Source organism: Rummeliibacillus sp. TYF005, assembly GCF_003844195.1.
In the GTDB taxonomy this organism is placed as follows: domain Bacteria; phylum Bacillota; class Bacilli; order Bacillales_A; family Planococcaceae; genus Rummeliibacillus.
This window is the reverse complement of record NZ_ML122568.1, coordinates 1-49,662: the sequence shown is the minus strand read 5'-3', so window position 1 is coordinate 49,662 and position 49,662 is coordinate 1. Positions and strand designations below refer to the sequence as shown.

General features: G+C 35.0%; 47 protein-coding genes and 1 pseudogene. 15 read left to right on the top strand and 33 right to left on the bottom strand.

Annotated features, from left to right (window positions below):
- Positions 1-31: 31 nt before the first annotated feature.
- The 3 genes and pseudogenes from CW357_RS13065 to CW357_RS13055 form a co-directional block, all read left to right on the top strand.
- Positions 32-841 (top strand): annotated as a pseudogene (locus CW357_RS13065) (APC family permease); the annotation flags it as partial.
- 98 nt (positions 842-939) lie between these two features.
- Positions 940-1,701: a peptidoglycan editing factor PgeF gene (pgeF, locus tag CW357_RS13060; RefSeq protein ID WP_124218277.1), complete on the top strand. Its 762-nt coding sequence runs from the start codon at positions 940-942 to the stop codon at positions 1,699-1,701.
- Between the two features lie 155 nt (positions 1,702-1,856).
- A complete protein-coding gene (locus CW357_RS13055; protein ID WP_124218276.1) occupies positions 1,857-3,047 on the top strand; it encodes a M14 family metallopeptidase in 1,191 nt (396 codons plus the stop codon).
- Between the two features lie 152 nt (positions 3,048-3,199).
- On the opposite strand, the gene CW357_RS13050 is transcribed toward CW357_RS13055, so the two are convergent.
- The 3 genes from CW357_RS13050 to CW357_RS13040 form a co-directional block, all read right to left on the bottom strand.
- Entirely contained in the window at positions 3,200-3,352 is a 153-nt protein-coding gene (locus tag CW357_RS13050; RefSeq protein WP_241155093.1) for a hypothetical protein, read from the bottom strand.
- A gap of 92 nt (positions 3,353-3,444) precedes the next feature.
- Entirely contained in the window at positions 3,445-4,077 is a 633-nt protein-coding gene (locus CW357_RS13045) for an NUDIX hydrolase (RefSeq protein ID WP_119416806.1), read from the bottom strand.
- Between the two features lie 164 nt (positions 4,078-4,241).
- Positions 4,242-4,490 carry a hypothetical protein gene (locus CW357_RS13040; protein WP_124218275.1) on the bottom strand — a complete coding sequence of 83 codons (249 nt, stop codon included), beginning with the start codon at positions 4,488-4,490 and terminating at the stop codon, positions 4,242-4,244.
- Between the two features lie 293 nt (positions 4,491-4,783).
- Here CW357_RS13040 and CW357_RS13035 point away from each other — a divergent pair, with 293 nt between their 5' ends.
- Positions 4,784-6,394 (top strand): MFS transporter, encoded by a 1,611-nt coding sequence (locus CW357_RS13035; RefSeq protein WP_124218274.1) that lies wholly within the window; start codon positions 4,784-4,786, stop codon positions 6,392-6,394.
- A gap of 91 nt (positions 6,395-6,485) precedes the next feature.
- Here the strand turns inward: CW357_RS13035 and CW357_RS13030 are convergent, their stop codons facing one another.
- A complete protein-coding gene (locus CW357_RS13030; protein WP_119416804.1) occupies positions 6,486-7,073 on the bottom strand; it encodes a TetR/AcrR family transcriptional regulator in 588 nt (195 codons plus the stop codon).
- Between the two features lie 129 nt (positions 7,074-7,202).
- On the opposite strand from CW357_RS13030, the gene CW357_RS13025 reads away from it, so the two are divergent.
- The gene (locus CW357_RS13025; protein ID WP_119416803.1) at positions 7,203-8,354 is read left to right on the top strand and encodes a YhgE/Pip domain-containing protein; all 1,152 of its coding nucleotides are present in this window, start codon (positions 7,203-7,205) and stop codon (positions 8,352-8,354) included.
- A 192-nt stretch (positions 8,355-8,546) separates the two neighbouring features.
- On the opposite strand, the gene rlmH is transcribed toward CW357_RS13025, so the two are convergent.
- From rlmH to yycF, 8 genes are all read right to left on the bottom strand, one after another.
- Positions 8,547-9,026, bottom strand: a complete 480-nt coding sequence (rlmH, locus tag CW357_RS13020) for a 23S rRNA (pseudouridine(1915)-N(3))-methyltransferase RlmH (RefSeq protein ID WP_119416802.1) — start codon at positions 9,024-9,026, stop codon at positions 8,547-8,549.
- 90 nt (positions 9,027-9,116) lie between these two features.
- Complete coding sequence (locus tag CW357_RS13015) at positions 9,117-9,281, bottom strand: CxxH/CxxC protein (protein WP_119416801.1); 165 nt, start codon at positions 9,279-9,281, stop codon at positions 9,117-9,119.
- Positions 9,282-9,454: 173 nt separating this feature from the next.
- Positions 9,455-10,696 carry a S1C family serine protease gene (locus CW357_RS13010; protein WP_119416800.1) on the bottom strand — a complete coding sequence of 414 codons (1,242 nt, stop codon included), beginning with the start codon at positions 10,694-10,696 and terminating at the stop codon, positions 9,455-9,457.
- A 225-nt stretch (positions 10,697-10,921) separates the two neighbouring features.
- Positions 10,922-11,710: an MBL fold metallo-hydrolase gene (locus CW357_RS13005; protein ID WP_119416799.1), complete on the bottom strand. Its 789-nt coding sequence runs from the start codon at positions 11,708-11,710 to the stop codon at positions 10,922-10,924.
- A 12-nt stretch (positions 11,711-11,722) separates the two neighbouring features.
- Positions 11,723-12,556, bottom strand: coding sequence for a two-component system regulatory protein YycI (locus CW357_RS13000; protein WP_124218273.1), 834 nt, complete (start codon positions 12,554-12,556; stop codon positions 11,723-11,725).
- Positions 12,543-13,883, bottom strand: coding sequence for a YycH family regulatory protein (locus CW357_RS12995; protein WP_119416797.1), 1,341 nt, complete (start codon positions 13,881-13,883; stop codon positions 12,543-12,545). Before CW357_RS12995 ends, CW357_RS13000 begins: the two co-directional genes overlap by 14 nt.
- Entirely contained in the window at positions 13,874-15,697 is a 1,824-nt protein-coding gene (walK, locus tag CW357_RS12990) for a cell wall metabolism sensor histidine kinase WalK (RefSeq protein WP_119416796.1), read from the bottom strand. The genes CW357_RS12995 and walK overlap by 10 nt, the downstream gene beginning before the upstream one ends.
- Positions 15,698-15,703: 6 nt before the next feature.
- Positions 15,704-16,414, bottom strand: coding sequence for a response regulator YycF (gene yycF, locus CW357_RS12985; protein ID WP_119416795.1), 711 nt, complete (start codon positions 16,412-16,414; stop codon positions 15,704-15,706).
- 501 nt (positions 16,415-16,915) lie between these two features.
- Here yycF and CW357_RS12980 point away from each other — a divergent pair.
- Positions 16,916-17,728, top strand: coding sequence for a YitT family protein (locus tag CW357_RS12980; protein WP_233548129.1), 813 nt, complete (start codon positions 16,916-16,918; stop codon positions 17,726-17,728).
- Positions 17,729-17,805: 77 nt separating this feature from the next.
- Here the strand turns inward: CW357_RS12980 and CW357_RS12975 are convergent, their stop codons facing one another.
- From CW357_RS12975 to rpsF, 8 genes are all read right to left on the bottom strand, one after another.
- Entirely contained in the window at positions 17,806-19,095 is a 1,290-nt protein-coding gene (locus CW357_RS12975) for an adenylosuccinate synthase (protein ID WP_119416639.1), read from the bottom strand.
- Between the two features lie 143 nt (positions 19,096-19,238).
- Positions 19,239-20,597 (bottom strand): replicative DNA helicase, encoded by a 1,359-nt coding sequence (dnaB, locus tag CW357_RS12970; protein WP_119416638.1) that lies wholly within the window; start codon positions 20,595-20,597, stop codon positions 19,239-19,241.
- 12 nt (positions 20,598-20,609) lie between these two features.
- A complete protein-coding gene (gene rplI / locus CW357_RS12965; protein ID WP_119416637.1) occupies positions 20,610-21,059 on the bottom strand; it encodes a 50S ribosomal protein L9 in 450 nt (149 codons plus the stop codon).
- The gene (locus CW357_RS12960; protein WP_124218272.1) at positions 21,056-23,032 is read right to left on the bottom strand and encodes a DHH family phosphoesterase; all 1,977 of its coding nucleotides are present in this window, start codon (positions 23,030-23,032) and stop codon (positions 21,056-21,058) included. Before CW357_RS12960 ends, rplI begins: the two co-directional genes overlap by 4 nt.
- 13 nt (positions 23,033-23,045) lie before the next feature.
- Positions 23,046-23,987, bottom strand: a complete 942-nt coding sequence (locus tag CW357_RS12955; RefSeq protein WP_124218271.1) for a YybS family protein — start codon at positions 23,985-23,987, stop codon at positions 23,046-23,048.
- Between the two features lie 220 nt (positions 23,988-24,207).
- Entirely contained in the window at positions 24,208-24,444 is a 237-nt protein-coding gene (rpsR, locus tag CW357_RS12950) for a 30S ribosomal protein S18 (RefSeq protein ID WP_119416634.1), read from the bottom strand.
- Between the two features lie 56 nt (positions 24,445-24,500).
- Complete coding sequence (ssb, locus tag CW357_RS12945) at positions 24,501-25,028, bottom strand: single-stranded DNA-binding protein (RefSeq protein WP_119416633.1); 528 nt, start codon at positions 25,026-25,028, stop codon at positions 24,501-24,503.
- 41 nt (positions 25,029-25,069) lie between these two features.
- Positions 25,070-25,357: a 30S ribosomal protein S6 gene (gene rpsF, locus CW357_RS12940; protein WP_119416632.1), complete on the bottom strand. Its 288-nt coding sequence runs from the start codon at positions 25,355-25,357 to the stop codon at positions 25,070-25,072.
- A gap of 170 nt (positions 25,358-25,527) precedes the next feature.
- Here rpsF and CW357_RS12935 point away from each other — a divergent pair, with 170 nt between their 5' ends.
- Complete coding sequence (locus CW357_RS12935; protein WP_119416631.1) at positions 25,528-26,073, top strand: DUF3267 domain-containing protein; 546 nt, start codon at positions 25,528-25,530, stop codon at positions 26,071-26,073.
- Positions 26,074-26,188: 115 nt separating this feature from the next.
- Here CW357_RS12935 and ychF read toward each other — a convergent pair whose 3' ends face one another.
- From ychF to CW357_RS12920, 3 genes are all read right to left on the bottom strand, one after another.
- Positions 26,189-27,289, bottom strand: a complete 1,101-nt coding sequence (ychF, locus tag CW357_RS12930; protein WP_119416630.1) for a redox-regulated ATPase YchF — start codon at positions 27,287-27,289, stop codon at positions 26,189-26,191.
- An 88-nt stretch (positions 27,290-27,377) separates the two neighbouring features.
- Positions 27,378-27,584, bottom strand: coding sequence for a DUF951 domain-containing protein (locus tag CW357_RS12925; protein ID WP_124218270.1), 207 nt, complete (start codon positions 27,582-27,584; stop codon positions 27,378-27,380).
- A 2-nt stretch (positions 27,585-27,586) separates the two neighbouring features.
- On the bottom strand, positions 27,587-28,525 hold the full coding sequence (locus CW357_RS12920; RefSeq protein WP_256386329.1) for a mechanosensitive ion channel family protein: 939 nt from the start codon (positions 28,523-28,525) through the stop codon (positions 27,587-27,589).
- A 31-nt stretch (positions 28,526-28,556) separates the two neighbouring features.
- Between CW357_RS12920 and yyaC the strand changes: the two genes are divergently transcribed.
- Positions 28,557-29,153, top strand: a complete 597-nt coding sequence (gene yyaC / locus CW357_RS12915) for a spore protease YyaC (RefSeq protein ID WP_124218268.1) — start codon at positions 28,557-28,559, stop codon at positions 29,151-29,153.
- Here yyaC and CW357_RS12910 read toward each other — a convergent pair.
- The 10 genes from CW357_RS12910 to rpmH all read right to left on the bottom strand — a co-directional run bounded on the left by CW357_RS12910 (position 29,112) and on the right by rpmH (position 38,631).
- Positions 29,112-29,816 carry a DUF554 domain-containing protein gene (locus tag CW357_RS12910; RefSeq protein WP_119416627.1) on the bottom strand — a complete coding sequence of 235 codons (705 nt, stop codon included), beginning with the start codon at positions 29,814-29,816 and terminating at the stop codon, positions 29,112-29,114. The two genes, yyaC and CW357_RS12910, sit on opposite strands and share 42 nt — an antisense overlap.
- Before the next feature lie 10 nt (positions 29,817-29,826).
- Positions 29,827-30,666 carry a ParB/RepB/Spo0J family partition protein gene (locus CW357_RS12905; RefSeq protein ID WP_124218267.1) on the bottom strand — a complete coding sequence of 280 codons (840 nt, stop codon included), beginning with the start codon at positions 30,664-30,666 and terminating at the stop codon, positions 29,827-29,829.
- The gene (locus CW357_RS12900) at positions 30,659-31,420 is read right to left on the bottom strand and encodes a ParA family protein (RefSeq protein WP_119416625.1); all 762 of its coding nucleotides are present in this window, start codon (positions 31,418-31,420) and stop codon (positions 30,659-30,661) included. The genes CW357_RS12905 and CW357_RS12900 overlap by 8 nt, the downstream gene beginning before the upstream one ends.
- Before the next feature lie 160 nt (positions 31,421-31,580).
- Positions 31,581-32,441, bottom strand: a complete 861-nt coding sequence (gene noc / locus CW357_RS12895) for a nucleoid occlusion protein (protein ID WP_119416624.1) — start codon at positions 32,439-32,441, stop codon at positions 31,581-31,583.
- Between the two features lie 192 nt (positions 32,442-32,633).
- Positions 32,634-33,350, bottom strand: coding sequence for a 16S rRNA (guanine(527)-N(7))-methyltransferase RsmG (rsmG, locus tag CW357_RS12890; protein WP_119416623.1), 717 nt, complete (start codon positions 33,348-33,350; stop codon positions 32,634-32,636).
- 166 nt (positions 33,351-33,516) lie between these two features.
- Entirely contained in the window at positions 33,517-35,403 is a 1,887-nt protein-coding gene (gene mnmG / locus CW357_RS12885) for a tRNA uridine-5-carboxymethylaminomethyl(34) synthesis enzyme MnmG (RefSeq protein ID WP_124218266.1), read from the bottom strand.
- A gap of 161 nt (positions 35,404-35,564) precedes the next feature.
- Positions 35,565-36,950, bottom strand: coding sequence for a tRNA uridine-5-carboxymethylaminomethyl(34) synthesis GTPase MnmE (gene mnmE / locus CW357_RS12880; protein WP_119416621.1), 1,386 nt, complete (start codon positions 36,948-36,950; stop codon positions 35,565-35,567).
- A 142-nt stretch (positions 36,951-37,092) separates the two neighbouring features.
- On the bottom strand, positions 37,093-37,917 hold the full coding sequence (gene jag, locus CW357_RS12875; protein ID WP_124218265.1) for an RNA-binding cell elongation regulator Jag/EloR: 825 nt from the start codon (positions 37,915-37,917) through the stop codon (positions 37,093-37,095).
- Between the two features lie 103 nt (positions 37,918-38,020).
- Positions 38,021-38,410 (bottom strand): ribonuclease P protein component, encoded by a 390-nt coding sequence (rnpA, locus tag CW357_RS12870; RefSeq protein WP_119416619.1) that lies wholly within the window; start codon positions 38,408-38,410, stop codon positions 38,021-38,023.
- A gap of 86 nt (positions 38,411-38,496) precedes the next feature.
- The gene (gene rpmH / locus CW357_RS12865; RefSeq protein WP_066791201.1) at positions 38,497-38,631 is read right to left on the bottom strand and encodes a 50S ribosomal protein L34; all 135 of its coding nucleotides are present in this window, start codon (positions 38,629-38,631) and stop codon (positions 38,497-38,499) included.
- 568 nt (positions 38,632-39,199) lie between these two features.
- On the opposite strand from rpmH, the gene dnaA reads away from it, so the two are divergent.
- From dnaA to CW357_RS12830, 7 genes are all read left to right on the top strand, one after another.
- Complete coding sequence (gene dnaA / locus CW357_RS12860; protein WP_119416618.1) at positions 39,200-40,543, top strand: chromosomal replication initiator protein DnaA; 1,344 nt, start codon at positions 39,200-39,202, stop codon at positions 40,541-40,543.
- A gap of 179 nt (positions 40,544-40,722) precedes the next feature.
- Positions 40,723-41,859: a DNA polymerase III subunit beta gene (gene dnaN / locus CW357_RS12855; RefSeq protein WP_124218264.1), complete on the top strand. Its 1,137-nt coding sequence runs from the start codon at positions 40,723-40,725 to the stop codon at positions 41,857-41,859.
- Positions 41,860-42,043: 184 nt separating this feature from the next.
- Positions 42,044-42,271, top strand: a complete 228-nt coding sequence (yaaA, locus tag CW357_RS12850) for a S4 domain-containing protein YaaA (protein ID WP_124218263.1) — start codon at positions 42,044-42,046, stop codon at positions 42,269-42,271.
- A gap of 1 nt (position 42,272) precedes the next feature.
- On the top strand, positions 42,273-43,394 hold the full coding sequence (recF, locus tag CW357_RS12845; protein WP_124218262.1) for a DNA replication/repair protein RecF: 1,122 nt from the start codon (positions 42,273-42,275) through the stop codon (positions 43,392-43,394).
- 77 nt (positions 43,395-43,471) lie between these two features.
- Positions 43,472-45,397: a DNA topoisomerase (ATP-hydrolyzing) subunit B gene (gene gyrB / locus CW357_RS12840; RefSeq protein WP_119416614.1), complete on the top strand. Its 1,926-nt coding sequence runs from the start codon at positions 43,472-43,474 to the stop codon at positions 45,395-45,397.
- 24 nt (positions 45,398-45,421) lie between these two features.
- Entirely contained in the window at positions 45,422-47,965 is a 2,544-nt protein-coding gene (gene gyrA, locus CW357_RS12835) for a DNA gyrase subunit A (protein WP_119416613.1), read from the top strand.
- A gap of 209 nt (positions 47,966-48,174) precedes the next feature.
- Positions 48,175-49,281, top strand: coding sequence for an HD-GYP domain-containing protein (locus tag CW357_RS12830; protein ID WP_124218261.1), 1,107 nt, complete (start codon positions 48,175-48,177; stop codon positions 49,279-49,281).
- Positions 49,282-49,662: the final 381 nt, after the last annotated feature.

Genomic DNA, 49,662 nt, shown 5'->3' with positions numbered 1-49,662 from the left:
TTGACCACACCACCACATTTAGTATAGAGCCGTTATTTTACTATTTATCGTAGTTGGTGTATTTTATGTTGAACCTACGAATTGGAAACCTTTTACGCCATTTGGCACGAGTGGTATTCTATCGGGTGCAGCACTAGTATTCTTTGCATATTTAGGATTTGATGCAGTATCGTCTGCTGCTGAAGAAGTGAAAAATCCACAACGTAATATGCCAATCGGAATTATAGGCTCATTGCTTATCTGTACGGTCTTGTATGTTGCAGTATCACTTGTTTTAACTGGTATGGTTCCTTATACAGATTTAAATGTTAGCAACCCTGTAAGCTTTGCCATGCAACTTGTTCATCAAGATTGGGTTTCAGGCATCATCTCACTTGGAGCCGTTATTGGAATGATGACGGTTATACTTGTAATGCTTTACGGTAGTACTCGCCTAACTTATGCTTTCAGTCGTGATGGCCTATTGCCTAAAGTAATGTCCGAAGTTGATGCTAAACATCAGACACCGAAAAAAAATACATGGATTACTTCAACACTAATTTCATTCTGTGCAGGTTTTGTTCCATTAGATAAACTAACTGAACTCGTTAATATGGGGACATTACTAGCATTTACTGTTGTCTCAATCGGTGTAATCCTATTACGTAAAAACAAAGAAATTTCAACAGATGGCTTCAAAGTTCCACTGTATCCAATCATTCCAATTATTTCTTTCGTCTTATGTATTTTCTTAATGACACAACTATCTATACACACCATTATTTTCTGTGGTATTTGGATTGTTATTGGTTTAATCATTTACTTTATCTATGGTAAAAAGCATAGCTTACTTAACAAATAATCGAAAGCTCTTATGGCCTGTGTCATAGGGGCTTTTTTAAATTCCAAATGCCTATACATCGAGAAAACATTACTATATATTAAAAGCAGGTGATGATTATGAAAACAAAAATTTATTTGGATAATGAAAAATTTATTGCAGGCATTACTATGAAAGACCCCAATGAGCTGGAACAAGGAAATATGGCACTTCATACATGTTTGGATTCAGAAGACGTCATCAAAAACCGAAAAAAATTAGCTGCTAGTTTAAATTGTAATTTAAATCAATTTGTTTGTGCTAATCAAACTCATAGTGCCAATATTCATAAAGTAACCGTAGCTGATCAAGGCAAAGGATCTGAAAGCAAAGACACTGCCATTCAAGATACAGATGCACTATACACATACGAGTCTAATCTTCTTCTAGGCTCATTCACAGCAGATTGTGTGCCAGTAACCTTTTACGATGAAAAGAAAGAAATCATAGGAGTAATCCACTCCGGCTGGCAAGGAACCATCAAAGAAATAACATTAAAAACAATTGAACATTTGAAAAATATTGAACAATGTGACCCAAACAACTTGCACATCTATATTGGTACAGCACTAAGTCAGGAAAAATTTGAAGTAGACGAGGATGTCTATCTAAAATTTAAAGCCCTTGATTATGCGGACGATTTTATGTATTACAACACTCAAACTCATAAGTATCATATTGATAATCAAAAAACAGTTAAAAAACAATGTCTATTAGCTGGCATTCCTTCTGACCATATAACAATTGACTCTACTTGTACCTATTTAAATGATGAAGGCTTTTCATATCGACAAGACAAAAAAGCTGGAAGACATTTGACTTTTATCATGAAAAAAAGATAATCAACATGACGTCCAATCAATATGGGCGTTTCATGTTGTTCTTTTTCTTTTATCCCTTATAACTCTTCAAGATAATAGCTAAATTACATAATAATAAACTTCAATCTATAACATATACTTTTATGATTAGCATCTTTTTAAATAGGAGGATCATCTTGGATATATTTGTTAGGCCTGGGGATTCACTTTGGCTCTACAGCCAATTATTTAAAATTCACCTCCAGTTAATCATGGATTCAAATCCAAATATCAACCCCTTAAGTCTTCAAATTAACGAACAAATCAAAATTCCAGGTTTCCGAACAGTCAATTACAAGACCATTTCTGGAGACACTTTGTGGGGAATTGCTGAGAAAAAAAGAATACCAGTAGAAACCATCCTTCTCACAAACGCTCATCTCTTCCCAACCCATTTACAAATTGGTCAAACCATTAAAATTCCCCAAAGAGTGACGTCGAGAATCATATTTGGAAAGCAAGACTATGACCACGATATCATGATGATTGATATTAAACATCTTCAAAGTATTTATCCATTTTTAAAAGTCTCCTCTATCGGAAATTCTGTACTCGGTCACGATTTACCCGAAATAAAAATTGGTTCAGGCGATAAAAAGGTACACTACAATGCTTCATTTCATGCGAATGAATGGATTACAACTCCTATTGTCATGACCTTTTTAAATGATTATTTATTATCGCTAACTAATGCATGTGTTATTCGTGACATATCACCGTCACAACTCTATGAACAAACCACTTTATCAATTGTTCCAATGGTTAATCCCGATGGTGTTAACCTTGTATTAAATGGCCCTGGTTCAAGTGGACCATGGAAAGAGCAAGTCATTAGTTGGAATAATAATCGTTTGGATTTTTCAGGATGGAAGGCCAATATAAGAGGTGTAGACCTTAATGATCAATTTCCGGCTGAATGGGAAAAGGAAAGAAAACATAATCCAAAAAGTCCTGGACCGAGAGATTATGGTGGAAAACAACCTTTTACTGAACCTGAAGTTATTGCAATGGCTGAACTGACCAGAAAACAAAATTTTGATAGGGTTTTTGCACTTCATACACAAGGGGAAGAGATCTATTGGGGATTTGAAGGACTGGAACCCTCTAAGTCGAAAATAATGGTAGAAGAGTTGAGTAGAGTGAGCGGTTATAAACCGGTTCAAATATTGGATAGTTTTGCTGGCTATAAGGATTGGTTCATTCAGGAATGGCGAAGGCCAGGTTTTACCGTTGAACTTGGTAAAGGGGAAAATCCATTACCATTATCGCAGTTTGATAAAATCTATCAAGATGTACTTGGGATTTTCCTAGCAGGGTTATATCTATAACTTTTCTACATTTCATACTTAATGTAACAATAAAAAAGCAGGATTCCCTGCTTTTTATTGTTTATTTCAAACTTCTTTCAGCCTTTTTTACCTCGTATAATTCAGCATCTGAATTCGAATATATTCTAGCTTACCTACTTTTAGGTCTTTACTTAATGAAAGAAGTTAGCTAGGTATGATTGAATTGAATCAGGTAATACTTGATAGAATAGTCCCTTATATTTGATATCCAATAAACCAGCGACAAATATAATTATAATCATCACGATAAAAATGATTCCTTTATTTTTTGAAAGCCACTTCAATAGTCTTCCTCCTCTTAAAAGTATCTTTATAGACAACAAGTTAAGTATAAAGATTAATTCAAAAAGTGATATCACTTTTTGAACAAAAACATTCAATCTGTTTTAGATTCTTTACATTTAATGATTTCTATAAAGTACTTTAAGATTCTAGCTGTTAACCCCCATATTGTATACTTTTCATAATCATAAAACCATTCTTCCATCGATCGCATTCTCCATTGATATTGAGTGCCATTCGCAATTTTTTCGAAAGGAAAGTCCGCTGAAGGTACAGGATTAACAGATACTAAATGCATATAAGGCTCGTAATTCAAAAGCCACTTGACCGGTACTGTAAATACTTCTTCAACCTCTTCCTGACTAAGATTGAGCTGATGTAATTCAAGTGTAGCTACAAATGGGTAAACTACAAATGAAGGCGAAGCAATATAAGGACTTAGTTGGCCTACCAGATTTATAGACCTTGCATCAACACCTAATTCCTCAATTGTTTCACGTAATGCTGCATCCAATGGGGTTAAATCTGTTGAGTCAATTTGGCCACCAGGAAAGCTAATATCCCCAGGTTGTTTTCTTAGTGTAAATGACCGCACCTCGAATAAGATATGCCATTCTCCATCCACTTGAACTAACGGTATTAAAACTGATGAGCGAAAAGCTGTGTCCTCGCCTATGAATAATGACTTTTGTTGTTTTAACTGATTCTCTAATTTCTCTAGGAACATCTCCCTCACCCCAAATATTTTATTGTTTTTATCGTATCATTAATAGAGGAGTGGATAAAGAATACTAAAATGAAAAAGTATCCAATGGGAACGTGTTCTCACTGCATACTTTTTAGTGGGGCATTCTCATGAAGTTTTCTTGTCTTAATAAATGTACAAAAATACTATCTAAATAAACTCATAATGGATCCTAATTGCCTCATCATATTAACTCCATTCGTTATAGTTCCGACGTGGCCCATAATAGTATTTAAGTGATTAGGTAATTCTCTACTTCTAAATTGTGGAAGTTGTTGTTGATTTGGAATAAAGAAAGGCTGTCTCTGTCCTCTAAATTGATCAGGTGTTCTAAACCCTTGTCTATATGGAGGCTGGGGTCTTCTTCTCGGATTTGGTGGCGGATAAAATGGCATATCATATCACCTCCAATGTATAGTATCGCTCTATATATGGTATGTCTATTTTTTTATATCAATTGGACTTTTCTCTAGCTGTAGACTAAATTAAATCTGACTTAGCGATTGATTCACCTCCACTTACTTTTTTGGGCACTACACATTTATTAGATCATCCTAGTCATATATAACGAATATACATCACTGTAAATTATTTGTTAAAATCTCCATATCTCTTTATGATTCACCTCATGCATATATTTTTTAGATACCTTACAGTCTTAAATAAAGATAGAAAGGAAGATGAAAGAATGAGTCATAAATCATCGAGTCCAACTTGGGCGATCACGTTGTTCTGTATTGGCGTACTAATGGCAGCATTAGATAACGGGATTATTAGTGCTGCTCTAACAACAATAAATAGCTCATTCGATGTTCCTGCCAATTGGGGAGCCTGGGGTGTAACAATATATACACTAGGTTTAGCAATTAGTATACCGATTGTAGGTAAAATTTCAGAACGATACGGTCGAAAGAAACTATTTATTGTTGAAGTTGCATTATTCGGCCTTGGTTCATTACTTGTAGCACTAAGCCCAAATTTTGCTTTTTATTTAGTAGCCCGATTCATCCAAGCAATGGGTGGTGGTGGAATCTTCATCATTGGTAGCTCACATGTTTTAAGTACATTTCCTGCAGAAAAACAAGGGAAAGCGCTTGGAATATTAGGTGCTATGAACGGGGTTGGAGCCATTTTAGGCCCAAACCTTGGTAGTGTCATTTTAGATTTAACAGGGAATTGGCATTTACTATTCCTTATAAATGTGCCAATTGCCATCATTTTAATTATTTTAGGCTATTATAAGATCCAAGAAACGAAAGAACCTTCTGTAGGAAAGCTAGATTTAATCGGAACAATTCTGCTTTCATTAGCCGTTCTTAGTATTATGTATGGTTTAACTAACATTGAAGGTACCTCCTTACTAGAGAGCCTTGCAACTTTTAATGTTTATGGCTTCTTAATCGCGGGGATCGTCTTATTCGCTGGATTAATCTTCTATAATCGTTCATTAGAAAAACGTAATGGAGATCCCATATTACCAGTTGGCTTATTAGTTCGCCCTACTTACTTACTGACATTATTAATCGGTGCGTTGTCAGGGGCATTACTTGCGGGAATGATCTATATTCCTTCTTTCTCAGAACAAGTCTTAGGAATTGCTGCTGAAAACTCTGGCTATTGGATGACACCATTAGCATTAGCATCTGGTATCGGTGCTGGACTAGGTGGTGCACTTGTTGATAAAAAAGGTCCTATTCTTGCTGTATTTTTATCAGGAGTCATTACAGCAATTGGATTTTTGTTATTCCCTACATGGATAGATGCAAAATGGCAATTTATTATTTCGTCATGTATTGCTGGTCTTGGGATTGGTATTCTTTTAGGAGCACCATTGAATATTTTGGCGACAGAACGTCTTGAAAAGGATAAAGGATCAGCACTAGCAGGACTTTCTCTTGCTCGTCAAATAGGAATGACCATTGCCCCAACCATTTATGCAGGATTCATTGTACGTGGATTTAACCAAATTCCTAGTCTATTCCAAAATGATTTTGGTACAATTTTAAAAAGTAAGATGGAGAAAGCTGATTTAAGCCCAGAAGCATTACAAGAATTTCAACAAGTTGCCGGATCTATGGCTCCAACGAGTTCTTCATCCGAAATTGATTACTCCAAAATTTTAGAACATATACAGGATCCAACGTTAAAAGGAATCATTCAGTCAAGCGTAGATCAAATTACATTAACCGCTGCTCAAGATGGATATGGTGGGCTATTCTACTCAACTGTTGTGATTGCAGCAATTATTGTTCTATTAGCAATTATTTTAAAACCTATTCGGAACAAAAGCCTACGATAAAGGGCTGAAACTGTTCCGTAAGAAAATAAAAGACCACTTATTCTGTGGTCTTTTACTGTTATATTTGACTAATATTTTCGAGTGATTTGTATCATTCTTTATTTTGAATAAAGGAAATAATATCAATATATAGCATGGCCATTTCTTGAGGCGTTTTATCTAAACCATTTTGAACCCATTGTTCGATTAATCCTAAAAAAGCAGATGTAATAAAGGATAAAAAGTATTCAATTGGAAACTTTAGCCTTTCATTGAAAGTTTCATTTTTCTCTAGATTTAGGCGTACCTTTTTTGAAAAAGCATCTCTAAATCGAATATGAAAACCGGCTCTACCACGATCACTTAAAAATATTCTTAACATTGGCGAATGTATTTCAATAAATTGAAACAATGTAACAGCTAAATCCTCTTGTTCCTTTTTAAACGTACTTGTGGATGAATATTGTGATTGCAAGTCATCGATATGAGTGCCTAAATCACTAAATAACTGCTGTTCAATCTGTTCGAGCAAATCATATTTGTCTTTAAAGTGTAAATAAAATGTTCCACGATTGATTTTTGCTGCTTTTGTAATGTCCCCTATTGTAATCGATTCAAACGATTTTTTCTCTAAAATTAACATAAATGACTTTTGAATAAGTTGTTTTGTTCTTCTATTTTTCTCTATATAAATACTCAAAAAAATCACCTTCCTTTTGAAAATTCAACATCCTGTTTACTTTTGTTCATTGCTTTTATATTCATAAAAATTATAAGATAAATGCATGTTACTAAACAACATGTTGAAAATTGAGAAAGGATGAATTCAATGAAATTATTTAAAGAAAAATTAGCATGGGCTGCTCCTATTGCTGTTATTATAATCATCGCTCTATTCTCGGTAAATTTATTCGCTCAAGGAAATCCACAAGTGAAAAATCTACCTGTTGCACTGATTGTGAATGATGAGGGCGAACATGTAGATGTTGTAAAATCAGCCATCAAACAAATGAGTAAAGGTACTAATGGCAAAGAACCTGCGCTAGCTTTTACAAATGAAAAAGAGGAAAATATTGAAGATTTATTTGATGATAAAAAGTATTATGCAGCATTAGTTATTCCTAAAGGTTATAATGACAGCGTACAAAATGCTGTCTCAAATAACGCTCCAGCAACTTTAAAAGTTTATATTAACCAAGGCTTTAACATGACAGGTGCAAACTTTGCAAAGACTGCTTTAAACGCTTTAATTACGCAATTGAGCAATCAATACTCTACAAACTTTATCACACAAATGGACGGTCAACAAATTGATGCCAACAAAGCGTCTGTACTCGCAAATCCAATTGTTTCTGAAGAGAAAGTATTCAATGCAATTACTGCTTCTACAGCAAATGGTAGTGCTCCAACCTTAATGGCAGTGCCTGCTTGGGTAGGTGCATTAATCGGTGGTTTCATTTTATTCTTATCGACATCAAATATTATGAAAAGGGAATTGTTAACACGTAAACAAACGTTACGCTTAATGGGTGGCCAAGTTTTATTTGGGATTATTATTGCCCTATTCTCAGGTTTTACTGTTGCAACATTAGGACAGATCGCTGGTATTAACATGCCAGGCTACTTCTTAGTTGCCTTCTTCGTATCATTTGCAGCATTCTGTTTCTTCTTATTAGTTTCAGCTATTACTGCATGGATCGGAAAACCAGCCATTACGTTATTCATGGTTGTAATGCTTTTAGGTATGGGTGTTCTTATGACACCACAAGAAATGCTTCCAAGTTTCTTTGTAAACTTTATTCGCCCTTGGATTCCACTTCGCTTTGCTTCCGAAGGTTTACGTGAAATCTTCTACTTCGGTGGCGGCTTCTACACTGGGCAATCATTCAATATTATCGCTGGCATTGGTATTGTAGGTTTAGTGATTTACTTACTGTCTATTTTCAAACCAGTACGTGGGCAAAAAACTGACAATGAATAAGAGTATTGGTAATCTTGTTAGTCGTTAAACATCTAGAAAAATTGCTTTTAACTAGATTCATTGTTTTCAGCTTCTTACAAAAGTATGAAATCAGCAGGATAAAACAAAAAATATCAATTTTCTCATTGAGAAAATTGATATTTTTTTCATAATGTGGGGCTTATATTGATATTGTGTTTTGTGATCAGGCTACTACTTATGATACGGTTCACCTTTCATTATTCGAAAACTTCTATAAATCTGCTCTACCAATACCAGTTTCATCAGTTGGTGTGGTAGAGTCATTTTGCCAAATGATAATTTATCATCCGCACGCTTTAGGACATCATCATGCAATCCTAGTGATCCGCCAATGACGAAGGCAATTTTACTGTGACCATATGTCAGGAGATCTTCAATGGTCTTTGATAGTTCTTCCGAGCTGCGCATTTTACCGTTAATAGCTAATGCTAGTACATAGTGATCGGGTGTGATTTTCGAAAGAATGCGTTCGCCTTCTTTCTTCTTTACAATTTCCATTTCAGCTTCACTAAGTTGTTCGGGTGCCTTTTCATCAGGCACTTCTATGAGTTCTATTTTTGTATATCCATTAAGTCTTTTGACATACTCCTCGATACCCATTTTCAAGTACTTTTCTTTTAATTTCCCAACACTAATAATTGTAATACTCACAGGTTATCCACCTTCATGTTAAATTTACAAACAAATTATCCACAAGACTTATGCACATATCCACAGGCTATTTCAAGATATTGTATGCGCTCATTTGTTCGCCACAATATATGTTGCTTGCTCTTCGCAATAGTTACACTTTGTGGATAACTTTTTTTCATCCTCCACTTTTTCCATAATTGGTACCTCTTTTTCTATTGCAACAAACATATCTAAAGCGTGTCCTATATGGGTTTCACAGCTATATATTTTCAAAATATTTCTTCCTTTCAATATTTTAGATTTCCACAGACTTATACACAATTTATCAATTGTTATCCACAACCTATTGTAACAAATGAAAAGCGAGCAGGAAAGTTAGGCGTTTACTTTCTTTGCTCGCTTTTTTAAAATTTTGGGATTTTAAGATTTAATTTTAGTTATCCACATCATTGTGTTTTAGAACTATCAGCTAAAGTTAATGTTTTTTGAATTATTTCCCCATTACGATAAGCTTTTATTTTCACTTGATCGCCAACGTTTTTCTTATTGTAGAGGATTTTACGCAAGGCGATTGAATTATCAACTTTTTCGCCATCCATTTCAACAATGACATCATATTTCTTTAACCCCGCTTTTGAGGCTGGTGAATTTTTTACTACTTCGCTAACAACAATACCTGATGTTACTTCCTCAGGTAATTTTAAAGTTTGTCTTTGATGATATTCTGGCACATCTGTTAAATCAATAAGAGCTACTCCCATTGAAGGTCTTTCCACTTTACCTTTTTGTTGTAATTCATCAATTACAGGAATTGCAGTGTTGATTGGAATAGAAAATCCTAAGCCTTCAACAGTTGATTCGGAAATTTTCATAGAGTTAATACCAATGACTTGCCCTGCTAGATTTACTAAAGCACCACCACTGTTACCAGGGTTGATGGCTGCATCTGTTTGTAAAACTTCTGCTTGCCAATCTTCAGTACCATCTTCGTTCAAGTCAACTGGAACTGTGCGGTCTTTACCAGAGATTACACCCGTTGTTACAGAACCATAGAAATCCATTCCTAACGGGTTACCTATAGCAATAACTGATTCACCTTGTTTTAATTTATCTGAATCGCCAAAAGTAGCAATTGTTTTGACCTTTTTGCTTGAGATAGAGATCACAGCTAAGTCTGTCCAAATATCAGTTCCGACAAGTTTAGCTTGCTCCTTTGATCCGTCTGAGAGTGTAACTTCTAACTGATTTGCACCTTCAACAACATGGTTGTTAGTCACAATATACGCTTTATTGCCAACCTTTTTATAAATAACACCTGAGCCGCTGCCTGCTTCTTGTTCGTTATCTCCACTTTTACCATTTGTGCCATCTCGGAATGGAATACTGCCCCATAAATCCATTTGTGTTTCTTGAATGTTGGTAATGCCAACAACTGCATCTTTTGTTTTATCAACTGCATCTGTAACATTAGTTGAGACTTCAGTTGAGACTTGAGGTGTTGACGTTTTGTTTGTTGTAGTAGTTGTTGATGATTCTGTTCCACCCGGTAAATAGCCAACCATAGATGGTAACAAGAGCCATACTAATAATGCTCCCACAATAACGCCTATAATACCGCTGAAAAAGTATCCGGCTTTACTACCACCTTTTCTATTACTTCGAGTTTCATCATTATCATAATAGCCCATGTTCTTCATCCTTTCTGTAACTATCAGCGCTTCATACTTTTACTTTATAATGCAAAGATTAAAATTAGATGAAAATAAATTTAAAATCAGTTCAAAATACAAAGAATATAAAGTGAACTTACTATAACTTCCCCATTTTTCGCACAAAAAATCCCCCGATTTAAGGTTGGCCTAAAAAGTTAGTGTAAAATCCAACATTAGGATTGCCTCAAATTGGGGGGGTTTTTAAACAGTGACTATTTCTGTTGGCTCTTCGGCGTCTGTATCATATAAGTGGACAAATTCGCCTGGCATAATACCACATGATTGTAGAGTTTGTGAAACGCTCATTCTTGCTAAATCTTTCATATTATTATCTTTACTTAGATGAGAAAGATATATACGTGTGGACTTTTGTTCAACAACTTCACTCATTGCAACAGCTGCATCCTCATTGCTAACATGTCCAAGATCACTTAAAATACGGCGTTTTACTGACCATGGATAACGTCCCATTTGCAACATACTCACATCATGGTTGCTTTCAAATACAAAAGAATCAGCGCCTTTTATAATTCCTTTCATACGATCACTGACATACCCTGTATCTGTAATAACAACAAGCTTTTGTCCATTTTCATGAAAACAGTAGAACATTGGATCTGCTGCATCATGGGAAACAGCAAAAGATTGAATATCTAAAGAACCAAACGTCTTTACTGTTTCCATATCAAATTGAAATCGTTGTTCTACAGGTATATTACCAATTAGACCATCCATCGCCTGCCATGTTTTTTCATTGGCAAATATCGGGATATTATATTTTCGGGCTAATACGCCAACACCTTTAATATGATCTGAATGTTCATGCGTTACGAGAATACCACTCAACTTTTTTATATCACGGTCCACTTTTTCAAAGAGCTGCTCCATTTTTTTACCTGTCAACCCTGCATCGACGATAAAAGAATGTTCTCCACTCTCTACATAAATGGAGTTACCAGTACTACCACTAGCTAATACACTGAACTGCATTTTAAAGTCCCCTTATTGCTTTTCTAGTTCTTTTCCTTTTACATTTTGCTCAATATCAACTATTGTACCATCAACTGCATTAACAAAATAATCCGCTTCTTTCCTTTCGCCATTTACATCCTTCGGTAATATGATATGAATATACCATGTTGGGCAAAGTACTTGCGTTTCTGTTAATGGAACAAGAGTAGAATAACCAAGTTGTGTCTTTGAAACAGTTGAGTTAGCAGGCAAATATCCATTATCAAAGATAATTTCAATAGCTCGTTGTGCTTTGATCAACGTACTCTTTTCCCCAAAGCTTTTTAATGAATCAAACATTTTTTGCTCATAATCCGTTATTTCTAAACGATCGTTCCAATGCACTTTGACAGTTGCATTTTGATTGTAATAAATCATATAATCATTTGAAATTTGGAAGAAAATAGCTTCTCTATCCTTTTTATTAACCTTCCAGAGCTTATACGAGCTACCTTTATAAACTTGTTTCCTCACAAAATCAGATAATAATTCATCCGTAATATCTGGTAAAGAGCTTAACTTTGTTATCTTCGCTTGGATTTCAGTTCCGCCATTAATAATTTGAATACGTTGGTTTTGTAAAGATGTTAATTCCTTATTCGTGAACTGTTTCACCTTTCCGGATATATAAGAAACACTTTCACCATCTACTGCGCTGCTCTTTACAGTTATATTCTCATCTTTTAATCGTGTAGAAATATCCGTATTGCCAATTGGTTCTATCATCTTTGCTTCATTGTATCGATTTACATACATTGTATATAGGAAAACATTTAATATCGAAAAAACAATGATAAAAATCGTTTTCGTTTTATTCCAATCCAACTTGGCCACCTCCTCCTACTGTAGTAGTTTGTAATGGTGACCACTTATTGTTTACTAAATAGAACCATGTTGGTTTAAAGATAAAAGCGTTTTGTCCATTTTTTGTTAAGAAATAGCCTGGGCGAATTTCTTTAATATCCTTGAAATTTACTGTCTTTAATTTCATAAGATTGTCAACCACCTCTTGACCACCCGTTATTGTTAAAGTGGTATTCTCAAGGCTAGGTACAAGCTTATAATATGGACGGGCATATACTGCAATTCGATTGTCTCCCCATACCGTTACAATCTGGGTGGAAGTATCTAATAGGTCAGCATATACGGGATAATCCCCCATGTAAAGTTGGTATGTTACTTTATTATTTTCATAATCTAAAGAATCATATCGAAAATCCCCAGTCCAACCTCCATGTCTATTGATAAAATCAAATGTATTTATGATTAGTTTTGACTTTTCAACTCTCTCGTGATTATCAGAAGCTGTTGTATTCACGTAATCCAAAACTCTCTTATTACTATTAACTTTCATTATAGAAACGCCATCTGTAAAGTTTTCTTCTACATTTGCATCATCAAAACTATTCTTTACAACCTCAGGATTCGCAAATACTGCATTTTTAAATTTATCAACCGAGATATTATTGACAATATAAGCTGACTGTATCATTTTTGATTCTTTGGTTGGCAAATAAAGGGCTGTCCCCTTTTCTCGGTAAAAAACAGAATATCTTTCTAAGTCATGCGATAAACGAACTAATTGTTTTTCAAAAATAGATTTGCTCTTTACATGTGCTTTAGCTTTATATAACTTTTCCTCGGCAGTATTGGCAAAAAAGACCGTCAATTCCCCTGAATTTGATAATTGATTCCAGGTTACAATCATTTGATCAAAAGATATATCATTCACTTTATTTTCAGTGGTTGGCAAAAAGTCTTGGAAAATAGAGTATGGTATTTCCGATGAGTAGAATAGTGTATAACGTTGATTCCCTGCCACTAGTTGGTTTATTTTAGAAGAATCCAAATTACCACTTACTAGTGTAGGATTTGTTACTTGCCAATTTTGCATTTGGTCTATTATTCCGCTCATCTCTTTTGATTGATCGGTTCCAAGCCACATACCATCCTGATGAAAAACCATTCGATATGGCTTAATAATATCTACAAGTTGAAGTTTTTTTCCAACTAAAATATCTACGGACTTTGTTTTTTCAAGAGGAGCATAGTTTGGCCTATATGTCCAAATTGAAAAGGTTAAAGTAATACTTAAAAGTACTAAGACAAATAGTATGACTGATTTTATCTGCTCGATATATTTCAATCCCACTCACCTGCCTCGTCTTCTTCATAAGGTAAAGTAAAGAAGATTGTTGTTCCGACGCCTTCTTCACTTTCAGCCCAAATTTTTCCTCCATGTGCTAAAATCATTTCTCTAGAAATGGCCAATCCTAATCCTGTGCCTCCCATTGATCTTGCTCTTGCCCGGTCTACACGATAGAAGCGGTCAAAAATACGTTCTACATTTTCCTTTGGTATCCCCATACCATCATCTGAGATCATAACAGTTAATAATCCTTCATTAGCCGTCATGCCAAAACGAATATTTCCACCGTCTGGTGAATATTTCAAAGCATTTGAAATAATATTATCGATTACTTGAGTAATCTTATCTGTATCAATCTCAACATAACAAGGTAATGTAGGTAACATACGCTCGAATTCAACATTTTTAGATTTAGACATTTCGAATCGATCAATTATTCGATTAAAGAATTTATTGAAATCTACATAGTCTGCATTAATTTCATACTCTCGGCTATCCATTCGTGATAGTTGTAATAAGTCACTTACTAAGCGAATCAATCTCTCTGTTTCTGTTTGTGTAACATTTAAGAATTGTGGAGCCAAATCTTTGTTTTGCCAGGCACCATCAGCTAATGCCTCTAAATAACTACGCATTGTTGTAAGTGGTGTTCGCAATTCATGTGATACATTGGAAACAAATTCGCGGCGCTCCATTTCAATCTTCTCTTGCTCAGTAATATCATGGAGTACAGTAATAAGACCATTAACAAATCCTGTTTCTTTTTGAATAACAGAGAAATTTGCACGCCAAATATACGGACGTTCAGGAGAACTAAAATCTAGATTAATTGAGTCCTTCATATGGATTAAGTCTTCGAATGTATGTTCCTTCTCCACACCTAAAACAGATACTAATGGTCTCCCCATTAATTCGTTATGTTCTCCATTTAATAACTTTTGTGCAGGGGTATTAATAAGGATAATCTTCCCTTTTCGGTCAGTTGCTATAACCCCATCTGTCATGTTTGCCAAAACGGAGGCTAATTTTCTTCGTTCACCTTCAGTAGTTGATTGAGCTTCTTGTAACCTATTGGTTAAATGGTTAAACGTAATGGCTAATTGGCCAATTTCATCATTCCCATACACTTTAACTTTCCGAGAAAAGTTACCTTTAGCCATCGCCTGTGCTTGTCTACGCATATCCGAAATAGGTTTCGTAATAGTTCTAGCGATGAAAATCCCTAATATAATGGTAATAGCTAAGGCTAATGCCGTACCACCTGCTAATATCTGATTAATTTCATTCATCTGTTCAAATATACGTTCAATATTAGACTTTACATAAAGTGTCCCTATTACTTTACCATTCGATTTAATAGGAGTTGCAACTACCCAAATTCTCTTTCTTGTTTTCTTATCCAATGCTATTTTTTCAGTTGGCGTTTGGGTACGTAATGAGTCTCTTACCAATTGCTCCATTGAGCGCTGCCCTATAATTGATTGATTACTCATATCTGATGATGCTAAAATTCTATAATCTGCATCTACTACCCTAATCTCTTTGATATCCTCTGAAGATACTTCATTTAATACACCTTTTAAACTTTGTTCAAGTGTTGGATCATTGTCGGTTCGTTCCTTCAATATTTCCTCTTTCACACTAAATCTGACAAGTTTTAAGCGATCCGTAATAGATGTCTCAAAATTTTCTTTTAATGTTTGTTCTAATTGCTTTGCAAAATATAACCCTATTATTTGCATGGCAATTAAAATAAGCAGTACATAAATCAGTACAATTTTTGCCTGTACCGATTTAAAAAAGCGAACCTTCTGCATTTTCCTTTACTCCTGTTCAGGGTTTCTTAAGTAGTACCCTACTCCGCGACGAGTTACAATCCAGGTTGGATGACTTGGATTATCTTCAATTTTCTCACGTAGTCTACGAATCGTTACATCAACAGTTCGAACATCACCAAAATAATCATAGCCCCAAACAGTTTGAAGTAAATGTTCGCGGGTCATTACTTGACCAATATGTTTTGCTAAATAATGAAGTAATTCAAATTCACGGTGTGTTAATTCAATTGATTCATCACGCTTTAATACTAAGTATGCATCTGGTTGTATAACTAGAGATCCTATAACAATATCATTATTTTCTTCTACTGATTCTTCAGTAGTTGTAACCGTTTGGTGTCTACGCATATTGGCTTTCACACGTGCAATTAGTTCACGTGTACTGAATGGTTTCGTTACATAATCGTCAGCACCTAGTTCAAGCCCTAATACTTTATCAATTTCTGAATCTTTTGCTGTTAACATAATGATTGGTAGGTCGTATTTTTTTCGCACTTCACGGCAAACCTCCATACCATCACGTTTCGGTAACATAATATCTAGTAACATTAAATCTGGTTTTATTTCTTCTACTTTTTCTAGTGCTTCGTCTCCATCATAAGCACAGATTACTTTGTACCCCTCTTTTACTAGATTAAATTGTAATATATCTGCAATCGGTTTTTCATCATCTACTACTAATATTGTTTTATCCACAGTCTTTTCCCCTTTCTTACGATTATCAGTTTAGGTTGTTCGTTACTGTTAGATTATAAAAATGTATATATTAACTCTAACATGCTTTTATGTTCTACGCATCTTTCACAAATTCAGGAGTATATCATTTCCTGGGTAATAAATTGACCATTATCGACAACAAAAATGACCATCTTAATAATTTTACCATAAAAAAGAATATCTAAAATTCCTATTATGAAGGGTGAAAGGAACTATATTTCTTACCACCAGCTTGAACTTCTTTTAAATTGAAGTCCATTCATTGTATGGCCAATAAATTGATGTGAATGTTAAATATATTTTTCTTCTTTATTTCTAAATTTTCAGATAAAATATGAATATAGCAATTATTTTATTTAGAATTGGGGAGATTTTATGAGTGATTCGAAACGGAGCATAGAGTCAGTGCTCTCGCAAGCTAAAGATGTTAGTAAAATAAACAAAAAGTTATCTAAGCAAAAACTATTTCAAAGAATCATCATGGTCATTCTAGGTGCCTGTATTATGGCAATTGGACTTGAACTTTTTTTAGTCCCGAACAGGATATTAGATGGCGGAATTGTAGGGATCTCCATCATCATTTCTCATCTAACAGATTTACCTCTAGGAATATTTATTTTCCTCTTAAACATTCCATTTATTTTCCTCGGTTATAAGCAAATTGGTAAAACCTTTGCCTTATCAACTGCTCTAGGAATTACAACATTATCAACTGTTACAATTATGCTTCATCATTTAGAACCATTTACGAAAGATTTACTATTATCGACTGTGTTTGGTGGGATAGTACTTGGAATCGGAGTCGGCCTCGTTATTCGCTATGGCGGATCACTTGATGGAACGGAAATTTTAGCTATCCTTTTTAATAAGAAATTACCATTTTCAGTTGGCGAAATCATAATGTTCTTTAATCTTCTTATTTTTAGTGTGGCGGGTTTTGTATTTACTTGGGAACAAGCAATGTATTCAGGACTAGCCTATTTTATCGCCTACAAGATGATCGATATAGTGATTCAAGGTCTAGATGAATCAAAGGCTGTATATATTATTAGTGAAGAATATGATGAGATAAGTAGAGCTATTATGGATCGTTTAGGACGTGGCGTCACGTACTTGATTGGAGAAGGAGCTTACACTGGTGATTCAAAAAAGGTGATTTTTACTGTAATTACTCGTCTAGAAGAGTCAAAACTTACTTCAATTGTTGGAGAATTAGATGCCAATGCTTTTTTAGCAATTGGTAATATCGCGGAAGTACGAGGCGGAAGATTTAAAAAGAGAGATATTCACTAAACGAAAAAGCAAGTATGCACCCCAATGCATACTTGCTTCTTTGTTTCTATCTATTTGATTACAATTAAATTTTCATTTTAGTTATCCCAAACATTTACTAAAACATTTGTTTGTTCACGGTCAGGACCTACTGAGAATGTTGCAATTTGAATACCTGTTAATTCGCTAACACGTTTCACATAGTTACGCGCATTTTCAGGTAGTTCTTCTAATGTTTTGCATCCTGTAATATCTTCTGTCCAACCAGGAAGTTCTTCATAAATTGGTTTACACCCTTCAATAATATGAAGATTTGCAGGATATTCAGTGATGATTTCACCATTGTAGTCATATGCCGTACAGATTTTCACAGTTTCAAGACCAGTTAATACGTCTATTGAGTTAAGAGCTAAATCTGTAATACCAGATACACGACGGGAATGGCGAACTACAACTGAGTCGAACCAACCAACACGACGTGGACGGCCAGTAGTTGTACCATATTCACGCCCTACTTCACGAATTTGATGACCCACTTCATCAAACAATTCTGTTGGGAATGGGCCATCACCAACACGTGAAGTATAAGCTTTACTTACACCAATGACACGAGTAACTTGAGAAGGACCAACTCCAGCTCCAGTAGCTACACCTCCAGCAACTGGATTAGATGAAGTAACATATGGGTATGTACCGTGGTCAACATCAAGTAAAATACCTTGTGCACCTTCAAATAGTACTTTACCGTCTTCGTCTAATACATCATTCAATACTTTAGAAGTATCAGTTACATACTTTGCAATTTCTTGACCATAACCATAATATTCTTCGAAAATGTCTTCAAATTTTAATGGCTCAACTTCATAGAATTTTTCAAATAAACGGTTTTTCATAGCCAAATTAGAACGTAGCTTTTCTTCGAATACTTCTTTGTCTAATAGGTCCGCTACGCGAATACCAATACGTTGTACTTTATCTGTGTAACAAGGTCCAATCCCTTTACATGTAGTACCGATTTTTTTATCTCCACGAGACTCTTCATCTACCTTATCTTGATATACATGGTAAGGTAGGATCACTTGTGCACGATTGGATATGCGCAAGTTATCTGTATTAATCCCACGTTCTTGTAGTCCTTTTAATTCTTCAACAAGCGATTTAGGGTTAATAACCATGCCGTTACCCATTACTGAATGTTTATCTTTATAGAAAATACCAGAAGGGATCAAATGTAATTTATATGTTTCTCCTTCAAATTGGATAGTATGTCCTGCATTATCGCCACCAGAATAACGTGCGATTGCATCTGCTTCTTTAGAAAGGAAGTCTGTAATTTTACCTTTACCTTCGTCTCCCCATTGAGTTCCTACCACTACAACTGATGTCATAATCAGCACCTCCGTCAGACACTTTCTTCGTGTCCTGATTCAAACAGACTTATTGTATCAACGATAATAAGCCAAGTCAATAAAAAACAGTAAAAAACACGAACATATTATATTCGTCTGACATCAATGTTCGTGTTTTTTATCTAGTAGCCTCCTGCTGTTGCTTCTGCAGACCAGTCTACGCTAACAAACTTATTAAATTCTTTTTTAAATGCTAATTTAACGGTATCTGTTGGACCGTTACGTTGTTTAGCTACTATAATTTCAATTGTATTAGCATCTTCAGTTTCCTTATCGTAATAATCTTCACGATATAAGAATGCTACGATATCGGCATCTTGCTCGATACTCCCAGATTCACGAAGGTCACTCATCATCGGTCGTTTATCTTGACGTTGTTCTACACCACGCGATAATTGAGATAATGCAATAACTGGAACTTCCAATTCACGGGCAAGTGCTTTAAGTGAACGCGAAATTTCTGATACTTCTTGTTGTCTATTTTGTCCCGCTATACCGCTTCCTTGTATAAGTTGGAGATAATCTATTAGGATCATGCCTAACCCATGCTCTTGTTTTAGCCGACGACATTTTGCACGAATCTCGCTTACTCGTACACCAGCAGAATCATCTATATAGATTCCTGCACGGGATAGTGTACCAGTTGCCATCGTTAGCTTACGCCAATCCTCTGAATTTAAAGCACCTGTACGTAAAACTTGGGCATCAATATTTCCTTCAGCACAAAGCATACGCATTACAAGTTGTTCTGCACCCATTTCCAGAGAGAAAATAGCAACATTCTCTTCTGTTTGAGTACCAACTGCTTGGGCAACATTCAATGCAAAGGCTGTCTTCCCAACTGATGGTCTGGCAGCAACAATGATTAAATCGCCCCGTTGGAATCCAGCTGTTAAACGATCCAGGTCACGGAACCCTGTTGGAATACCAGTTATATCGCCTTTGCGATTTTGTAAATGTTCTACATTCGCATATGTTTCAACAAGAACATCTTTTACATGCTTAAAATCACCGGCATTCTTGCGATTCGCCACTTCCATGACTCTACTTTCAGCTTCAGAAAGTAAAGCATCTACCTCATCTTCACGTGTATAACCATCTTCTACAATCTTAGTTGCTACGCGTATTAAGCGTCTGAGTACTGCCTTTTCAGATACGATTTGAGCGTAGTAACCCACGTTTGCAGCTGTTGGAACAGCATTTGCAATTTCTGTAATATAAGAAATGCCCCCAACATCTTCTAATTCGTTATGTGACGATAGCTCTTCAGTAACTGTAATAACATCAATTGCTTTCCCTTGATCGCTCAAACGTAACATAGTTTGGAATATTTTCTGATGTGCAGAACGGTAAAAGTCATCAGGAATTAGAATTTCTGAAGCAGTAATTAACGCCTGTGGTTCAAGAAATATTGCCCCTATGACAGATTGTTCAGCTTCTTGGTTATGGGGCGGAACGCGGTCCAATTGTGGATCGTTCATAAATGTCTCCCCTTACTCTTGTTCTGCAACATGTACTTTCAATGTAGCAGTTACTTCATGGTGAAGCTTTACAGGTACTTTTGTTACACCTAAAGTCCGTATTGCTTCTTTTAGTTCCATTTTACGTTTATCAATTTTAATATCATGATCTTTTTGTAATTGTTCTGCAATCTGTTTTGAAGTAATTGATCCAAATAAGCGACCATCTTTACCCGGTTTCGCCAACAATTCAACTGTTAAATTTTCCAATGTTTCTTTTAATGCTTTTGCATCCTCTAATTCTTGTGCTGCATTTGCAGCTGCACGTTTATTTTGAGCCTTTAATTTTGCTATCTCAGCCGCTGTTGCTTCAACAGCGTTTTTTTGTTTTAGTAAAACATTACGTGCATATCCATCAGAAACTTCTTTCACTTCACCTTTTTTACCTTGACCTTTAACATCTTTTAAGAAAATGACTTTCATACTTCAGTACTCCCTTCCAATACATCATCGATTGCTTTTTTTAACTTTTCTATCGCTTCATCTATAGTTTGAACTTCTAGTTGGCATGCAGCGTTAGTTAAATGTCCGCCGCCACCTAGTTCCTCCATGACTAGTTGAACATTCATCTCACCTAATGAACGTGCGCTAATGCCCACTTTTCCATCATTACGATGCGCAACTACAAAGGATGCAGATATGTCTTTCATTGTTAATAAAATATCTGCAGTTTGTGCAATTAATACTGAATTATAGATTTTACCACTGTCACCTCGTGCAACAACAATTCCATTATGGATAAATTCAGCTGTTTGAACAATCTTAGAACGTTCAATATACGTACCTATATCTTCTTTTAAAAGTCGTTGTACCAACACTGTGTCGGCCCCATTTGTACGTAGATATGAAGCTGCTTCAAATGTTCTTGCACCTGTTCTCAACGTGAAACTTTTCGTATCAACAATAATCCCCGCTAGCAAAGCTGTCGCCTCTAACATTGTTATTTTATCATTTTTTGGTTGATATTCTAACAATTCCGTTACCAATTCTGCTGTTGAGGAAGCATAAGGTTCCATATAAACGAGCATAGGATTTTTAACAAATTCCTCACCACGACGATGATGGTCAATAACGACTACCTTATCAGACTTGTTTAATAATCTTTCCTCAATGGTCATACTTGGTTTATGCGTATCTACTATTACTAACAGTGACTTTTCTGTTATTTTATCCAACGCTGCTTCTGGTGTAATAAAACGATTATATAAATCCGATTTATCCTTCACTACTTGCATTAAACGATTAATACTATTGTCAATATTATCGAAGTCTAAAACTACATAACCATCAATTCCATTCATATCAGCCATTTTACGAACACCAATAGCAGCCCCTATCGCATCCATATCCGGCATTTTATGCCCCATTACAAAGATTTGATCGCTATCCTGTATTAAATCGCGTAAAGCATGTGAGATAACACGAGCACGTACTCTTGTACGCTTCTCAACAGGATTGGTTTTTCCACCGTAGAACTTTACCTTACCATTTGGTTGTTTAATCGCTACTTGGTCACCGCCACGTCCTAGTACAAGATCTAAACTAGACTGTGCAAGTTCTCCTAATTCTAATAACGATTGTGAACCAGCACCTACACCAATACTCAATGTTAGAGATAAATTTTGCTGTGCTGTTATCTCCCGAATATCATCAAGAATAGCAAATCTTTTCTTTTCTAGTTCTTGCAAAATTGACTCATTCATAATTGCTATAAAACGATCAGAGTCAATTCGTTTTATATAGATTCCATATGTTGTACTCCAATTGTTTACAAGAGATGTTACAAGAGAATTGGTTTGACTTCGAGTTTGATCATCCATACCTTGGGTAATTTCATCATAATTATCAACAAAAAGAATTGATATTACTGTACGATCATCATGGTAAAGTGCTTCTATTTCAACTTGTTCTGTAATATCAAAGAAGTAAAGTAATTTTTCTTCTGGTTTATAGAATGCACGATACTTTCGTTCTTTTAGAGTAATATTGAGTTCATTTGACTCCTCGTGCTTAATCAGATTATATAAGTCTTCAGATAAAGAGAAGACTTCCTCTCCAATCAAAGAATCTGTCCCTAATATGCGAAGCATATAAGGATTTGTCCATTCAATCAGAAACTGGTCATCGATTAATACAATACCAATTGGCATTTCAAGTAATGCCTCTTCGCCCACCTTTTTTAAGCGATATGATAGCATTTCGATATGCCTTTCAGTCTCTTTATACGTTTCAGACTCAACTTTCCAAGTAAGAATCAAAACTAATACCAAGACTATTCCATACACGGCGCCAGTCAATAAGTTCCACATTACACATATCACAATACCTGCTATTCCAAGCAATGACAGGATTAAAAGAGGATATCGTATTGGTCGTTTTCTAAAAAGAGTACCCATAAAGCTCAACTCCTTATTTTCTTGTCATGCCACTAATAAGTCCACGGATATTAAATCCTAAATCTGCTATACCGATTAAAGTAACAAACGAACTTAGTGGAAAAGCGAGGATAGTACCAACTACAATTGTCCATTTCGGCCATCCTTGCTGATACATGAAAAAGTGAATCAATGAAATACCTTGAAGCAAAAATAGTGTACTTAAGAGAAAAGATAAATTCAATACAACTACATAAATAAATGACCCTGTGTCAGGTTTTATAAATAACGTTATTAATAATACAATGAGATAATACCACAAAAAGGCACGTGGTAATTGTAAATCTCTAAATGGAGCAAATTTAGGAACTTCTAGTCCAAAACGTCTTAATAATGGTAAATTCAAAGAAATGATAATAAACGTCAAGAAAAATACCATTAACGTTATCATTGTTGGCATACCCATTTGCATTGTATTGACCAATGTGTCTAATTGATCAGTTGAGATTGGGGCTTTACCTGTCATTGCTTTGACCATCTCATTTGATCTCTCATAACTTTCCCGGAAGTTTGTTATGACTTCCTTTAAAATATCGATATTAAAGAATTTTACAGACACAATATATTCAATTGCAATAGAAATCAATACTGTAAAGGCTGTCGACATAAATAAAAAGACTTTGCTTTTCTTTGTACTAATTGCATCGCCGATGACCAATCCAATCAATACAACTATAACAGCTAAAGGTAAAGATAAAATCCCGCCAATTAAAAATGCAATTGCTAAACTAACAATAGACACTAATAATGAGGAGCCACGACTATACTTTGATCTATACCAAGCAATCGGTAAAGAAATAAACCAAATCGATACGATATTCAACACTGGTATATATGTAGAGATGGCTAATAATATAGCAAACAATGCCACCATCATGGCGCCATGCGTAATTCTCCTTGTCTGATTTTCTGGCATTTAAAACCTTCCTTTTCATAAAGAAAATCTATTATTTCATCTTATTATTGTATCATGTTTCATGGTATCGAACAAAAACCTAGATGTATCAACTAACATTGTCTAAACAAAAATAAAATGTAAAAAATGATCAGCAACTACTCTTTAACTGATCATCTACTCCTTATTCAATTTTACAATATAAAAAAAGACCAGCATATGCCGGTCTTTTAAAAAATCATTATTTATCATCTGCAGTGAATGGTAGTAAAGCCATTACACGAGCCATTTTGATAGCTGATGTAAGTTTACGTTGATATTTAGCGCTTGTACCAGTCACACGGCGTGGAAGAATTTTTCCGCGTTCAGAGATGAATTTTTTTAATAAATCAACATCTTTGTAATCGATGTGTTTGATGTTATTAGAAGTGAAATAGCAAACTTTACGGCGTTTGCGGCCTCCTCTACGTGGTGCCATTGTGTAGTTTCCCTCCTTATATAATTATCGTATATGACGTGCAATAAGTCATTTGCTTAGAATGGTAGATCGTCTTCTGTTACGTCGACTTTTCCTCCACCATTGCTAACTGGTGCAAATGGATCTTCATCTACACGTGTGTAATTTTGCTGACTAGGTGATTGATTCTGTTGATAAGATGGTTGTTGATAGTTTCCTTGTTGTGGAGCACTATATGACTGACCGCCATATTGTTGTCCTTGTTGAGGACGGTCTCCTGCAGCACTGCGTGGTTCTAAGAACTGTACGCTATCTGCAACAACTTCAGTTGTATAAACACGTTTACCATCTTGTCCTTCATAACTACCTGTTTGGATACGGCCTTCAACACCTGCAAGACTTCCTTTACGTAAGAAGTTTGCTGTATTTTCAGCTTGTTTACGCCAAACTACACAGTTGATAAAGTCCGCTTGTCTCTCACCTTGTTGGTTAGAAAACGTTCTATTTACAGCAAGTGTAAAACGAGCAACAGCAACGCCACTTGGTGTGTAGCGAAGTTCTGGATCTTTTGTTAGTCTTCCAACTAGTACGACACGGTTAATCATCAGAATGCAACCTCCTTTATCTGCTTTTGTTCAAGTTCAAATTAGTCTTCTTGACGAACTGCAATATGACGAATGATATCTTCGTTAATATTAGCAAGACGAGTGTATTCATCGATTGCTTTAGAATCAGCGTTAACTTTCACGATTTGGTAGAAACCTTCGCGGAAGTCTTCGATTTCGTAAGCTAGGCGGCGTTTGCCCCATTCTTTTGATTCGATGATTTCAGCACCGTTAGAAGTTAAGATTTCGTTGAAACGTTCAACTAAAGCTTTTTTACCTTCTTCTTCGATGTTTGGACGAATAATATACATTAATTCGTATGCTCTCATTATATAAGCACCTCCTTGTGGACTTTGGCCAAGTTCGAAACCCTTGGCAAGGAGTTAGTAATTTTTACTACTCACATCAACGAATTGTATCATATATTAGAATATTAAGCAACTAACTTTGCTAGGCAAGGGGGATTTATTTTCATATACTTTAGAGTGGAGGGATGTAAATGGAGAATTGTTCAGAACCAATTGATATTATTGAATTAGATATAAAAAGAATAGCAAGGCAGAATTTATTTTGGACCATTTTTTTAATGATTAGTTTCCTTTTGGTTAATGGCTTTATACATGGGGAATTTGCTTTTCATATATCCATTTTTAATTTTTTTCTTTTTTTTATTTTATATATTGGATTAATCGTTATACATGAAATTTGTCATCTAATTGGTTTTCTTCTTTTTGGAAGAGTCCCAATTAGTAGTTTAAAATATGGCGTCAATTTAAAAATGGGTGTCGCCTATGCTACAACAACAAGATATTTACACAATAGGGCAATGAAAAAGTCCCTTTTACTTCCTTTTTGGATTACAGGTGTAATTCCAGCTATGATAGGTTTTATACTCAATAATAACCTATGGCTTATCTTAGGTGCGTGGCTTATCGCTGGAGCAGTTGGAGATTTCGCGATGTATAAAAAACTAAGAAAGTTTCCAAAGAATTATTTCATTCGGGATGACCCAAAGTTGCCTAAATTATATATTTATAAAAATTAGCAATTAAATAAATTGTATTTGAAAGCCTCTTTTGAAAACACATAGCGAATATTCATTAATAGAAAAAAGTGGCCCTGTAAGTTTTATACTTACAGGGCTACTTAATAGTTCTTGTTTATACGTTAAAACGGAATAACATAATGTCGCCATCTTGTACAACATAGTCTTTACCTTCAAGACGTACGCGTCCAGCTTCTTTAGCAGCATTCATAGAACCATATTGCATTAAATCTTCATATGAGACAGTTTCTGCTCGAATAAAACCTCGTTCAAAGTCAGAGTGAATGATTCCGGCACATTGTGGCGCCTTCATACCTTTACGGAATGTCCATGCTTTTACTTCTTGTACCCCAGCTGTGAAATATGTAGCTAGACCAAGTAAGCTATATGATGCACGGATTAGTTGATCTAATCCTGATTCCTCAATACCTAATTCTTCTAGGAACATTGATTTTTCATCATCATCTAATTCTGCAATTTCTTCTTCAATTTTAGCACAAACAACAATCACTTCTGCACCTTCAGAAGCCGCATATTCACGAACTGCTTGTACATATTTGTTATTGCTAGCATCTGCTACTTCATCTTCAGAAACATTCGCTACATAGAGCATTGGTTTGATTGTTAACAAATTTAACCCTTTAATAACTTTCTTTTCATCATCAGATAATTCAACAGAGCGAGCTGGTTTTTCTGCTGCGAACGCTTCTTTAATTTTTTCTAAAATAGGCGCTTCAATCATCGCTTCTTTATCTTTTTGGCGAGCTAACTTTTCAACTTTTGCATATCGTTTATCAACAGATTCTAAGTCTGCAAGGATCAACTCTAGGTTGATGACTTCAATATCACTAATAGGATCCACTTTACCTGCAACATGTGTAATATTTTCATCTTCAAAGCATCTTACAACTTGAGTAATAGCATCTACTTCACGGATATGAGCTAAGAATTTGTTACCTAGTCCTTCACCTTTACTTGCACCTTTTACGATACCAGCGATATCTGTAAATTCAAATGCTGTAGGAACAGTTTTCTTTGGTTGTACTAACTCAGTTAATTTATCTAAACGTGCATCTGGAACTTCTACAATCCCTACATTTGGATCAATTGTTGCGAATGGATAGTTCGCTGCAAGAGCCCCTGCCTTTGTAATTGCGTTAAATAATGTGGATTTACCAACGTTTGGTAAACCTACGATACCGGCTGTTAAAGCCATTTTTTCCACAACCTTTCAAAAAAAATAAATACTATTAAATTATTTCCTATATCAACTTGTTCATTATAGATTTTCACTAAGTAAAAGTCTATTCTTCAGATGGATTTGCGACTACCAAGACTTTTTTCATTTTCTTATCAAATTCCCTACGTGGAATCATTACACTATGTTGGCATCCTTCGCATTTGATACGAATATCTGCACCCAGGCGAATAATTTTCCACTCATTTGTTCCACAAGGATGTTGCTTTTTCATCTCTACTATATCACCAAGACCATATTTTTTTGCTTCCATTTTTACTCTCCTTCTTCAAATGCTTGATTATTATCTCGTTCATAAACCATCATTTTAGGATAAGGAATTTCAATGCCATTGCGATCAAAAATATCTTTAATATCACGACGAACCATACGTGAAATAGCAAAATGTTGCATTGGTAATGTCTCAACGGAAATACGTAATGTGACTTCGGCTCCTACGACATTTTGGACACCTAGCAAGGTTGGCTCAGAAACCACTTCTTCATGAGTAGCTGGTAAAGTTTTTAAATATTGTTCGATGAGTTTTTCAGCTTTTTCAATATCTGAACTATATGCTACACTAACATCAATAATTGCAATTGAGTTATTAATCGAATAATTTACAACCTCTGTAATAGAGCCATTCGGTATAATGTTAATTTCCCCTGCTGCACCTTTAATCTTCGTTGTACGTAAACCAATTTCTAATACTGTTCCCTCCGTTGAAGTAATTTTAATATAATCTCCAACACCAAATTGATCCTCAAAGATGATGAAAAATCCAGTAATGACATCCTTTACTAAACTCTGTGCACCAAACCCAACTGCTAAACCGACGATTCCAGCACCAGCTAACAAACCTGCCACTCTTATATTCATAGCAGATAATATAGCGATAATTGCTGAAAAGTAAACTACATAAGATATGACACTTTGCAATAATCGTAAAATTGTTCGATACCGTCGTTCAGATGCAGGTTGTAATGCAATTGGCCCATTCATTCGAATATCAAAGAATTTTTTAATGGCCATCTTCGCAACACGTACAACAACCATTGATAAAAGCCAGATAGCAATAATCTTAAGTGTTGCAAATCCTATATTATTCCATAGTTTTTCATCTGTTAAGTAATCCTTCATTGACTCCCAACTATGCATACTTTTTAATTTCACTTTTATAACTCCTCTTGCATAAAAAAATTTTTTCTTACGTATACTGCAGAAAAAGAAGAAGGTGAAAATTCATATGACACTTCCATTATCTAATTCTGCTTTCTCATATGCATTGCACTATCAAGATTCAGGTGCCATTTGGCGATTAAGCTCTTTCTTATTAGAGCATATACCATTTCATCATGAAAATCTTGTATTTTGTTGTATTGGATCTGATCGTTCTACAGGAGATGCTTTAGGGCCCTTAATTGGTAGTTTACTCTCAAACTATATCTCTTTTCCTTATAGAATTATTGGATCTTTAGAACAACCATTACATGCTTTAAACTTAAAAGAAACTGTTGATTCTTTACAGGAACAATCTATTAAACCATTTGTTGTAGCTATTGATGCTTGTTTAGGTGAGCAACAACGGATTGGTGAAATACTTTTTCAACCTGGTCCACTCTTACCAGGTAAAGCTGTAAAAAAAGAATTGCCACCAATTGGGGACGTCTCTATTAAGGGAATCGTCAATTTTGGTGGCTTTATGGAACATACTATATTACAAACTACTAGATTAAATGTGACATATGAAATGAGTAACCGGATTGCACGTGCACTCTACTTGGCATTTCATCGCCATTCACTAAAAAATATGCATAATCGACACTATGAACGCAACCACTAGAATGGCTGGCAAAATATTAGCTACACGGATTTTCGTGAGCCCCATCATATTTAGACCAATAGCTATAATCATAGCACCACCTGTTGCCGTCATTTGTTGTATAAAGGTATCCATTAAAGCATCTGGAACAAGTATGCTTATTTGACCAGCAAACAAAGCGATTGCACCTTGGTATACAAACACCGAAATTGCACTTAATAGTACACCTATACCTAAAGTAGAGGCCAAGAAAATAGCTGTAAATCCATCAATGATACCTTTAGTTATTAATACGGAATGGTCATTTCGAAGGCCACTATCAAGCGCACCTATAATAGCCATTGAACCAATAACAAAGATTAAAGTACCTGTGATAAATCCTTGGGCGATATCGCCATTTTCGCCCTTTTTCCCAATTTTACGCTCTATCCATTTACCAAATCGATTTAACTGTAAATCTAGATCAATCCATTCTCCAATAATTGTCCCAACAACAAGGCTTACGATAACTATAATAAAATTATCGCTCTTAATGCCCATTTGAATACCTAGCACAGTTACAGCAAGTCCAATAACCTGCATGACTGTTTCTTTCATTTTATCAGGAATACCTTGTAGAAACCTCCCGATAATACACCCTACTGCTATAAGCAGTGAGTCAATGATTGTTCCTAATAAGACCACTTAAATTCACTCAATCCTCTAATAAATCTAATATGCGTTCTAAATCATCTTCAGAGAAAAACTCAATTTCTATTTTCCCTTTATTTTTTGTTTTTTTGATTAAAACATTTGTACCAAAGTAATCTCTTAATTGAGACTCTTTTTCTTCAATGAAAATATCCTTTTTCATTTTTTTCTTTGTTTCACGTGGAACTTTCTCATTTAAGGAATGGACTAACGCTTCTAGTTGGCGAACATTTAGATGTTGCTTCATCACTTTTTCAGCAATCATAGGTATTTGTTTTTTATTTTTCAAACCTAATAATGTTCTACCATGTCCCATCGTTAGTTTGCCATCATTCACAAGTTTTTGGACGTCTTTTGGTAATGTTAATAAACGAACATGATTTGCAATGTGTGGACGACTTTTACCTAGCCGTTTGGACAACTCTTCTTGAGTTAAACCTAGATGTTCCATCAAGCTATGATAAGCCTCTGCTTCTTCGATTGGTGTTAGATCTTCACGTTGAAGATTCTCCAAAATGGCTAATTCCATCATTTTTATATCATCGAAATCACGAATAACAGATGGTACAACTGTTAAATTTGCTAACTTCGCTGCACGGAATCGTCTTTCCCCTACAACAATTTCAAACTTTGCACCTTTTTTTCGCAATATAATGGGTTGTAAAATCCCATATTCTTTAATAGATTGAGCTAACTCTTGTAAAGATTCTTTATCGAAAACTTTCCGTGGTTGAAATGGATTTTCTTGTATATCACGAATAGCTGTCTGGGTTACTTTATCTGATTCTAATAATTCTTGGTCTTGAAAAAGTGCACCTAATCCTTTTCCTAATGCTTTAGCCATTTTTAATCACCTCTCTTGCCAATTCTAAATACACTTCTGCACCACGAGATTTGCGATCATAGAGAATAATAGGCTCGCCATGACTTGGTGCTTCACTTAAACGGACATTTCGCGGAATAATCGTTTTATACACTTTGTCTTGGAAATACTTCTTCACTTCATCTATAACTTGTAATCCCAAATTTGTACGAGCATCTAACATTGTTAACAAAACACCATCAATCATTAACTGGTTGTTCAGATGCTTTTGCACAAGACGTATTGTCGATAATAATTGACTTAAACCTTCTAACGCATAGTATTCACATTGTACGGGGATCAAAATAGCATCCGCAGCTGTTAAAGAGTTGATCGTTAATAACCCTAACGATGGAGGACAATCGATAATAATAAAATCATATTCTTTTTTTATATCCTCTATAGCATGCTTTAATCGTACTTCCCTTGAGAGGGTTGATACTAATTCAATTTCTGCTCCTGCGAGTGCAATCGTTGCTGGTACAATATATAAATTATCAGTATTTGTTTTATATATAGCTGTTTCGATTGGCTCATCATCAATGAGTACGTCGTAAATACATTTATCAACTTCCCCTTTATTGATTCCAACACCGCTAGTAGAATTTCCTTGTGGATCCGTATCAATTAATAATACCTTTTTTCCTAATGTAGCAAGGCACGCGCTTAAATTTACAGATGTTGTCGTCTTACCAACGCCGCCCTTTTGGTTTGCAATTGCTATTGTTCTTCCCATGGTGCACCTGCTTTCAGAAACGTATTCATTAAAATGTTTAACATACCTTTTATACATTCTATCAAAAAAATGATTTCTCGGCTCCATTTACTAGATGAAATCTAAAGAAAAAACTCTTATTCTAATTTTTTCTAGAGTAAGAGTTTTATAGAAAATATGATTATGCTTTCTTCTTAGGAATCTTCACTGTAATTTGGTAAAACTCATCATGTTCTTCCTCTTCGGTTTCTACATGAATACCTGTTTTATTTACCATTGTAAGTGATTGGCGAATAGTATTGAGTGCTATCCGTATATCCCGACTAATCGCTTTACGACGTGGTTTTGCCTTTGTTGTTTTTTCTTTAGGGTTTAATATTTCACTAATTCGTTGTTCTAATTGTCTAACATTATAATCATGCTCAATTGTTTCTTGTAATAACTTCAATTGCAGTTCTTCATCTTTAACAGGAACTAATGCACGCGCATGTCGTTCAGAGATGTCTCTTTTTAAAATTGCCATTTGAATAGTTTCTGGCAATTTTAAAAGGCGAAGTTTATTGGCAATAGTAGATTGCCCTTTGCCTAAACGCTGAGCAAGAGCTTCTTGTGTCAATTCATGTAATTCTAAAAGTTTTTGATAAGCTTGCGCTTCTTCAATCGACGTAAGTTCTTCTCGTTGTAGGTTTTCAATCAGTGCAACAGAAGCCGTTTCTTTATCATTCATTTCACGAATAATTGCTGGCACTTCTGTCCAATTTAATGATTTCATTGCTCGGTAACGACGTTCCCCTGCAATAATTTCATAATGATCCTCATCTAATTTACGTACGACAATTGGTTGAATGACACCATGCGTATGTATTGTTCGTGCTAATTCTTCAATCTTAGAATCATCAAAAATTGTTCGTGGTTGATAGCGGTTTGGACTAATTTTCTCAATAGAAAGCTTTACAACCGATTCCGTATTCTTTACTTCACTTTTTGAGGTGTTTTCTACTTTCTCACCACTTCCAAAAAAACGTGAAAAAGTACTTTTCATCCTTTGGCACCACCTTTAATGATATTTCTCATCTCTTATTTATATCTAGTTTACTTTCTAGTTACTAGAGATGACTATCTATCTATATATATTTACTAACATTATACAAAAAGTAATTATGTTCATTTATCATTATAGTTTCTTTCGATAAAAAACGGTAGATTCCTTTTTTTGTTTCATGTGAAACATATATTAGTGAATCGGTGATTTATTGGGTACTCCAGGCTTACGTGGATATTTTTTTGGAGTATTTTTTATTTTTTCAAAGGCATAAATTGTACGTTCACTGTTTTCAATCGGAAGTAAGAATTCAAACTTATCTACTAGTTTTGTACCAAGAGTCGCTATAGCTCTTTTAGCATCCTTTAATTCTTCATCACCACTAGCTGCTTTCATCGCTACAAAAGTGCCACCCAATTTAACAAGTGGAATACATAGTTCAGATAAAACAGATAATCTAGCAACAGCACGTGCGGTTACCATATCAAATTTTTCTCGATACTCTTTAGCTTGTCCAAAATCTTCTGCACGTGAATGAACAAAATTTACATTTTCTAAATGTAATTCTTCACTTAGATGATTTAAAAATTGGATACGTTTATTTAACGAATCTACAATCGTAATTTTCAAATGTGGGAAACAAATTTTAATAGGGATACTTGGAAACCCAGCACCTGCTCCTACATCACATAGTGACTGAACCTTATCAAAATCAATATAAAATGCAGCACTAATAGAATCATAGAAATGCTTTAAATAAACAGATGGTAAATCAGTTATTGCTGTCAAATTCATCTTTTCATTCCATTCTACCAATGTTTCAAAATAAATATGAAATTGCTGAATTTGTTTATCTGATAACTCAATCCCCTGCGTTTTTAAAGCTTGCACAAACTGTTCTTCGTTCATGTTATTCCCCTTCCATAAGTGCTACTTAAATTTTGTCATTATTTTTAGTATGGCTCTGTTCAACAAAACTGTTTAGTATTACAGTTTTGCGACATATGCCTGTGATTACAGGCATATGAAAACGACAGAGCCCTTCTTCTAACATATACTTGTATTGCTTCTAATTTTAAATTTTCGCGATTCTTCCATGTTCAATATACACCAGTAAAATCGAAATGTCAGCTGGATTAACACCTGAAATACGAGATGCTTGTGCTACTGAAAGTGGACGTACTTCTTTCAACTTTTCTTTTGCTTCTGTTGCAATCCCAGAAATTGCATCATAATCGATATTTTCCGGTATTTTCTTATCTTCCATTTTTTTAAGTTTTTCTACTTGTTGAAGGGCTTTTTCAATATAACCTTCATATTTCACTTGTATTTCAACTTGTTCTTTTACTTCTGTGCTTAACTCTATATCTGATGGTGTCAACGAAGCTACTAAGTCATAATTGACCTCAGGGCGTTTTAATAAATCGGTACCACGGATACCATCTTTTAATGGGCTACTACCAACTGATTGAATAGTAGCTTGAGTTTCCTCATTTGGTTTTAGAATGACATCATGTAAACGAGCAATTTCACCTTCTACTTGTGCTTTTTTCACAAGGAAACGATCATAGCGCTCTTTTGAAATTAACCCTGCTTGATAAGCACGTTCTGTTAAACGCATATCTGCATTGTCGTGACGTAATAATAAACGATATTCTGCACGAGATGTTAATAGTCGATAAGGTTCATTTGTTCCTTTTGTCACTAAATCATCGATTAATACACCAATATAAGCATCTGCGCGTCCAAGGATCATTTCTTCTTTTCCAAGGGCTTTTGCAGCTGCATTTATACCTGCCATTAACCCTTGACCTGCTGCCTCTTCATAACCAGAAGTACCATTAATTTGACCTGCTGTATATAAGTTTTGAATACGTTTTGTTTCAAGTGTTGGCCAAAGCTGAGTAGGAACAATTGCATCATATTCGATAGCATATCCAGCACGCATCATTTCAGCCTTTTCTAGTCCAGGAATTGTTTCAAGCATTTTTCGTTGAATATGTTCCGGTAAACTTGTTGATAGTCCTTGAACATAAACTTCTTGTGTATTGCGACCTTCTGGTTCTAAGAACAATTGGTGACGAGGTTTGTCGTTAAAGCGTACAATTTTTGTTTCAATTGATGGGCAATATCGAGGACCTGTACCTGTGATGACACCTGTGAACATTGGTGATTTATCTAAATTATCATTAATAATTTGGTGTGTTTCTAGACTTGTATATGTTAACCAACATGGAATTTGATCTGTGATAAATTCAGTCGTTTCATAACTGAAAGCACGTGGTTCTGGATCACCTGGTTGAATTTCAGTTTTACTATAATCAATGGTTTTACTATTAACACGTGGTGGTGTACCTGTTTTAAAACGGACCATATCAAACCCTAGTTCACGTAAATTATCGGCAAGCTTGATAGAAGGTTGTTGGTTATTTGGACCACTTGAATATTTCAAATCGCCAATAATAATTTCACCACGTAGGAAAGTACCTGTTGTAATTACGACCGTATTCGCACGGTATATTGCACCTGTTTGTGTAATGACACCTTTTACTTGTCCATCCTCTACGATTAACTCTTCCACCATAGCTTGGTGGATACTAAGGTTTTCTTGATCTTCAAGTAATTTTTTCATTGCATGTTGATACATCACTTTATCAGCTTGTGCACGTAACGCACGAACTGCAGGACCTTTACCAGTGTTTAACATACGCATTTGGATATTTGTCTTGTCGATGATTTTCCCCATCGCTCCACCCATTGCATCAATTTCACGTACAACAATCCCTTTTGCGGGTCCACCAACAGATGGATTACATGGCATAAAAGCAATCATATCTAAATTTATTGTTAATACTAAAGTTTTTGCACCCATTCTAGCTGAGGCATATGCAGCTTCTACTCCTGCATGACCAGCTCCAATTACTACAACGTCGAACGTGCCTGCTTCATAATTTGTTAGCACTGCTCGTTACTTCCTTTCTTTTTTAGAGTTTCCTTTGCTTCAATAGACAATAAGTAGTTAGTTGATAATGATCCTTCAGCCTATCAAGTAATTGCCTATAAAAGCTATTCAACTTACACCTAGAGGCCTTCATCTGCTAAGTATAATGTTGAACCCTTCTATTATTTTCCTAAGCAGAATTGCGAGAATAACTGATTAATCAAGCTATCTTGTACTGTATCTCCAACAATTTCACCTAGAATTTCCCATGACCTAGTTACATCAATTTGAATCATATCTACAGGAACACCTGCATTTGCAGCGCCAATTGCATCATTAATGCGATCAAGTGCTTGATGCAGTAATGCAATATGCCGAGCATTTGAAACATATGTTAAATCGCCTGCTTCAACAGATCCTTCAAAGAATAATGCTGCAATAGCCTCTTCAAGCTCTGCAACACCTTCTTCTTGTAATAGAGAAGTGGTGACTAATTTACGATTACCTGCAAGTTCTCTCACACGGTTTAAATCAATTTTTTGTGGTAAATCTGTTTTATTGACAACGACGATAAAATCCATGTTTTGAATTGTTTCAAATAATCGTTCGTCTTCCTCTGTTAGCTCGTCATTATAGTTTACAACAAGTAAGATTAAATCTGCTTCTTTTAAGACTTGGCGAGATCTTTCTACTCCGATTCGTTCAACAATATCTTCTGTCTCACGAATTCCTGCTGTATCTACTAAACGAAGAGGTACGCCACGTACATTGACGTATTCTTCAATAATATCACGTGTTGTACCCGCTACATCAGTGACAATTGCTTTATTTTCTTGAACTAAGCTATTTAGTAATGAGGATTTTCCTACATTTGGTCGCCCCAATATAACCGTTGATAATCCTTCTCGCAATATTTTCCCTTGAGAAGATGTCTGAAGTAATTTTTCAATTTCTTGCTTTACCCAAGTAGATTTTTCTAACATTAACGGAATTGTCATTTCCTCAACATCATCATACTCTGGATAATCTATATTTACTTCTACTTGCGCTAATACTTCTATTAATGCTTGACGTAATTGATTAATTAGGCGAGATAGTTTACCATCCATTTGACCTAGCGCTACATTCATCGCCTTATCTGTTTTAGCTCGAATTAAATCCATGACAGCTTCTGCCTGTGATAAATCAATACGACCATTCAAAAATGCTCTTTTCGTAAATTCACCTGGTTCAGCCAATCTTGCTCCATTTCTAAGTACTAACTGAAGAACACGGTTCACTGAAACAAGACCGCCATGGCAATTGATTTCTACTACATCTTCTCTCGTGAAAGTCTTTGGTCCTTTCATCATCGATAACATTACTTCTTCTACTATTTCGCCTGTTTCAACCTCTTTTAAATGGCCATAGTGAATTGTGTGAGAAGGCTGTACTGATAATTTTTTACCACTTGGCGAATGAAAAATACGATCTGCTATTTCAATTGCTTGGTCACCGCTTAATCGGACAATTGCTATTGCCCCTTCACCCATTGGTGTGGATATCGCTGCAATTGTATCAAATTCCATATTTTTTACCTCCTACGTTGGAAAAAGTTATCCACATGTGGATAACAAAACATCTAATTCTCTAATTTTTTATAATACCATATAGCAAAAAAATGAGTCCTTCTCAACTCTTGAGAAGGACTCTTTCACAATCCTTGAAATTTTATCTAATTGGCTCAATCACTAAATGACGTTTGATATCTTCACCTTTTGAATAGGTCTCAACGTCTACTCGATTTGCTAATACATGGTGGATGATCTTACGTTCATTTGCCGGCATTGGCTCAAGTTCTACTTTTCTTCCCGTATGAACTGCTTTGTCTGCCATACGATTTGCCAATAATTCTAGTGATTTTTGACGTCTTTCACGATAATTTTCAACATCTAATTTTACCAATATGAAACGTTTGATGTACTGATGTGCTACTAATTGTGTTAATTGTTGAAGAGCATTCAATGTTTGACCACGCTTACCAATTAAAAGAGCAGCTTTTTCGCTAGATAGTCGGTAATTAATCGTTTTACCCTTTTGTTCAACCTGAATTGTAAGGTCTTGAATACCTAATTGTATTGCAATATCGGTAATATATTCTTTAACCTTTTCGATTGCTTCTGAATAATCTACCATTCCGGTATCTTCTTGTTCTTCCTGCAAATCTTTTGGTCCAACCACATCAATTGTTGGTTTTTCTAAGGTCGAAATTGCACTGATCCTAGTATCAATTTCATCTTGTTCTTTATCTTGCTGAATAGAATTTATTCTGAATACAAATTCGGATTCCTCTATATCTTCTTGTTTGGTACTTGGTTTTTCAATTTGTTTTTCTGTTACACGAATTAGTGCTTTTCGTGAACCAATTCCTAAAAAACCTCTTTTTGCTTCTTGAATAATTTCAACATCTACTTGTTTACGAGTAAGGTTAAGCTCATGTAAGGCGAGCAAAATTGCTTCCTCTACAGTTGCGCCTGTTTGCGTAATCTGTTTCACTTTGGGCCCCTCCTGTTTTCGCAGGTTTTGTTGTTTTTCAAAGCTTACTTTACAAGATTCGATTCTATCTAGATCCAGCATAATCAACGAATTCCCTGCAAGATTATTTGCTTTTTTTTATTCTATCATGGGATTTCTTGTTGTCTCTACTACTTCTTCTTAAAACCTTTGCGATTTTCAATACATGTTCAAGGCTTTTCTTTGTTTCATGAAAATTCATGGTGGCCGCCGGATTTCGGGCGATAATGACGTAGTCCATATTTTGTGGAAGCTCATCGTTTAACTCAAAAAAGCTTTGACGGACATAACGTTTAATTTGATTTCTTGTGACTGCCTTTGCAATTTTTTTACTAACGGATAACCCAATTCTAAATTCATCTTGTCCATCTTTTTCAAGATAATAGATAACAAATTGGCGATTCGCAAAAGACTTCCCTTTTTTGAACACTTTCTGAAAGTCCTCGTTCTTTTTAATTCTGCGGCGTTTTTTCATTTTTTGCACCTGCTTATTCTTTTTTCCTCTTCTACCTCATATTATAAAAGAAAAAAGACCACTGAGTATGTTCAGTGGACTTATGCTTATGCTGATAATACTTTTCTTCCTTTACGACGGCGAGCTGCGATCACTTTACGACCGTTTTTAGTAGCCATACGTGCACGGAAGCCATGTACTTTACTATGCTTACGTTTTTTCGGTTGGTATGTGCGTTTCATTTATATGACACCTCCTGATGAAAGTCTATTATCTAAATACTACAGACAGTCTTGGATATTATAGCTATTATCAGGCTACTTTGTCAACTCCCTTTAAAATAATCACTTTAATCTTAAAGAAGTTCTTTATCCCTTTCACGCTATCATGCTAAGTTATCCACACTTAAATGATTTTTACTCTTTTTTCATTGTGAACACTTTTTTATCTTTTTAAAAATATCCACAGCACTTACCTACAGTTTTTACACAAGCTCATATGTTGTGGATAAATCAACGGTGAATAATTATGCATTTTGTGGATAACCTTTTTAAACTCTTGTCATACTTTACTTTTCCTGATACAATTATTGTGTTTTACTCTGTAAATAAATCTTGCTATACAAAGTCTTATCCACAATTGTTAATAACTTGTGGATAATTTTATCCACTGATGTAGAATAAGATTTATCCACAGAATGTGTTTACTGTGATTAACAGTTAGATTATAATCTAATCTTGATATAATTTTTATTTAACCAACTACTGTAATTATTTTATAGAATAGTTTTTTTAGAAAAGGAGAAAGAGCTTGGAACATATTGAAGAGTTATGGGACAAAGTACTCTCAGAAGCGAAGAAGAAGATTTCCAAACCAAGCTTTGAAACTTGGTTGAAGTCAACGAAATTGTTAGCCTACACTGGTGATACTGTAACAATTGCTGCTCCCAATTCTTTCGGCCGTGAGTGGCTTGAAAACCATTATGTACACTTAATCGCAGCAATTTTAGCTGAATTAACAGGTAAGGATTTACACATTCGTTTCGTTGTTCAACAGGATCCAAACATAGAGGATTTTGATATCCCATCTACACCCATTCAAAAAAAGCACGAGGAACAACCTGAAACTTCCTCTGGCATGTTAAATACAAAAAATACATTTGATACATTTGTTATTGGATCAGGTAATCGCTTTGCACATGCAGCTTCATTAGCAGTAGCTGAAGCACCTGCAAAGGCCTATAATCCGCTATTTATCTATGGTGGTGTTGGCTTAGGTAAAACTCACCTAATGCATGCTATTGGTCATTATGTATTGGAACATAATCCAAAAGCAAAAGTAGTTTATCTATCGTCTGAAAAATTTACCAATGAATTTATTAACTCTATTCGTGATAATAGAGCTGAGGAATTTCGTAATAAATACCGTAGTGTAGATGTATTACTAATTGATGATATTCAATTTTTGGCTGGAAAAGAATCAACTCAAGAAGAATTTTTCCATACATTTAATACGCTACATGAGGAATCAAAACAAATCGTGATTTCTAGTGATCGTCCTCCAAAAGAAATTCCAACATTAGAGGATCGCCTACGTTCACGCTTTGAATGGGGTCTAATTACAGATATTGCCCCACCTGATTTAGAAACACGTATTGCTATTTTACGCAAAAAGGCAAAGGCTGATAATTTGGATATTCCAAATGAAGTTATGCTCTATATCGCAAATCAAATTGATTCTAATATCCGTGAATTAGAGGGTGCCCTAATTCGTGTTGTAGCATACTCATCACTTGTAAATGAAGATATTTCGGCAGAATTAGCTGCACAAGCATTAAAAAATATTATTCCTAATGCTACACCTCGGATTTTAACAATTTTAGATATACAAAAGGCGGTAGGCGAGCATTATCATATTAAGCTAGAAGACTTTACAGCTAAAAAACGAACAAAATCTATTGCATTCCCTAGACAAGTAGCTATGTATCTTTCTCGTGAAATGACTGATTGTTCTTTACCTAAAATAGGTGATGAATTTGGAGGCCGTGACCATACCACTGTTATCCATGCTCATGAAAAAATTTCATCACTTCTTAAAGATGATCAAGGTCTTCAACAAGATATTAAGCAGATTAAAAGCATGCTAGGAAAATAATTTTTGCTGTGGATAACAAGAAAGTTAACAACAAATTTATACACAGTCTATCTACATGTGGATAGACTGATTTTATTTGCTTTAAGAGACTTATCCACAAATCCACAGCCCCTATTACTATTTCTATTATTCTTTTAAATAATAAAATAATAAAAAATATAATAAGTGAGGTCATAAACATGAAGTTCGATATCATAAGAGATCGTTTGCTAGATGGATTAAATGATGTCATGAAAGCAGTTAGTTCCAAAACAACTATTCCCATTTTGACAGGTATTAAAATTGACATATCTACTGAAGGTATGACATTAACAGGTAGTGATGCAGACATTACTATTCAAACTTCAATTCCTGTAGAAGAAGATGGAAAACAACTTATCCATGTTCATGAAACAGGTTCAATTGTGTTACAAGCTAAAATGTTCAATGAAATTGTACGTAAATTACCTACAAATGAAGTTGAAATTGAAGTAACTGAAAATTTCCAAACAAGAATTCAATCAGGTAAATCCGATTTCCACTTAATTGGATTAGATGCAACTGAATATCCAATGCTTCCTGAAATATCACCTGATCGACAAATTACTTTACCTGCAGATTTACTTAAATCTGTTATTCGTGAAACTGTTTTTGCTGTTTCTACATCCGAAAGTCGACCAGTGTTGACAGGTGTAAAATGGCAAATTAAAGAAGATGGACTTATTTGTATTGCTACAGATAGTCATCGTTTAGCTCGCCGTAAAGTTACTTTAGACCATACTCCAACTGAAGAAGCAGATGTTGTTATTCCAGGTAAAAGTTTAACTGAATTAAGTAAAATTTTAAGTGATTCAAATACACCTGTAGATATATTTATGACGAACCAACAAGTTTTATTCAAAACTTCAGATGTTTTATTTTTCTCACGTTTGCTAGAAGGCAATTATCCTGAAACTTCTCGCTTAATCCCAGATGAATACAACACAACTGTAACAATCAATGGTAAAACTTTACTTCAAGCTATCGATCGCGCATCATTACTTGCACGCGAAGATAGAAATAATGTTGTCCGTTTTTCAACTGTAGGAGATAACGATATAGAAATTTCATCAAACTCACCTGAAATTGGTAAAGTTGAAGAAGAAATTCATGTAGAGTCACTTGAAGGTGAAGAATTACGCATTTCTTTCAGTGCAAAATATATGATGGATGCATTAAAAGCAATTGATGGACAAGAAATTACGATCCAATTCACAGGAGCAATGCGTCCATTTACGATCCAATCTCTAAATGATGATGCTATATTACAATTGATTTTGCCTGTAAGAACATATTAATTATTTTTCTAATATAACGTGTAAAATTATTTCCCAAAATAAATTAGTATCTGGTACTAATTTATAAAATTTAAGTGATTTATCTTCAAAAGGGTAGTCGATAAGATGACTATCCTTTTTACTTATGAACAAAAGTTCGGTAAAATAGAGATAAGATAGAATGAGAAGTAGAGGATGAAAAATAGTGAATGAGATTGTATTAGAAAGTGAATTTGTAACACTGGGGCAATTTCTTAAAATGACGGATGCAATAAGCTCTGGTGGTATGGCTAAATGGTTTTTGCAAGAAAATAATGTTTATGTAAATGGCGAGGTTGATCGTAGAAGAGGCCGTAAACTACATGTAGGAGATTTAGTGAATATTCCAGGATGTGGTAGATTTTGTCTAATAGAGCCTCAAGGCGAGGAATAGTATGCATATAGAGAGACTAAAGCTGACAAACTACAGGAATTATGAATCTCTCGATTTATCTTTCTCCCCGAAGATTAATGTTTTAATTGGTGAAAATGCACAAGGTAAGACAAATGTTATGGAGTCTATTTATGTTTTAGCTATGGCGAAATCTCATCGTACATCTAGCGATAAAGAATTGATACGATGGGAGAAAGATTATGGTAAAATAGAAGGCGATGTTCAGAAAAAGTATGGTCACCTACCTTTAGAGCTAACTATTTCTAAAAAAGGGAAAAAGGCAAAGGTAAATCACTTAGAACAAAGTCGTTTGAGTGACTATATTGGACAAATGAACGTTGTAATGTTTGCACCAGAAGACTTAACAGTAGTGAAAGGCAGTCCTCAAATTAGAAGGCGTTTTCTCGATATGGAAATCGGGCAAATTTCTCCAGTATATTTACATGATTTATTAACTTTCCAAAAGTTGTTAAAACAACGAAATCATTTACTTAAACAAAATCAAGGCAAACAGACATTGCAAGATGTGATGTTTGATGTATATACAGAACAATATATTGAAGCAGCTGTTAAGGTGATTCATAAAAGATTTTACTTCATGGAGCTATTACAAGAATGGGCGGGTCCAATCCATCATGGTATTTCAAGAAATCTTGAAGAGATGAAAATCCGTTATCGCCCAGTTAGTGGTATGGATGCTGAATGGTCACTTGAACAAATGACTGCTCATTTAACTATGAAATTGAAGGAATCTTTACCTCGTGAATTAGAACGAGGCGTTACACTGGTTGGTCCACATCGGGACGATTTACAATTTATTGTAAACGGCTATGATGTACAAACCTTCGGATCACAAGGTCAACAACGGACAACGGCTTTATCACTTAAATTAGCTGAAATAGAACTTATTAAACAAGAAGTTGGGGAAGCACCCATTTTACTGTTGGATGATGTTCTTTCAGAATTAGATGATTACCGTCAGTCTCATTTACTAAATACGATTAAAGGTGAAGTACAGACCTTTGTGACTACAACGAGTGTAGAAGGTATAGATCATGAAACAATACGTGAAGCAGCAATGTTTCATGTGAAACAAGGTTCCGTGGATACTAAGGAAATCTAGTATTCCGCGGATTTTATAGGTTTAAGAGAGTTAGAAATAATGCATACTATTGCTAGGAAAGAGTAGGTGGAATAATAATGGCAATCGAAGATAATAACAAGCCTGCTGCATATGATGCCGAGCAGATTCAAGTATTAGAGGGGTTAGAAGCCGTTCGTAAACGTCCCGGTATGTATATCGGTACTACAAGTTCCAAAGGGTTACACCACTTAGTTTGGGAAATTGTAGATAATAGTATTGATGAAGCATTGGCTGGCTATTGTACAGATATTACAGTAGCGATTGAAAAAGATAATTGGATTCGAGTAGAAGATAATGGTCGTGGTATTCCGGTTGACACACAAGAAAAAATCGGGAAGCCAGCTGTAGAAGTAATTATGACTGTACTCCATGCTGGTGGTAAATTTGGCGGTGGAGGATACAAAGTATCTGGTGGCCTACATGGTGTAGGTGCTTCAGTTGTGAACGCACTGTCCGTAGAGACAATTGTACAAGTTCACAGAGATGGTCACATTCATGAGATAAGATTTGAACGTGGTAAAACTGTTCAACCGTTAAAAGTTATAGGTGACACTGACCACAATGGTACTACAACACGCTTTAAGGCAGATGCTGAAATTTTTAAAGAGACAACAGTTTATGAATTTGATATCTTAGCACATCGTATCCGTGAACTAGCTTATTTAAACCGAGGTATTAAAATTTCTATCGTCGATGAACGTGGTGAGGAAATACGTAAAAACACTTACCATTATGAAGGCGGTATTAAATCATATGTTGAACATATAAACGAGAAGAAAGAGCCCCTTCATGAAGCGATTGACTTGAAGGGTGAAAAAGATGGTATCTCCGTTGAAATTGCTATGCAATATAATTCAGGCTTTGCCTCTAATATATTCTCTTTTGCAAATAATATTAATACTTACGAAGGCGGTACACACGAATCAGGATTTAAAACAGCACTTACTCGTGTAATTAATGACTATGCCCGAAAAAATAATTTATTAAAAGATTCAGATGCTAATTTATCTGGAGAAGATGTTCGTGAAGGATTAGTTGCCATCGTATCAGTTAAGCATCCTGATCCTCAATTTGAAGGGCAAACTAAAACAAAATTAGGCAACTCTGAAGTGAGCACAATCACAAATTCTTTATTCTCCGAACGCTTTGAAAGATTTTTGTTGGAAAATCCAACAGTAGCAAGAACAATTGTAGATAAAGGGTTGGTTGCATCACGTGCACGTGTAGCAGCTAAAAAAGCCCGTGAAATGACTAGACGAAAATCAGCTTTAGAAGTATCTAATTTACCTGGGAAGCTTGCAGACTGTTCTTCTCGTCATCCTGAAGAATGCGAAGTTTACATCGTAGAAGGTGACTCCGCTGGTGGTTCTGCTAAGTCAGGTCGTGATCGACATTTCCAAGCCATATTGCCACTAAGAGGTAAAATTTTAAACGTTGAAAAAGCACGTTTAGATCGTATTTTATCTAATGCTGAAATCCGAGCTATGATTACAGCCATTGGTACTGGTATTGGCGAAGAGTTTGATTTGCAAAAAGCACGCTATCACAAAATTGTTATTATGACAGATGCTGATGTCGACGGTGCTCATATTAGAACTCTATTATTAACATTCTTCTTCCGCTTTATGCGACCACTTATTGAAGCTGGATATGTCTATATTGCACAGCCACCATTATTTAAAGTGGCACAAGGTAAACACGTAGAATATTGCTATAGTGATAAAGAGTTACAGGCAATTTTAGAACGCCTACCTAAGCAACCAAAACCGGGTATCCAAAGATATAAAGGGCTTGGTGAAATGGATGCTGAGCAATTATGGGACACTACAATGGATCCAGAGCATCGCGTTCTTTTACAAGTTGAATTGGATGATGCTATTGAAGCAGATCAAACATTTGAACAACTAATGGGTGATGATGTTGAACCAAGACGTCAATTTATTCACGAAAATGCTGTTTTTGTAGAAAACTTAGATATTTAGAAATTTTGAAGGGAGGTCTATACTTTGTCTGAAGAAAACAACTCCGGAGTTAAAGGAGTTAATATAACAAAAACAATAAGAACTTCATTTTTAGATTATGCAATGAGTGTTATCGTCTCTCGTGCACTACCAGACGTGCGTGATGGGCTTAAACCCGTACAACGCCGTATCTTATATGGTATGCAAGAGTTAGGCAGTACTTCTGATAAACCGTATAAAAAATCTGCTCGTATCGTTGGGGATGTAATGGGTAAGTATCACCCTCATGGTGACTCTTCTATTTACGAAGCAATGGTTCGTATGGCACAAGATTTTAGCTACCGCTATATGTTAGTAGATGGTCATGGTAACTTTGGTTCTGTAGATGGTGATGGTGCAGCTGCTATGCGTTATACAGAATCACGTATGTCTAAAATTTCTATGGAAATGTTACGTGATATTAACAAAGATACAATTGATTATCAAGATAACTATGATGGTAATGAAAAAGAACCGATTGTGTTACCCGCACGTTATCCAAATTTACTTGTTAATGGGGCATCAGGGATTGCAGTAGGTATGGCCACTAATATTCCACCGCATCAATTAGGAGAAATTATTGATGGTGTATTGGCACTGTCGAATAATCCTGCTATTACAACAGAAGAATTGATGGACATTATCCCAGGACCAGATTTTCCAACCGGAGCTTTAATATTAGGACGAAGCGGTATCCGTAAAGCATATGAAACTGGCCGTGGCTCTATCATTATACGTGCACGCGTTGAAATCGAACAAAAATCGAGTGGTAAAGAAGTAATTGTAATTCATGAGCTTCCTTACCAAGTGAACAAAGCACGCCTAATAGAAAAAATTGCGGAATTAGTACGAGATAAGAAAATTGACGGTATAACAAATATCCGCGATGAATCTGACCGTACTGGTATGCGTGTTACCATTGATGTACGTAAAGATGCAAATGCAAATGTAGTATTAAATAATTTATATAAACAAACAGCTATGCAAACAAGCTTTGGTATTAATATGCTAGCTCTTGTTGATGGGCAACCAAAGGTATTAAGTTTGAAAGAAGCACTTTACCATTATTTAGAACACCAAAAAATTGTTATTCGTAGAAGAACTGAATTTGAATTACGTAAAGCCGAAAATCGTGCTCATATCTTAGAAGGTTTACGTATCGCACTTGATCATATTGATGAAATTATTAGCCTTATACGTGCATCTCAAACAGCTGAAGAAGCTAAAAATGGTTTAATGGAAACATTCGATTTAAGTGAACGTCAAGCTCAAGCAATTTTAGATATGCGTTTACAACGTTTAACAGGTTTAGAACGTGATAAAATTGAAGCAGAATATCAAGAATTATTAGCTCTTATAAAAGAATTAAAAGAAATACTAGCAGATGAATCAAGAATTCTTCAAATCATACATGATGAATTGCTAGAAATAAAAGAACGATTTAATGATGCACGTCGTACGGAAATTACTGCTGGCGGTTTTGAAATGATTGAAGATGAGGATTTAATTCCACGTGAAAATTCAGTTATTACATTGACACATAATAGCTATATTAAACGACTACCAGCTAATACTTACCGTAGCCAACGTCGTGGCGGTCGTGGTGTACAAGGTATGGGAACACATGAAGATGACTTTGTAGAACACTTATTATACACATCTACACACGATACCATCCTATTCTTTACATCAAAAGGTAAAGTATTTAAAGCAAAAGGTTACGAAATTCCTGAATTTGGTCGGACAGCTAAAGGTCTTCCATTAGTCAATTTACTAAATATTGATAAGGAGGAAAAAGTAACTGCGATGATCCGTGTAGCATCATATGATGAAGATGCATACTTTGTCTTCACTACACGTACGGGTGTTACTAAGCGTACACCATTATCTAACTTTGCTAATATACGAACTAACGGTTTAATTGCAATTTCGTTACGTGATGATGACGAGCTAATCTCGGTACGATTAACAGACGGTAAAAAAGAGATTATCATTGGTACACATAATGGTATGTTAGTGCGGTTCAATGAAGGAGATATTCGTTCAATGGGGCGTACGGCAGCTGGTGTTCGTGGTATTCGATTAAGAGATGAAGACTATGTAGTAGGCATGGAAATCATTGAACCTGAGCAAGAAATTCTTGTTGTTACAGAAAAAGGTTATGGTAAACGAACTCCTGAAGGTGAATATCGTTTGCAAAATCGTGGTGGTGTTGGTATTAAGACTTGCCAAATCACAGATAAAAATGGTCCACTAGTAGCTGTTAAAACAGTTGATGGTCAAGAGGACATAATGCTTATGACTATTAATGGTATGCTTATTCGTATGGATATTAATGATATTTCAGTAACTGGTCGAAGTACTCAAGGTGTCCGTCTAATCCGTTTAAGTGATGAAGAATTAGTTGCCTCTGTTGCAAAAGTGAAAAAAGAAACAGATGAAGAAGATCCTGATCTAACTGAAGATGAATTAGAGGAATTGGAGTCTGTAGAAACAACTGAAGAAGAAACTGAAGTGAAAAGTGATAATAGTGAAACTTCAGAAGAATAATTATTCAATAGATAATCTAATCTTGATAGTTAAGAGAGGGACGCGATAAGCGTCTCTTTTTCTATAACGGGGGTTGGAACGTGTTTGAAATTGCATAGCTTGTCATAATAATTTTTCAATATTTATAGATATGTATTCTACTATTACAATTGGAAAATAATTCAGTTACAATAAACCATATATAAAGGAATTACAAAGGGGTAATTTATTTGAAGACTAAATTAGTAAAAGTTTCTGATTTAAAATTAGGTAGTGTTATCGCAAATGATATAAAGGCTAACACCCAATATCCGATTATTTATAAAAATACAAAAATTACTCGTGAACATTTACCAGTATTAAAGGCTTTTCAAATTTCCCAAGTCACGATAATTTCTTCTCCTCTAGGTTCTAATAAGATTGAAAATGAAGATGATGGACTAATACCTATTGAACAAGAAAATATAATAGATTCAGCTTCAATTATGCCTTTTGAAAGAAAATATATAGATGTTGTTAATAAGATTAAAAAGGAATTTATAAACTGGGAATCCGGTAGCAAAGTAAATATTACAAAAGTTAGAACATATATTTTACCTTTAATAGACCTTGTATTAGAAAATAGAGATAAAATATTTACTTTAAATGAATTTTCAACAAGTGAGGATTACATATACCATCACTCAGTGGCTATCAGTTTAATTTGTGCAGTTATTGCACAAAAGATGGGCTATAGTAAAGGGGATATACTCCAAATTGCTATAGCAGGGGCAGTAGCTGACTGTGGAATGGCGAAAATTAATAAAAAGATTAGAGAAAAGACTGGGCCATTAACAGAATATGAGTTCAAAGAGATTCAAGAGCATCCTTATTACAGTCTCCAAATGATCAACAGTATTACAATTCTTAAACAGGAAATGAAAATCGCTGTGTATCAACATCATGAAAGATTAGATGGTAGTGGCTATCCTAGAGGGGAAAAGGGAAGTAAAATCTCAATATTTTCACATATAATTGCTGTTGCAGATGTGTTCCATGCAATGACTTGTGAAAGAATATATCAATCAAAAGAATCACCGTTTAAAGTGTTAGAAATGATCCGAGAAACAGAATTTGGAAAGTTTAACATACAGGTAGTACAAGCTTTAATGACTTGTGTTACGGACTTACCATTAGGATCTAAAGTAGAATTATCAAATGGCTTAGAAGCTTCTATCATATTTACTAATAAAACTTCACCTACAAGACCTGTTATTAAAGTAGTTGAATCAAATGAAATTATTGATCTCTCAAAATATAGAAATATATATATAGAACGTTTAATTTTAGAAAGGTAGCAGGCAAATGATTTTATAGAATTAGGAGAATAAAGAACTGTACTCTATTAGTATTTTTTTACATCAGCAGGTAGTAGCCTTTTTTGAATTTAGATTAAAAAATAGAAAGGAAAACTACCTGTGGTATGCTGCAGAAGTTTAGGATATTGAATTAAAAGTAATTGTGAATCTCCTTCTTACATTTAAAATTTCATTTTCTTTTAAAATAGCATTGACAATCTTTATACTATTAGATATACTATTTAAGTCGCTAACAGATGAAATATTAAATGATAAACATCTTATTAAAAAAAGATGTTGACGTTGAAAATTTATAGTGATATAATAAATGAGTCGTTAAGATAACGACATGATATGAACCTTGAAAACTGAACAAGCAAG

What these genes read in the sequence shown, in the direction of transcription:
- pgeF (WP_124218277.1), top strand. Translation starts at nt 940, where the DNA reads ATGAAAACAAAAATTTATTTGGATAATGAAAAATTTATTGCAGGCATT.
- CW357_RS13045 (WP_119416806.1), bottom strand. Translation starts at nt 4,077, where the DNA reads ATGTTCCTAGAGAAATTAGAGAATCAGTTAAAACAACAAAAGTCATTA.
- CW357_RS13040 (WP_124218275.1), bottom strand. Translation starts at nt 4,490, where the DNA reads ATGCCATTTTATCCGCCACCAAATCCGAGAAGAAGACCCCAGCCTCCA.
- CW357_RS13035 (WP_124218274.1), top strand. Translation starts at nt 4,784, where the DNA reads ATGAGTCATAAATCATCGAGTCCAACTTGGGCGATCACGTTGTTCTGT.
- CW357_RS13025 (WP_119416803.1), top strand. Translation starts at nt 7,203, where the DNA reads ATGAAATTATTTAAAGAAAAATTAGCATGGGCTGCTCCTATTGCTGTT.
- CW357_RS13010 (WP_119416800.1), bottom strand. Translation starts at nt 10,696, where the DNA reads ATGGGCTATTATGATAATGATGAAACTCGAAGTAATAGAAAAGGTGGT.
- CW357_RS13005 (WP_119416799.1), bottom strand. Translation starts at nt 11,710, where the DNA reads ATGCAGTTCAGTGTATTAGCTAGTGGTAGTACTGGTAACTCCATTTAT.
- walK (WP_119416796.1), bottom strand. Translation starts at nt 15,697, where the DNA reads ATGCAGAAGGTTCGCTTTTTTAAATCGGTACAGGCAAAAATTGTACTG.
- CW357_RS12980 (WP_233548129.1), top strand. Translation starts at nt 16,916, where the DNA reads ATGGTCATTCTAGGTGCCTGTATTATGGCAATTGGACTTGAACTTTTT.
- CW357_RS12975 (WP_119416639.1), bottom strand. Translation starts at nt 19,095, where the DNA reads ATGACATCAGTTGTAGTGGTAGGAACTCAATGGGGAGACGAAGGTAAA.
- dnaB (WP_119416638.1), bottom strand. Translation starts at nt 20,597, where the DNA reads ATGAACGATCCACAATTGGACCGCGTTCCGCCCCATAACCAAGAAGCT.
- rplI (WP_119416637.1), bottom strand. Translation starts at nt 21,059, where the DNA reads ATGAAAGTCATTTTCTTAAAAGATGTTAAAGGTCAAGGTAAAAAAGGT.
- CW357_RS12960 (WP_124218272.1), bottom strand. Translation starts at nt 23,032, where the DNA reads ATGGGTACTCTTTTTAGAAAACGACCAATACGATATCCTCTTTTAATC.
- CW357_RS12955 (WP_124218271.1), bottom strand. Translation starts at nt 23,987, where the DNA reads ATGCCAGAAAATCAGACAAGGAGAATTACGCATGGCGCCATGATGGTG.
- rpsR (WP_119416634.1), bottom strand. Translation starts at nt 24,444, where the DNA reads ATGGCACCACGTAGAGGAGGCCGCAAACGCCGTAAAGTTTGCTATTTC.
- ssb (WP_119416633.1), bottom strand. Translation starts at nt 25,028, where the DNA reads ATGATTAACCGTGTCGTACTAGTTGGAAGACTAACAAAAGATCCAGAA.
- rpsF (WP_119416632.1), bottom strand. Translation starts at nt 25,357, where the DNA reads ATGAGAGCATACGAATTAATGTATATTATTCGTCCAAACATCGAAGAA.
- CW357_RS12935 (WP_119416631.1), top strand. Translation starts at nt 25,528, where the DNA reads ATGGAGAATTGTTCAGAACCAATTGATATTATTGAATTAGATATAAAA.
- ychF (WP_119416630.1), bottom strand. Translation starts at nt 27,289, where the DNA reads ATGGCTTTAACAGCCGGTATCGTAGGTTTACCAAACGTTGGTAAATCC.
- CW357_RS12925 (WP_124218270.1), bottom strand. Translation starts at nt 27,584, where the DNA reads ATGGAAGCAAAAAAATATGGTCTTGGTGATATAGTAGAGATGAAAAAG.
- yyaC (WP_124218268.1), top strand. Translation starts at nt 28,557, where the DNA reads ATGACACTTCCATTATCTAATTCTGCTTTCTCATATGCATTGCACTAT.
- CW357_RS12905 (WP_124218267.1), bottom strand. Translation starts at nt 30,666, where the DNA reads ATGGCTAAAGCATTAGGAAAAGGATTAGGTGCACTTTTTCAAGACCAA.
- CW357_RS12900 (WP_119416625.1), bottom strand. Translation starts at nt 31,420, where the DNA reads ATGGGAAGAACAATAGCAATTGCAAACCAAAAGGGCGGCGTTGGTAAG.
- noc (WP_119416624.1), bottom strand. Translation starts at nt 32,441, where the DNA reads ATGAAAAGTACTTTTTCACGTTTTTTTGGAAGTGGTGAGAAAGTAGAA.
- rsmG (WP_119416623.1), bottom strand. Translation starts at nt 33,350, where the DNA reads ATGAACGAAGAACAGTTTGTGCAAGCTTTAAAAACGCAGGGGATTGAG.
- mnmE (WP_119416621.1), bottom strand. Translation starts at nt 36,950, where the DNA reads ATGGAATTTGATACAATTGCAGCGATATCCACACCAATGGGTGAAGGG.
- rnpA (WP_119416619.1), bottom strand. Translation starts at nt 38,410, where the DNA reads ATGAAAAAACGCCGCAGAATTAAAAAGAACGAGGACTTTCAGAAAGTG.
- rpmH (WP_066791201.1), bottom strand. Translation starts at nt 38,631, where the DNA reads ATGAAACGCACATACCAACCGAAAAAACGTAAGCATAGTAAAGTACAT.
- dnaN (WP_124218264.1), top strand. Translation starts at nt 40,723, where the DNA reads ATGAAGTTCGATATCATAAGAGATCGTTTGCTAGATGGATTAAATGAT.
- recF (WP_124218262.1), top strand. Translation starts at nt 42,273, where the DNA reads ATGCATATAGAGAGACTAAAGCTGACAAACTACAGGAATTATGAATCT.
- gyrB (WP_119416614.1), top strand. Translation starts at nt 43,472, where the DNA reads ATGGCAATCGAAGATAATAACAAGCCTGCTGCATATGATGCCGAGCAG.